Source organism: Breoghania sp. L-A4, assembly GCF_003432385.1.
Taxonomy (GTDB): domain Bacteria; phylum Pseudomonadota; class Alphaproteobacteria; order Rhizobiales; family Stappiaceae; genus Breoghania.
Genome location: NZ_CP031841.1, coordinates 1,652,388 through 1,710,058, shown reverse-complemented (window position 1 = coordinate 1,710,058; position 57,671 = coordinate 1,652,388). Strand labels below are relative to the sequence as shown.

Genomic DNA, 57,671 nt, shown 5'->3' with positions numbered 1-57,671 from the left:
ACTCCGCCTGAACCCGGCGATCAAGGTGCTCTATGCCACCGGCTATGCGGAGAACGTCGTCATCGACAAGAACAAGATGGCCGACGGTACGACCTTGCTGAACAAGCCCTACCACCGGTCGGAGTTGCTGGAAAAGGTTCAGGTGCTTCTCGACAGCGAGAACGGTTGAGCGTCAAAGATCCGGCAAGCGGCAAGCGCGCTATGGCAATATTTGCCATAGCGCCTGACATCATTTGTCATTCCGTTGTATCGTGATCCCCGAAAGGAGCGCAGTCCATGGCAACGATGAACGTCTCCCTGCCCGACGCGATGAAGGCGTGGGTGGAAGATCAGACAGTCCGCGGCCGATACAGCAACGCCAGCGACTACGTGCGTGATCTGATCCGCAAGGACCAGGAGCGGCATCATGCGATCGGCATCCTTCAGGCAGCAATAACCGAAGGCGTCGAAAGTGGGGACCCGCAACCGTTCGATGCGAGCGCCTTCAAGCTGAGAATGCGCGATCGGCATGTCGTCCGGTAAGCCAATGCAATACCGGCTGGCCCGAAAGCTCTCGGCGATCTCGACGACATCTGGCGCTACACTGCGGAGACATGGTCGCTCGATCAGGCGGACACCTACATCGACGAACTGGCGCGATCCTTCGAGACGCTGGCCGCGACACCCGAGATGGCGCGCGAGAGGACGGAATTCGATCCTCCGGTGCGCATCCACAGTCACAAAAGCCATATGATAATCTACACTGTTGACGACGACCATGTCATGGTCCTGCGCGTCCTTGGCGGCCAGCAAAACTGGCAGGCGATCCTCCAGGCCATTAGCTCGTAGCATGCGAGACGCGCGGTTGCGTGCGTCGCCAGCTTTCGCCCCCCTTTCAAACCGGCCGCACCAGCCTGAGCTTCCATGTCACGTTCTTGGCGCCGCTGGTCAGCGAGAGATCGTCCAAAACCTCCCAGTCGGCGCCGTCGGTGGCGTCCCAGAGGCGCTTGATGATCCTGTTGGCGCCGCTGTCGGGGCGGTTGGGGGCATACATGGAGACGGCGATCACGCCGCCGGGACGCAAGAACGCCTTGTAGCGCTCGAACTGCGCCGCCGGGTCCTCGCAGAAATGCAGCACCTCGTTGAACACCACCGCGGAAAACGTCTCGCCCGGCTGCGGCTCAAACGTGTGCAGGTCGGCCGCCTCGAAGCGGCCCGGCGCGGGATCGATGCCGGATTTCGTGAAGGATTCCGGCGACAGGTCGATGCCGACGTAATGCTCGGGCTTGAGCGGCGCGATGTGGCGGTAGAACACGCCCTCGCCGCAGCCGACATCGAGAATGCTGGTGTGCGTTCCGGTTTCCGCCAGCCAGCTTGCGAGAATGCCCGAGCGGCCGCTCTCGGTCAGCGAGCCGAGGAAGTCCCAGCGGCCCTTCCGGTATTCCGCGTCCCATTCGGCAGCCGTGCTCGCGTTCTTCGCCATGCCCGTGCAGGTCCTTGTCGCTACTTGTAGGGATCGGCCGCGTCGCGCAGACCGTCGCCCAGGAAATTGAAGGCCAGCACCACCAGGACCACCGGGATCACCGGCGCCATCAGCCATGGATAAATGGTGACCACCGTGATGTTCTGCGCCTCGTTGAGCAGCACGCCCCAACTGACCGCCGGCCGCCGCAGCCCCAGGTCGAGGAACGACAGCGCCGTCTCGCCGAGGATCATCGAGGGATAGACAGTGTGGCGCTGGCGATCAAGTGGCTGGTGAAGCCGGGCAGCAGGTGACGGCCGATGATGCGCGAGGGCTTGGCGCCCATCAGCACCGCGGCCTTGGCGTAATCCTCCTCGCGCAGCGACAGCAGCTTGGAGCGCACCGCGCGCGCCAGCCCCGGCCAGTCGAGCAGCCCGAGGATCACCGTGATGCCGAAATAGATCCAGATCGGGCTCCATGTGACCGGCAGCGCGGCCGACAGCGCCATCCACAGCGGCAGTTCGGGCAGCGCGCGCAGGATCTCGATGACCCGCTGGATGAGACTGTCCGCGAAGCCGCCGAAATAACCCGCGATGCCGCCCAGCGTCACGCCCAACACCATGGCGATGGCCACGCCGATGATGCCGACGGTCAGCGACAGCCGCGCGCCGTAGACGATGCCGGAGAACATGTCGCGCCCCAGCCGGTCGGTGCCGAGCAGATAGAGCGTGCCGCCTTGCGCCGCGCACATCAGATGGAATCGCGCCTCGAACAGCCCCCAGAACTGATAGGGCTCGCCGTTGCAGAAGAAGCGGATGGGCTGAACCTGGTCCTTGAGGACCGCGTAGTCCCACTTCAGCTCCTCGAAATTGACGCTCGCCTCCGTGCCATAGACGAAGGGGCCGACGAACGTCCAGTCGTCGAGAAACAGATGCACGCCCTGCGGCGGCGCGTAGAGATGCTCGTTGTCGCGCTGGCTGGCGGTATAGGGCGCGATCACCTCGGCAAACGGCACGCAGAGATAGAACAGCGCCAGCAGCACCGCCGACCATACGGCGATCTTGTGGCGCTTGAACTTCAGCCACATGATGCGCCATTGCGAGGACTGGAAGTAGCGTTCCTGCTCGCGCGTCAGCTGTTCGCGCTCGAGCGGGTCGAAGGGCGCGGGATTGACATAGTGGGGCGGACCCGGCCGCGCGCCCTGCGCGGAAGTGTCGACCGTCGGATCGCTCATGCGGACACCCCCCGCCGAGACGGATGCGCGGGTCGAGCACCGCCAGCAGCAGGTCGGAAATCAGCATGCCGACCAGCGTCAGCACCGCCACGAACAGCAGGATGAAGCCGGCCAGGAACTGATCCTGGCTCTGCAGCGCGTCAAGCAGCACCGGGCCGACGGTGGGCAGGTTAAGCACCACGGAGACGATCACCGAGGAGGACACCAGCGAGGGGATCAGGTTGCCGATGTCGGCAATGAACGGATTGAGCGCCATGCGCAGCGGATATTTGACCAGCAGGCGGTTCTCGGACAGCCCCTTGGCGCGCGCGGTGACCACATATTGCTTGTGCAGCTCGTCGAGCAGGTTGGCGCGCAGCCGGCGGATCATCGCCGCCGTTCCGGCCGTGCCGATGACGATGGTCGGCACGATCAGGTGCCCCAGCACCGACATCACCTTGGGCATGCTCCACGCCTGGCCGATGAATTGCGGATCCATCAGCCCGCCGATTGCCAGCCCGAACCAGCGGTTGGCCAGATACAGCAGGATCAGCCCGAGCAGGAAATTCGGCGTCGCCAGTCCGATGTAGCCCAGCAGCGTGAAGCCATAATCGCCCCAACTGTACTGGCGGGTGGCGGAATAGATGCCGATCGGGAAGGACACCACATAGACGAAGAGGATCGTCACCATGTTGAGCACCACGGTGAGCGGCAACGCCGGCCCCACGACCTCCGAGACCGGCTGGTTGTACTCGAACGACCAGCCCCAGTTGCCCTGCAGCATCCCGTCAAATCCGTGCGGCCCCGACCAGGCGCCGAGCCAGATCAGGTAGCGCTCGAAGAACGGCCGGTCGAGCGCGAACTCGCTGCGCAGGAACTCCACCTTGGCGATGGCCGATTCCTCGCCCTGCGCGCGCAGCTGCGAAATCTGGTTCGACAGGAAGTCGCCGGGCGGCAGCTCGATGATCAGGAACGTCAGGAAGGAAATGACCAGCAGCGTGGGGATCATCACCAGGATGCGGCGAAACACATAGGCGAGCATCAGCGCCGTTCTCCCATGTCCGCTGCGGGTGTCCGTTGCAGGGCCGAGACTGTCGTTTCCGGCCCGCGCGCGCCGTCCTTCAGGCTCGCGGTGCCGGTGCCCTCGTCAAACCAGAATTCATCCATCCGGTGGATGCCGAAATGCGCCCCCGGGTCCCAGCCGTAGATGCCCTCCTCGGGCACATTGCGCAGCTTGTCGGACACCACCACCGGCTGACGCACGGCGGCGATCAGACCGATACGGAAGGTTTCGTCGGCATGAATGCGCAGCATCTCCTCCCAGATCATGCGGCGCTTGTCATGGGTGTCGGAGCCCAGCCAGGCGTTGTAGAGCGTCAGGAGCCGCTTGGCCGGCGGGTAGTCCACCGCTTCGCCCGACTGGCCGCCGCTTTCCACATAGTCGCCCCAGGCCGGCCAGACCAGCGCCTCGCCCGTCACCGGCGCCAGGTCATCTGGCGGCATGTCCGCCGTCGGGATACCGTTTTCCAGCCCGTACCACACCGACATGACCAGCGCGCCGGACAAAGCCCGGTCGCGCATCACCTCACGTTGCGAGGGTTTGGGGAACAGCGCGATGCCGATCTCGCGCCATGTCTCGGCAACCAGCTCCAGCACGTCGAGCTGCTCCTGGCTCTCGCCCGCCGTCTCGACGATGATCTCCAGTGGCCGGCCATCGGGAAGCAGCCGGATGCCGTCGCCGCGCCTTTTGGTCAGGCCCAGTTCATCCAGCAGCGTGTTGGCGAGCACTGTATCGAATTGCGTCCAGGCCTCGCGGTAATAGGGCTCATACAGCGGGCTTTGCGGCAGCACCGTATCGTTGCTCTCCGCCGCCAGACCGAAATACAGCACGCGGTTGATCATCCGCCGGTCGATGCCCAGCGAGAGCGCGTGACGGAACCGCGGCCGCCGCATCAGGGTGCGCCAGATCGGGTCGCGCACCGTGAGATTGGGCAGCAGCGCGATGTGCGCGCCCTTGGCGATCGGCCACAGCCGCGTGGTGTAGCCGCTTTCCTCCTCGCCGCGCTTGAGCACCGTGATGTCGGAAAACGCCAGGTTGCGCGCCTGCAGATCACTCTCCCCGGCCTGGGTCTTAGCGGCGATCAGCCGCGCGTTGGCAACCGTCATCACCACGCGGTCGATATACGGCAGTTGCTGCCCCTGGGTATCCACCCGGTGAAAGTAGGGATTGCGGATCAGCACCTGGCGCTGCTTGGAGTTGTGCGGCGCCACCATCCAGGGTTGCAGCGTCGGCAGCTCCGCGTCGCTGGCGCGGTACATCTCGTCGCGGTCGTTGTGCAGCGACGCCCAGAAGCGAACCTTCTTGCGCGCGACCATCTCGGCGATGTCATCCGCGTCGCCGTATTTTTCGTGGAACCGCTTGAGGAAATGCGCCGGCCGGTAGATGAACGGCGGCAGCGCCTTGGCAAGCGATGGCAGGAACAGCGGGTTGGGCGCGTGCCAGCTGTAGCGCACCGTCACCTCGTCGATCACCTCGAAGGCCGGCTTTCGGCCTTCGACCAGCATGAACTTCGGCGGGCCCGACGGGCTCAGATGCTCGTTGTTGGCGATGTCCTGCCACCAGTAGCGAAAATCCTCGGACGTGAAGGGCGCGCCGTCCGACCACTTGTGACCGCGGCGCAGGCGCAGGGTGAAGGTGCGTCCCTCCTCCACCTCCACGGACTTGAGAATGTCCGCGTGCAGCGTCAGGTCCGTGTCGTAGCCGATCAGTCTTGCATAACCCCAGACGGTGATCAGCCGCACGTCCTTGGTCCGCCCGATCAGCGTGCGCAGATCGCCGCCGTGGTGCCCCGGCTCGCGGCCCTTCGCCTCCAGATCGACGACCAGCGGCTCCAGCGGCAGCCGTTCGGCGACGGGTGGCAGCTTGATGCTGGGGTGCGTGCGGCCCAGCGTCTCGGTCTCTGCCAGGCGCGGCACCGGCAGCGGGGCGGGATCGGTGATGATCTCCGCGCGCGCCGGAAACTGCGCAAGCATTAAAAGGGCGAGCGCCATTCCGGCGAAGGCCGTGAGGAGCCTCATGCCACACCCTCCGTGTTCTCATTCCAGAACCGCTGGGACGCATGTTCGCGGCCCACGGCATCGACGGTGGCGCTGGCAAGTCCCGGCGCGCAGACGAAATGCCCCGGCGCCATTTCCACCAGCGTCGGCGCCGTGTCGCCGACGATCCTGTAGGGCTCGCGCCACTGCGCGGGATCGGAAATCATCGACGCGGAAATGCCCTCCAGATCCAGCCGGTCGTCGAGGCTCGGCTCCGGCACCGCCTTGAGCAGCGCGCGCGTGTAGGGATGGATCGGGCTGGCAACCACCTCATGCGTCGGCCCCAGCTCCACCAGCCGGCCCTTGCACATCACCGCCACCCGGTCGGCGATATAGTCGACGACGGCCAGGTTGTGGCTGACAAACAGGTAGGTCAGCCCGAGTTCCTTCTGCAGATCCTTGAGAAGGTTGAGGATCTGCGCCTGAACGGACACGTCGAGCGCCGAGACCGGCTCATCGCAAAGCACGAATTCCGGCTCCAGCGCGAGCGCCCGGGCGATACCGATGCGCTGGCGCTGACCTCCGGAGAACGAATGCGGGTAACGACGCAGGAAGCGCGGATCGAGACCGACCAGTTCCACCAGATCGCGCACCCGCTGCGCGCGTTCGGCCGACGAGCCGATGCCATGGATGATCAGCGGCTCCATCAGGATATCGTTGACCGTCATGCGCGGATTGAGCGAGGAGAACGGATCCTGGAAGATCAGTTGCACCCGGCGGCGGAAGGCCTTCAGGTCCTTGCCCTGCAGCGTCGCCATATCCTTCGGTTCGCCGTTCACGAAATAATCGATGCGGCCGCCTTCCACGCCGATGGCGCGCAGGATTGCCTTGGCCGTGGTGGTCTTTCCGGAGCCGCTTTCGCCCACAAGTCCCAGGCATTCGCCGCGTCTGATCGTCAGGTTGACGGCGTCCATCGCCTTGATGGTGCGCACTTCGCCGCCCCAAAGGCCGCTCTTGCGCAACTGATAGATCTTGGAAACGTTGTCCAGCCGCACCAGCGGTGTGCCCGGCTCGCCGCGCCAGTTGGCGGGGCGGCGCGCATGCAGCGCCTCGACCTTGGCGGTCACGGGCCGGATCGGCACCAATCGCTCGCCGGGCGCCATGTCGAAACGCGGCACGGCGCGCATCAGGGCCTTGAGATAGGGGTGGGAGGGCTTGTTGAAGAGATCTTCCGCCGAGCCCGATTCCATGATCCGGCCGTGATAGATCACCACCACTTCGTCCGCCACATTGGCGACGACGCCAAAATCATGGGTGATCATCAGCACGGACATGCCAAGCTCGCCCTGCAGGTCCTTGATGAGTTTTAGAATTTCCGCCTGGATGGTCACATCGAGCGCGGTTGTCGGCTCGTCGGCGATCAACAAGGCCGGCCGGCAGACCAGCGCCATGGCGATCATGGCGCGCTGGCGCAGCCCGCCGGACAGCTCGAACGGAAAGGTGTCCAGCGCCCGCTCGGGATGCGGGAACTGAACCAGCTTGAGCATGTCGCGGGTGATTTCGGCAGCCTCTCGCCGCGACAGTCCCCGGTGCAGTTCGATCGCCTCGCCGATCTGGTCGCCGATCGTGTGCAGCGGCGACAAGGAGGTCATCGGCTCCTGAAAGATGATGGCGATGCGGTCGCCGCGGATGGCGCGCATCGCGGCGCTGTCGGGCTTCAAGGCGGCGATGTCGACCTCCCGGCCCACATCCATACCGGTCGGCATGCCGGCCGGCGCCCCGGGCACAACACCCGCCCCGGTCCCGACCGCGCATCGCGGCCCCGTGTCACGAAAATGAATGTGACCGGACGCGATCCGCGCATTGGCGGGCAGCAGCCCCATGATGGCCTGCGAGATCACGCTCTTGCCCGAGCCGGATTCGCCCACCAGCGCCAGGGTCCGGTTGGCGGGAATCGACAGGGACACGCCGTCGACGGCGCGCACCAGACCTTCCGGGGTATCGAACTCCACCGTCAAATCGTCGAGCGTGACGATATCCAAAGCGCGCCTCCAACCGAAGAGTATCCCAGCCACTATAGGCGACACATCGGACACGAAAAGCAAATTCAGATGTAGAAACAAGATCGATTTAACATCGCTTGCCTCTGTGAATATGACAAGCCGTGACGGCGGCGGCCCTCCATTTGCGTCATGACCGGCGGAGCGGGGCGAACAAAGCCCCGCCAACCGGCTCGAACCAGCACCGAGACGACGGCCTTGCGGCGCCCATGAGCAACACGCGAGCGTTCGTTTGATGCCGTGAATGGCCCGCTCGCGGCGGTGTGGAGTCAGCCTTCGCCTTGAATATCCCGGGAGAAAAGCCGCCACACGTCGATTTCCGAGCCACGACCGCGCAGGTGATGCTGGCCGATCGAGGCGCGCGGCACCTTCAGATTGAGGGCCGAGACGGTCTCCCCGCTGGCCAGCACAACGGTTTCGTCATGCGGACCGACAATGCGGCCAAAATCCTGCAGCCGCTGGGTGACGTTCACCGCGTCGCCGACGATGGTGTAGTCGACCCGGTCATAGGCGCCGATGTTGCCGACCACCACACGGCCGGTGTGAATGCCGATGCGAAGCTGGGTGAGCGTTTCGCCCGCGGCGCGCGCCGCGACATTGGCCGCGTGCTGCGCCTTGACGATCGCGCGGGCCGCGCGTACCGCGGCGTCCGCATGATCGGCGCGTTCGTCCGGGGCGCCCCAGAACGCCAGCATGCCGTCACCGAGGAACTTGTCGACGGTGCCGTCCTCGTCCTCCACCGCGCGCACCAACAGCGCGAAATGTCCGTTGAGAAACCGCGCCACCTCGCTTGCGCTCATCGCCTCGGACTGGGTGGTGAAGCCGGCGATATCGGTGAACAGCATGGTCAGTTCCGCCTCACGCGAGCGCGCGGCCTCCGCCATGCCCAGTCCCATCAGCTTGCGGAACAGCGACGCCGGCACGTAGGTGTTCAGCGCCCGCAAGCCCGACACCATGGCGTTGAAGGCCACCGCAAGCTGGTCGATCTCCGCCATCCGGCTGTGCGGCAGCGGCTGGACGTCATCGATCTCCATGGCCGCCACCCGCCGCGACTGGGTCGCGATGTGGGTCAGCGGCCGCGACAGCGTCCGCGCCAGCCATAAGGCGAGCACGCTTGCGACGATCAGCGCCACGACGCCGGCGATGCCGGAGATCATCATCCGCCGGACCTCGCCTCCGAGACTGGCGCGCTGGAAATAGGCGCCGATGATCCAGTCGTGCGGACCGTAGCCCGGCAGCGCGCGCGACATGAGGATGTAGTCCTCGCGTCCCGCCTCGATATGCCGCACATCGACGCCTTCGGCCTGCGCCTGGCTGAAGCGTTCCAGCACCGGGGCCTGCGCCATCGCCCGCAATACCGGGTCGGCGAAGCGGTCCACCGGCAGCGGCAGAAGGATCTCGGTTTCGGGCGACGCCCGGCGCAGCGGCTCGAGATCTGAAAACGCCAGCACCTGCGCCCCTTGCGCAAGGATGAAGTTGGACATCTCCGGCCCGGTATCCAGTTCGGTGACGATGTCGGTCAGGAAGTCGATGGAGGTCGCCGCCGTCAGATAGGCGATGATCTCTCCGGCGCGCTTCAGCGGCACCGTGACGTTGGTAAACACCCCCTCGGGCACGGTAACCAGCGGCCCCCACGTGGGGCCGGAGGCGGCGCGCACCTCATCGACGGGATACTGACGCCGCCGCTCCGCCGGCACGGGATACCATCCCTCGGCTTCGATGGAGCCGTCGCTCGTGCGCACGGCGGACAGCTCGCGGTCGTCCATATCGAGAACCAGCAGCGCGGTAATGCCCGGATGAGCCGCCAGCGCCCCGGTCAGAAACGACAGCACCCTCTCCTTGTCGGCAAGCTCGAATGCGCCCGCCTCATGCAGCCCGCCGAGGCGTTGTACGGTTTCCGCCACCGGATCGAGATTGGCGCGCAGCCGGTACTCGAGGCTGTCTGCGATCAGCACCGCCTTGTCGTTGAGCAGGGAAAACGTGTTCGAGAAATTGGCCTGCATCGACAGGCCCACAACGACGGCAATGGACACGCCGAGAAGCGCCGTGAACGCGCCGCCCACAACCCAAGCAATCGGCAGTCTCCGCCTGCGCCCGTCGCCCATGCGCCCCTCTTGTCTCAGCCGCGCGGTCCGCGCTCATCCATGCGTCAGTCGCCGAAACCGCGGAACAGCGGCTCCTCGCAGATATAGCCGACGAGACATTGCGGCTTGTCGCGCGTCGCGGCAAGCGCCGGCACGACCGTTTCCCATCTGTCGCAATAGCGCTGGTGGGAGACAAACCGTTCGTAGGTGAAGCGGCCGGTGGTCATCACCACCGCGCCTCGGTCCAGAACCATGTCATGGGCCTGGGCACAGGTCATGCGCCGGACATCGGGACGCGCGGCAAGTGCGGGCGCCGCCGCGAGTGGCACCGCGAAGAGAGTGACCAAAACGAGCTGCGACAGTGTCCGTGTCATCGAAACCTCCGGTTTCCGTACTCCAATGTGTATCGGGAATCATCATGCAAAATAAGGGGGATCTGTGACGCCGCGCGACAGGCCGCCAGCCCGCATCCGCCTGGCGATCGTCCTGAGCAGCCCGGCTTCAAACCGCCGTCACCGCGCCGGCCAGCCGATTTCCGCGAGAATCTCGTCACTGTGTTCGCCCAGTCCCGGGGAGGCGCGGTCCATGGTCATCGGTGAGCGCGAGAAGCGGATCGGATTGCGCACGGAAGGCACGGTTCCGCCCTTCGCCGTGCCGCTGGCCAGTTCCAGCTTCAGCCCGCGATGGATCACCTGGGGATCGGCGAAGACGTCGGCCACCGTGTTGATCGGCCCGCCAGGCACACCGACGGCTTCGAGCTTTTCAAGCAGGCCGTCGCGGGTCATCGCGCGCGTGAGCGGCGTCAGCAGCGCGATCAGCGTGTCGCGGTTGCGCACCCGGGCGGCGTTGGTGGCGAATTCCGGCAAGGCCGCCAGATCGGGACGCTCGAGTGCCTCGCAGAAGCGCTTGAACTGGCCGTCGTTGCCCACCGCGACAATGAGATGCCCGTCGGAACTGGGAAACACCTGATAGGGCACGATGTTGGGATGCGCGTTACCGAGCCGCCTGGGCGCGGTGCCGGTGGCGAGATAGTTCATCGCCTGATTGGCCTGGATCGCCGTGACGCTGTCCATCAGCGCCATGTCCACCTGCTGGCCCTGGCCGCTCGCCTCGCGCTCGCGTAACGCCGCCAGGATGCCGATGGTGCCGTAAAGCCCGGTGACGATGTCGGCCACCGCCACGCCCACCTTCTGCGGTTCGCCATCGGGCTCGCCGGTCACGTCCATCAGCCCGCTCATGCCCTGGATGATGAAGTCGTAGCCCGCGCGATGCGCATAGGGCCCCTGCTGGCCGAAGCCGGTGATCGAGCAATAGACCAGGCGCGGGTTGATCTCCTTCAGGCTGGCGTAGTCGAGGCCGTATTTCTCAAGCCCGCCGACCTTGAAATTCTCCACCAGCACGTCCGCGCGCCGGACCAGTTCGCGCACGATCGCCTGGCCGTCCGCGGTGCGGAAATCCACCGTCACCGAGCGCTTGCCGCGGTTGCACGAGTGATAGTAGGCGGCGGCGTCCGGACCCGTCTCGTTTTCCACGAACGGCGGCCCCCAGGTCCGGGTGTCGTCGCCCTGCGGCGCCTCCACCTTGATCACGTCGGCGCCGAGATCCGCCAGCGTCTGGCCGATCCAGGGGCCTGCGAGAATGCGGGCAAGTTCGAGCACGCGGATGCCGTGAAGGGGAGCGGAAGCGGCAGGGTTCTGGGTCACGAGCGAGATCCGGCGTTGGCGAAGGGACAGCAATGGTCAATCATTGGCGCACGGGAGCTTCCCCCTCAAGGAAAAGCCCCCGCGCGTCCGTCAGCGTCGCCTCAGAAAAATGCCTGCAGGCCGGTCTGGGCGCGGCCCAGGATCAGGGCGTGGACGTCGTGCGTGCCCTCGTAGGTGTTGACCGTCTCCAGGTTCTGCGCGTGACGCATCACGTGGTATTCCTCGGAAATGCCGTTGCCGCCGTGCATGTCGCGCGCCATGCGCGCCACGTCCAGCGCCTTGCCGCAGTTGTTGCGCTTGACGATGGAGATCATCTCCGGCGCAGCCTTGCCCTCGTCGAGCAGACGGCCGACGCGCAAGGACCCCTGGAGCCCCAGCGCGATCTCGGTCTGCATGTCGGCGAGCTTCTTCTGGAACAGCTGGGTCTGGGCCAATGGGCGGCCGAACTGCTTGCGCTCGAGACCATAGGCCCGCGCCCGGTGCCAGCAATCCTCGGCCGCGCCCATGGCGCCCCAGGAGATGCCGTAGCGCGCGCGGTTGAGGCAGCCGAACGGTCCCTTCAGGCCGGAGACGTTGGGCAGCAGGTGCTCCTCGCCGACCTCGACGTTGTCCATGACGATCTCGCCGGTGATCGAGGCGCGCAAGCTCAGCTTGCCGCCGATCTTCGGCGCCGACAGCCCCTTCATGCCCTTTTCCAGCACGAAGCCGCGGATCTGGTTGTCGTGGGCTTCCGACTTGGCCCAGACGACGAAGACGTCGGCGATCGGCGAATTGGAAATCCACATCTTGGAGCCGCGCAGCACATAGCCGCCCTCGGTCTTGATGGCGCGCGTCTTCATGCCGCCGGGATCGGAGCCCGCGTCAGGCTCGGTCAGGCCGAAGCAGCCGACGTATTCGCCGCTGGCGAGCTTCGGCAGGTACTTCTTCTTCTGATCGTCGGAGCCGTAGGCGTAGATCGGGTACATCACCAGCGACGACTGCACGGAGTTCATCGAGCGGTAGCCCGAATCCACCCGCTCGATCTCGCGCGCCACCAGCCCGTAGGCGACATAGGAGGCGTCGGCGCAATCATAGGCTTCCGGCAGCGTCAGTCCCAGCAGGCCCAGCTCGCCCATCTCGTTGAAGATGGCCCGGTCGGTGGTCTCGTTGGCATAGGCCTCGAGAACCCGCGGCTGCAGCTTTTCCTGGGCGTAGGCGCGCGCCGTCTCCATGATCATCCGCTCGTCTTCGGTGAGCTGGTCGTTGAGCAGGAACGGATCGTCCCAGGCGAAGGTGCCGCCGCCTGAGGGAGAGGATTTGCCGGCTGTGGGTGACGCGGTCATGTGAGGTCTCCGATTGCACGCATGGGGTCCGTACGCAGGGCGGGAATTTAGCCACCCATGTGGCCTGTGTCTCCCCCGCCGGAAATGGCCGGCGTTTCGCGGCGCATTTCCAACGGATGCATAATTATCTACCGTCTGGCCGGTTAATAACTCAGCAGCGGAAAATGTCAATCCGTCCGCATGCGTGTCAGACGCTGTTTCCGGCGCGCTCTGGCCGCAAGACGCTTCAGTCCGCGGCGATGCCCTTGAGGATAATCCCGGCGTAGTCCGCGGCGATCTCCTGCGCCGTCTTGCGGCCGTCGGGATGATACCAGCGGGTCATCCAGTTCAGCATGCCGAGAATGCCGCGCGCCACGATGGCCGCGTCCTCGAAGGCGAAGGCGCCCGCGGTTCGCCCCTCGTCCAGAAGGTTTGTGAGATAGTCGGTATAGGCGCGCCGCGCCGCCATCTGCTGCGGCGTGAACACCGAGAGATCGCCGCCGCGCCCGATGAAGGCGGCGCGGTAGTGATCGCGGTTGGCCTCGAAATAGGCCGCGTGCGCGCCCATGAAGGCCGCCACCCTGTCGGCGTTTGTGTCCGCCGTCGCAACCCGGGCTTTCGCCGAGGCCAGCATGTCACGGAGCACGCCGAGGACGATGGAGTCGAACAGCTCCTGCTTGGTCGGGAAATAGTGGTAGAGCCCGGCCTTGGTCACGCCGACCACGGTGGCGACGTCCTGCAGCGACGTCCCCTCGTAGCCCTTTTCCGCGAACAGGGCGGCGGCCGCGTCGCAGATCGTGCGGTGCGGATCGCGCATGCTGGGGGCCGCCCGGGGCGCGGGCTGTCGTCTCGGTTGCTCATGGACACAGTCGCTATCCCATGGACCCGCCTCGGGCAAACCCATTCTGCCGACGCCTGCCGGCCGCCAGCCCCCGCCGCTTTGGCTTTTCCCCGATCCGCCTTTTCCCATCGCGGGCAAAATGAGGCATCCTGCGACAGAGCCGCCGAAAGATTCGAAGAAACGCCCACGGCGGCCCGCGCAAGGAAAGCCCCGATGATCGACTACGAAGCCGAATACAACAATCGCGCACGCGTGCCGGAACATCCGGCGATCATCGAAGGCTGGGCGCGGGACGCCGCCGCCTACCGCGAAAGCGCGAAGGCGGAGTTCGACCGCCCCTATGGCCTGGCGCCGCGCCTGCACTACGATCTGTTCCACCCGCAAACGCCGGCGGACGACGCCCGCGCCATCGTGGTGTTCATCCACGGCGGCTACTGGCAGGCGCTCGACGGCAAGCACTTCAGCCACATGGCGCGCGGACTGAACGCGCAGGGCTTCACCGTCTGCATCCCCTCCTACGACCTGTGCCCGCAGGTCCGGATCGGCGACATCGTCGCCGAGATCCGCGATCTCGCCCGGTATTTGTGGGAGAATTATCGCAAGCCCGTCGTCGCCTGCGGCCATTCCGCCGGAGGCCATCTGGTGGCGGCGCTGCTGACGACCGATTGGGGCGCGATGCACCTGCCCAAGCGGCTGGCGCCTGCCGGCATGGCGATTTCCGGGCTGTTCGATCTGCTGCCACTCGTTGGCACCTCGATCAACACCGCCCTGCGCATGGATCTCAAGGAAGCCATCGCGCAGTCACCGCTGGCGATGGGCACACCCTACGGCACCAAACTGATTGCCAGCGTCGGGTCCGAGGAATCGGCGGAATACCTGCGCCAGTCGCGGGTCATCGTCGACATCTGGGGACGCGGTGGTGTCGGCACCAAGCTGCGCATCGAGGACGGCGCCAACCACTTCACGGTGATCGCTCCGCTCGCCGATCCCGAAAGCTCGATGGTGGCCGATCTCGCCAATCTGGCGCGGCTCGCGGGTTAGCAAGACCTCCGACGCGTCACCTCAGGGCCTGGAATCTCTCGCGGTCGGCCGTCATTGATTGCAGCCGCGCCGTACCAGTTTCGACCAGAACGCTGAGCGCGGCCCTGGCGTCACCGGTCGCCGCCTCCATCTGCGCGCTCCAGCCGTCGACGTCGGCGCGGGTGCGCGCGATGCCGCTTTCCAGCAATGTGGCGACGGTCGCGCGCTTCTCGTCGATGAGCGCGCTCAACTGCGTCCGCATCGCCTCCACCTGCTCCCGGCCATCGGGAAACGGCATGTCGGTTGTCCCGCGCCCATAGCCGCCGTCGGTCTCCTGCAACGACAGCATCGTCGGCAGAGGCAGCCCTGCGCCCGGGAACGTGGCCGGAAACGAACTTGAAAACGCGGACTGCCGACGATTGCGGTCCATGCCCGGCGGTGTGCCGAAGATGGCGGCCATGGAATCGCCCCAGCCGCGATTCTCGTCACGCTCGCGCGCCGCGCTGCGACCGAAGGACGGCAGGCTGAAGCGCCGCGCCATCGCCGCCAGATCTCCCGTTTGGAAAATTGAATCGGAAAATGCCATGTGATCGTCCTTCCGGGCTGGATTACGCGCCTGCTGGCACATCACATCGCAATATTCACGCCAGCCGCGCCGTACCCGATTGTGGCCTTCTTTCAATGGTTGGAAGCCATCGCGCGCACCGTCGCGCGGAACCAGCCCCGGCCAATCCTGCCGCTGGGAATGAATTGCCGGGCAGGCACCGACAGGCCGCCCGGCTGACACATGACGCGGATCAATGCGGCGTCCTGCGGAGGCCGCACAATCTCGAACTGGCATCGCCGCGCCCGATAACAGACACTGCGCGGGCGCGCTTCGCCCGATTCGCGATCCGGATACAGGAACTGCTGACCATGCGCCCCGATGCGGCCCAACCCGTTCGCCTGGAAGACTATCTGCCCACAGCCTACGCCATCGAGACGGTTCATCTCGATTTCCGGCTGACGGCAAACGCCACGCGCGTGATCGCCCGCACGTGCTTTGCGCCGCGCGAGAGCACGGCGCCCGGCACGCCGCTTGTCCTGGATGGCGACGAATTGACGTTGACGGGACTGTCCCTCAACGGGGCAGCGCTTGCGGGCGACGCCTTCGAAGCCACGCCGGGCAAGCTGGTGGTGCACGCGCCGCCGGCCGGCGGCTTCACACTGGAGGTCACCACGCAGATCGATCCAGAAGCCAACACCAAGCTGATGGGGCTGTTCCGCTCCAATGGCGCCTATTGCACCCAGTGCGAGGCGGAAGGCTTCCGCCGCATCACATATTTCCATGACCGGCCCGACGTTCTCGCCGTCTACACCACGCGGCTTGAGGCGCGCAAATCCGATGCGCCCGTCCTGCTGGCCAACGGCAACCCGGTGTCGTCCGGCGACATCGATGGCACGGACCGGCATTTCGCCGTCTGGCACGATCCCTTTCCCAAGCCCGCCTACCTCTTCGCCATGGTGGCCGGCGATCTCGCCTGTGTTTCCGACACGTTCACCACCATGAGCGGCCGCGCGGTGGATCTGCGCATCTATGTGGAGCACGGCAACGAGGACCGTTGCGACTACGCGATGGACGCCCTCAAGCGCTCGATGCGCTGGGACGAGACGGCGTTCGGCCGCGAGTACGATCTCGACATCTTCGTCATCGTCGCGGTGTCGGACTTCAACATGGGGGCCATGGAGAACAAGGGCCTCAACATCTTCAACGACAAATACGTGCTCGCCAATCCGCAGACCGCCACCGATCAGGACTACGCCCATATCGAGGGCATCATCGCGCACGAGTATTTCCACAACTGGACCGGCAACCGCATCACCTGCCGCGACTGGTTCCAGCTCTGCCTGAAGGAAGGCCTCACCGTTTTCCGCGACCAGGAGTTTTCCGCTGACCAGCGTTCGGCGCCGGTCAAGCGGATCGCCGATGTGCGGTTGTTGAAATCGCACCAGTTCCCCGAGGACGCCGGTCCGCTGGCGCACCCGGTACGCCCGAAAATCTACCACCAGATCAATAATTTCTACACGGCGACCGTCTACGAGAAGGGCGCCGAGCTGGTGCGCATGCTCAAGACGTGGCTGGGCGAGGCCGACTTCCGCAAGAGCATGGATCTCTACTTCGAGCGGCACGACGGCGATGCGGCCACCATTGAGGATTTCCTCGCCTGCTTCAGGGACGCGGCGGGGATCGACATATCGCAGTTCTCGCTTTGGTACGATCAGGCCGGCACGCCCGCGCTGAAGGTCGGCGATCGCTGGGACGAGGCGACAGGCACCTACACGCTCGACATCGAGCAGTCCTGCCCGCCGACGCCGGGACAGGATGCCAAGCTGCCCATGACCATCCCGATCCGTTTCGGTCTCGTCGGGCCCAACGGTCACGATCTGGCGTGGCAGTCGGTCTCCGGCGGCGAGGTGCGTGGTGACGTCATCGTGCTCACCGACAAGACCCAGCGGCTGAGCTTCACCGGCGTGGGCGCGCGGCCCGTGCCGTCGCTGCTGCGCGGCTTCTCCGCTCCCGTGACGCTGAACCACGACCTGCCGCACGCCGACCGGGTCTTTCTCGCCCGGCACGACGGCGACACCTTCAACCGGTGGCAGGCCGTTCAGACGATCGCGATGGAGCTGTTGACCGTCGGCACGCGCGCGGGCAAAGCCGCCATGCCCTCGGTGGATGTCGCGGATCTCGCGGCCTTGATGGATGAAATCGCCGCGGACACGGGTCTGGAGCCGGCCTACAGGGCCCTGGTGCTGCAACTGCCGGGCGACGCCGATGTCGCGCGCGAAATCGCCACCGACGTGGACCCCGACGCGATCGCCTCGGCGCGCAAGGCGCTGGCTTCCGCCGTCGCGCGCGCCTGCGCGGCGACGTTCGAACGCGCCTACGCGGAACAGGCGATTGACGGGCCCTATTCGCCCGACGCCGCGCATGCGGGCCGCCGGGCGCTCAGCGCCGTGCTGCTCGACTATCTGGCGGAAAACGACGCCGCGCACAGTGCGCGGTCAATGAACCACTATGAGACCGCCGACAACATGACCGACCGTCTGGCCGCCCTGAAGGTGCTGGTCCACCGCGGCGACAGCAAGGCGGATGCGGCGCTGGAGGACTTCTTCCAGCGACATAGCGACAACGCTCTGGTACTGGACAAGTGGTTCACGGTCCAGGCCACCGCACCCTTCGACGGCGCCCTGGACCGCGTCAAGACGCTCATGCGCCACCCGGCCTTCTCGTTCACCAATCCCAACCGGGTGCGCGCGCTGATCAGCGCGTTCGCCACCGGCAACCAGACCCAGTTCAACCGCGCCGACGGCGCCGGTTACGACTTCCTGGCGGCCACGGTGCTCGAGCTCGACAAGCGCAACCCGCAGGTCGCAGCCCGGCTTCTCTCCGCGTTCCGTTCCTGGCGCGCGCTGGAGCTGAACCGCCGCGGCAAGGCGGAAGCCGCGCTCCGTCGGGTGGAGAACGCCGAGACCCTGTCAAGCGACGTCCAGGACATCGTGGCGCGCAGCCTGCAGCAAGGCTGACCCGCCAGGCGCGAGACGCTGCACCTGCTAAAAACGAATGACGCCTGCCCGGAAACGGATCCGGGCAGGCGTTGTTCGTTCACATGAATATGCGTGCGGCAGAACCGCTTCAGAATGTGACGCCGAGATTGGCCCGCAAGGCATGATCGTACATGCCGGTGCCGAGCTGGCCGGAATAGGCGACGCCCAGCGTGGTGTTCGCGCGGACGTCGAAATCCAGCCCCGCCTCCAGCAGCAGCGCATCGCGCGCCACCGGCGCGCCATAGACGGTAAAGGCGGTGCCGCCGGCAAAGGCCAGCCTCTGCGAGGGCGTCGAGGAGCCGAAGCCGTGCCGCCAGCCGATCATGCCGGTCGCGCGCGCCTTTGTCGTCTCGCCAAACGCCACTTCGGTTTCGCCGCGAAGGCCAAGCGTCGTGAAGGTGGTGCTGAAGACGTCGCTGGCGCCGGTCAGCGCCGCCGCGCCCCCGCTTTCCGTGAAGCCCTCGGTTGCGTGGCGGACGTGCGCCAGCTTCACAAAGGGCTCGAAGCGGGCCGTGCCCATGGTCATCCCGTAGCCGACCTCCGCGAACAGCTGCCCGGTCGCCGCGTCGTAGGACGATGAGAGACTGTCGCTGAAGCCGGAGATGGCGACGCTCCGGTCGAAGGCCAGCGCATGCCAGCTGTAGGCGCCGCCGGCGCGCAGCGCCAGCTTGCCCCATTGCGTTCCGCCATAGGCGGCGAGATGGAAAGTGTCGGCTTCTCCGGACGAGGATCGCGCGTCGGCGTCGAATGCCGAATGGCTGTAGCCGGCCAGGACGCCGATGGTCACATCGTCCGCGACCTCGCCGTCCACGCCGACGAATATTCCGCCGACGGAGCGGCTGAGCGCCGCCGCATTGCCGTCGCTGTCGGTCCGGCCGATGGCGCCGAAGCTTTCGACCCACAGGCCGGTCGTCGCGTTCGCGTCCCTGTCCGCGCCGACACTGCCGAAGGCCGCGCGAATGCGGTTGTTGGCCGCGTCGTGCACGAAGCGGCTGTCCTCGACCAGCGCCGTCTTGGCGGAGGCATGGATTTCGCCGGAAACCGCGTCGAAGGCGGCCTGCGCCTGCGCGGCCGTGGCCAGCACCGCGATCGCGTCGTAAAGCACATTGCCCGCGCCAAGCGCGTCGGTCGCAACCGCCGCCGCCTTCTGGTTCACGGTCACGGCGGCGCTGTCGAAGCTGGCGATGGCCAGTTCGACGAACACATTGTTGAAATCATACGTCAGCGTCGGCGTCAGGAAGATCTGGGAGGTTGCGGCATCAAACGTACCGACCACGCCACCCGTGGCGGTGATGATCGTATAGGGCGCGCCGAGCAGGTAGTCCGGAGAAGCGATGACCTGGACGGTGCCGCCGTTGATCGTGACGATGCCGCTGGCGTTGATCAGGTCCGACGTGCCACCGCTTTCCACCTCGGCCGCGTAGAACGAACCGGCATCGAAGGTCACCGAGGTCACAGTGGTCGTGCCGATCGAGTTGCCCGGCGCGAAGGTGCCGCCCGAGGCGATGGTCACCGTATCGAGAATGCTTCCCGTGCCGCCGAGCGAACCGCCGGAGACCGTCACCGGTCCGCCGAGCGTGCCGTTGACCGAGAGGCTGCCGCCGGAGACCGTCGTCAGGCCGGTGAAACCGGCGGAATTGCCGGTCAGGCTGGTCGCGCCGCCGATCTGGCTGATGGCGCCCGTCGCGCCGCTCATGTCGGTCGCAAACAGATAGCCCGTGTCCGTGTGGTTGAAGACCAGCGTTCCGTCGCTAAAGGTCAGCGCGGTGGCGGTCAGGGTTCCCGAGGCGCCGGCCGCATCGCCCGCGGCCGCGCCTATGTTCACCGTCCCGGCACCCACCCCGCCGAGGGTGAGATTGTCGGTGACGACTGCGCCGCCGTCGGACAGCGTCAACGCGCCATCGCTGTCGGCGCCGAGCGCGATGTTGGTGCTGGAGAGGGTCGCGCCGGCGCCGCTGACCGATATCGTGCCGCTGTCGGCCGACGTGGTGGTCGCGTTCACGATGCCGCCTGCGGCAACCGCCAGCACACCGCCGCCGGTGCCGCCGACATTGACGAGAGTGCTGCTCAAGGTCGCGCCGCTAACTGTCGCGGTGCCGCCAATCGTGGTGGTGTTGGCGGAGACCGCGCCGCTGTCAGCAATCGTCAGAGCGCCGGTGCCGAGATACCCGACAAGAAGCGTGTCCGTGTTCAACTGGGATCCGGCGCCGGTCACGGTAACAGCGCCATTGCTGCCCGCGCCGAATCCGATCCTGGCCTCGGACGCCACGTCGATCTGGCCCGCATCGGACACCGTCAGTGACCCGGTGCCGTCCTGGCCGACGGTCAGGTTGCCGGTGTTGTCCCACAGCGAACCGGTGCCGGTGACCGTGGCCGTGCCCGTGCCGCTGGCCGCGCTGCCGATCACGCCCGACGTGCTGTAGAGCGCACCGCCCTCGGCAATGGCCAGAGTGCCCGTGCCCAGCATGCCGACGGTGATCGCGCTGCCGTTCCAGGACGAGCCGGCGCCGGTCACCGTGACCGCGCCGGTCCCGTTCGTATCGCCGCCGATGGTGCCGTCGGTGCTTTCGACCGCGCCGCCGTCCGAGATCGTCATCGCGCCGGCGCCTTTGACACCGACAAACACTTCATCGACGCTGCTCAGGATCGACCCTGCGCCGGTCACCGCAACCGTGCCGCTGCTGCCCGTATCGACGCCGATGGCCGCGCCCGTCCCCACGAGGACCTGGGCGCTGTCGGATACCGTCAAGGTGCCCGTGCCGGCGTTGCCCACGTAGAGGGCACCGCTGCTGCTCCATTGTGATCCGACGCCGGTCACAGCGACAGTGCCTGTGCCACCCGCCGCCGCACCGATATGGCCGTCGCCGCTTGCAAGGGTGCCGCCGTTGGAAATCGTCAGCGAACCCGTGCCGGTGTTGCCCGTGACGGCGAGTGCCGACAGCGCCGCCGCGCCATTGATGAGCGTGGCATTGGGGCTAGCGGTGTCGAGAAAGACATTCGTCGCCGCATCCGGTACCGCGCCGCTCCAGTTCGCCGCGTTGAACCAGTCCGCCGACGCCGTGCCCAGCCAGTCGTCCGCCTGCGCGATGCTTGGGAACACGGCGGCGCCGAGCGCCAGCGCGGTGATGGATGTCGCCAGCTTGTGTAAAGCCGTTGTCCGCAAAAGCATATCCGGAGACATCTTGAAATCGTCTTCGGCTTTCAGGTGGCAAAAGGGCATGCAGTCCTCAATGATTTGGAGATGGATCCGGCGCGAGTGCCGGTCCGCTCGGCGATTCTTTTGGCATTCGTCCATTTCGTACGGACAGGCGCGGAGGGTGCCATCGGGGACCGCATGTCTGAAATCACATGGGGATGTGCAAAATCGCGCGCATCCGCAAAGCGGGTCCCGGTCGGCATCCTGTGGGCGAACCTACCCCGGTCGCGGCATCCGATCAGGCGAATGCGCATGACAAAAATCGCCAATGCATAGCAAAAGATGAAATGGGATTAGTCGCCGCCGGTGTTTATGCTATCAGCGGAACAAATACGGTATCGGGAGCCGCGCCCGTTTTCTGCGTCAGGAACACAATGGAAAATTGGTTGCACGAGCCTTCCACGCCCATTTTGATGCAAAAAGAACGGAAAATTACTGTCGAATCTGCGGAAATGACAATAACGGCGCGGGTGGACAACTTTTCACGGTCCAACATGTTCTGGGTTGACGGAAGCGTGGACGTGCGCAATCCCGGCTTGATGAAGCCGACACTGCCCACGGAATTGCTTCAGCCGATCGTGTTCATTCCGCTAACGTTTCAGGGGGACGCGAATGTCATCGTCGCCGATCTCCAGCCGCACGCCTACAATGCGAGCAAGGACCTGAGAGCGATCCGCCTGTATCCGGACTCGATTGTCTACGACTTCCAGAAGGTGACCCGGAACCGGACCTTCGTGCCGTGCGTGGGCGTGCAGAGTCTGGCTGACTGGTTTGGCGGGCGCCTGCCGAAGGAATTGGCGGCCTTCACCGCCGATACCGTCAGCAAGAGCATCGCGGCCCCCATCGTCAACCGCAGTCTTCTGCAAATGCTGGCCCTGCAAATCGACAACTATGCCGAACCAATGCGCGCGCTGGCCTTCGAGAGCCTGGCGATGCAGATGATCACGCAGTTTCTGCATGAACTCTGCGGGGCGGACGCGCGCAACGGCACCTTGAGCATCAGCGAAATCCGCGGCGCCAAAGAAGCGCATGAACGGCTTTTGCTGGACTTGCGTGATCCGCCGACAAGCAGTGCGCTGGCGGAAACCGCCGGCATGAGCGAGAGGCGTCTCGATCACGCGTTCCGCGAGCTGTATGGCACCAGCATCTTCAAGACGCTGACCAACGCGCGGCTCGACCACGCCTATCAGATCCTGCACACCGGCACGGTCTCGGTGAAGGAGCTCTCGTTCCGGCTCGGCTATTCCCACGCGTCAAGCTTCAGCCGCGCCTTCTTCCTGCGCTATGGCGTCTACCCCGCGCAGATCCGCTCCAGTTGACGCCCGTCGCCGCGCAACGGTGCGATCCGGACGCCGGCTGGCGCGCCAATGCGGTCGAGCCGGCAGCCACACGCCGGCGGAAAAGGAACCCCGCCACACCGTCAAGCGGCGTCCCCGGCATTCTCGCGTGCAGCCCGCAATAGACGCATAGACCTTTTCACCAATGGTCGCGTTTCGGCAGACCCTGGCAAGACACTCTCGCCGCTTTGGTTTCAACGCATATGGTATTTTCACGATTACGTTACGGCAGTTTCGCGGCGTTCTGCGCTTCGGCTTTTCAACGTGCGGATGAATAAGCACAATTCCGCTTGCCAGCTTTCAGCTTATGGTTAACGCGAATAGATAAGCCCTTCGGATTCCGTTAATAATTTTTTGTTCACAGACTCTGGACAAGTCGATTCGGCTGGATTCAAATGAAGGTGATTCGGCGCGGCGGAAATTGTCGGATCATCGAAAAACATCGAAATCGAGAGGACTCTCCGATGGCGCGGGCCTTTACGGGCAACGCGACAGAACGTCGCTTTGCCTTTTTCCCGGCGCGTAAACCGTCTTCCGCGAAATCTCGCGCGGAGACGTCGCTGAGCGGCCACATCCGGCTGCTGGCACGCCCCGCATACGCACGGCTGGTGTCTACCGAACCGCTCCTGCGCCGGGCGATCCCGATCCTGTGCCTCTTCTTCATCGCAACGCTGGCATGCTATCGCGGCATCGAACTGTCCAACAACTATACGGAGGTGGACGCCCGCGCCCACGACGATCTCACGATGATCGCCACGACGCTCGCCGCCCGTCTGACCGCCGAGGAAGCCTCCCTGCCCGAGACCGGCTACGCCACGGCGCTGCGCAGTGCGCTTGCCGAAGCCATGCCGCCGCGCGCAACCAGCTTCAACCGCCAGATCCTCCTCACCGACGCCGAGGGAACCGTCGTCGCCAGCGCGCCTGCCAACGCCGCCCTCGAGGGCAGTCCCTGTCGGCGCTTCTCGGCACCAACCAGCCGCTCACCGTCTTCGGCGCGCGCGCCGGCGTCATGGAAATCAACCAGCCCGCCGGCCCCGAGGCCCTTGCCACCGTGCATCACCTTGGCGGCCGCATCGGCATGGTCGCCGTCATCCAGTCCAAGGACGATGTCTTCGCCGACTGGCGTTCCGACATGCACGGCAACGTGACGCTTTTCGTCGGCACCAGCTCGGTGCTCATCGTGCTGATCTACGCCTTCTACAGCCAGGCGGCGCGGGCCGAACAGGCGGACGACATCTATGCCGCCGCCCGCGGACGCATCGACACAGCGCTCATGCGCGGCCGCTGCGGGTTGTTCGACTGGGACCTGGGCCGCGGCCGCATGTTCTGGTCCAGCTCGATGTTCGAGATCCTCGGGCAAACGCCGAAGACGGATCTCGTGGGCTTTTCCGATTTCGCGGAACTGATGCATCCCGACGACGGTAATCTGTACGAAATCGCCTGCGATCTGATGGAAACCGGCGCGACCATGCTCGACCGGATGTTCCGCATGCGCCATGCGGACGGCTCCTGGATCTGGGTGCGGGCGCGCGCCGAAGTGGCGCATGAGCCGGGCGTCTCCACGCCGCATCTGATCGGGATCGCCGTCGACATTACCGAGCAGCGACAGATCGAGGAGCACAGCCGCACCTCCGACCTGCGCCTGCGCGACGCCATCGAGACCATCTCCGAAGCCTTCGTGTTGTGGGATTCCAACAATCAGCTTGTCATGTGCAACACCAACTACATGGAGTTGCACAATCTGCCCACCGCACAGGTCCGGCCGGGCATCGCCTACAAGGATCTGATGACCAACGCGCGCCAGCCGATCATCACCACGCAGATCCAGCCCGACGCCCGCGTTCCCGCCGGCGCGCGCTTCTACGAGGCGCAATTGGAAGACGAGCGCTGGCTGCAGATTTCCGAGCGCCGCACCAAGGACGGCGGCTATGTGTCCGTCGGCACCGACATTTCCGCGCTGAAGCGGCACGAAGAGAAACTGCTCGAAAGCGAACGCCGGCTGATGGCCACCGTCGCCGATCTGCGCCAATCACGCCAGAAACTGGAATTCCAGGCGCAACAGCTCGTCGAGCTGGCCGAGAAATACGCCGAGGAGAAGAACCGCGCGGAGAACGCCAACCGCGCCAAGTCGGAATTCCTCGCCAACATGAGCCACGAGCTGCGCACGCCTCTCAACGCCATCATCGGCTTCTCCGAAATCATGACCGAAGGCATGTTCGGCGACCTCGGCTCGGACAAGTACCACGGCTACTGCGGCGACATCCACAAGTCGGGCACGCATCTGCTCGGCGTCATCAACGACATTCTCGACATGTCGAAGATCGAGGCCGGCCGCATCGACATGAACTTCGAGGCCACCGATCTCGGCGCGCTCATCAGCGAGGCGACGCGCGTCATGGCGCCGGAAGCCGACATGAAGCGGATCGCGGTGAAGATGGAACTGGATTCCATCGACGCAATCACGGTCGACACCAAGGCGGTCAAGCAGATCCTGCTCAACCTGATGTCCAACGCCATCAAGTTCACGCCGGAGGGCGGCCGGATGACGGTCCGCTCGCGCCGCCAGGGCGAAGCCGTGAGCATCATCATCGAAGACACCGGCATCGGAATCGCCAAGGCCGACATCGCCAAGCTGGCGCAGCCCTTCGTGCAGGTGGAGAACCAGTTCACCAAGAGCCGTCCCGGCTCCGGGCTGGGGCTCGCCATCGCGCGCTCGCTCATCGACCTGCACGACGGCACCATGATCATCCAGTCGGAAGTCGGCGTCGGCACCAAGGTCACGGTCACCCTGCCGCTTGAGCACACGCAGTCGGAAACCCGTCCGGCCGCCACCGCGCAGATCTTCCGGAAAAAGGCCGACGCCTAGGCTTATGTCCGCTTTGCGGAGCGCTTCTAAACAGCCTCTTCGCGTCACTCCGCCCCGCGCACCACCGGCCCAATGATGCGCTCGAAGGCGGCGCGGACGGCGGCCTGGGTTTCATCCAGATGCGCCTCGAGGCGCGAGAAATCGGGCTCGTTGCTGACCCGCGCCAGCAGATCCAGCACGCCTCTGGGCGCGGCCTCGGCGGAAAATTTCCCCGCAACCGACAGCCTCAGGATCTGCATCAAGCCCTGATACAGCCGCGTCGCGCGCACCAGCAGCTCCGCGTCGTCCGCCGCCAGCAAACCGGCCTCCCCGGCCTTCGTCAGGGCGTCCAGGCTCGCATGCGCCAGGATTTCGGGATGGGCGGCGGCATTGGCCAACTGCAGATATTGTCCGATGAACTCCACGTCGACCAGCCCGCCGGCCACCTCCTTCAGCGCCCAGCGGTCCGTCGATCCCTTCTCCGCCTCGATGCGGGCGCGCATGGAGGCCACGTCCCGGCGCAAGGCGACGATGTCGCGCGGCGCGCACAACACGTCCTCGATCACCGCCGTGGTGCGCTCCCAAAGGTCCGCATCGCCCGCGATCACCCGGGCGCGGGTCAGCGCCATGTGCTCCCACGTCCAGGCCTTTTCGCGCTGATAGTCCGCAAAGCCCGCGAACCGCGTGGCCAGCGGCCCGGCGTTGCCGGACGGCCGCAGGCGGAAATCCACCTCATACAAGGTGCCTTCGGCGGTGGGCGCGGAAAGCGCCGCCAGAAGCCGCTGGGTCAGGCGAATGAAATACTGGCTCGGCGAAAGCGGCCGGGGCCCCTCGCTCGCCGTCACGTCGTCGGGAAAATCATAGAGCACGATCAGATCGAGATCCGAGGTCGGCGTCATCTCCAGGCTGCCGAGCTTGCCCATGGCCAGCACCACCACCTGTCCGCCCTCAACCGCGCCGTGCGCCTCGGCAAGATGCTGCTTGGCGGCTTCCAGAAGGTCGCGCACCACCACCTCGGCCAGCCGCGCATAGGCACGGCCCGCCCGGCCCACGGCGAGCGCGTCGCCCAGAAGCCGCACGCCGATGAGGAACTGCTGCTCCTGCGCGAAGATGCGCATGCGGTCCAGCGTCTCCTCATAGGAGCGCGCGTCGCCAAGCGAGGTGTGCAGGCGGTCGGCGAATTCCTTCTCCCGCGGCATGGCGTCGAAGGCCGCTCCACGATCGCCCCCACGGTGATCAAGCCCGAGTTCCTTCTTAAGCTGTCGATGCGCCTGTTCGCAGACCCGTCCGGCCTCGCACCTGCCAGTCGCTTGAGCGGGATGTCGGCGGGAAGGTGGGGAGACGATATTCGTGCTCGCCGGTCGAGCGATGCTCACCGACGCCCCGGACAGGACCGATCCGCACGGCGGTCTGGCCGGGATACCGAATGTCGCCGTGGGCAACGACAAGTCAACAAGAATCATTGATCTATAAACGTTGCAGGCTACGGTAGCCGCTCGTTGAGCCCTTGCGACACACATTCAGACATTCTCGAAAACAACCAGGTGATCCCGATCTTGTGCGACGAGGCTTATATCCTGCGTGACGGCGGCGCCAATTCATCAGTCGATAGTTTTTCCAATTACATTTTGGCCATCCAGAAATTCTCGTGGCTGCCACCTTCCGATACGCGGGTTTCGATATCAACCTCAGTCTTAAACTTGAGTGAAATCAAACTGTGACAAGCTTACAATTTCATCGAAAAAAGATAATTTTTGCAATATTGGCCGTAGCGCATGTCCTTTTATTGTACATTTTCTTTACGGATGACGGCGTCTTTGACTGGGCATTCGAGCGACACCAAAACGTATTGTCATGGGTTGCACGACCTCTGCTTATGATCCCTTATTGCTATTTTGCATATCGCCGAAGCCTGAATGGAATTCTATTAACGACTCTCGCAATTTTAACGTCCATGTTCTGGTTTCCCGCCCCCACAGAAGTCAATACGAGTGTGCACGAATTTCTTCTGATGGAACGCCAGCGTCTCAACGCCGGGTTTGACCAACAAAACATCATTGCAATTATATTTATTTTCGCTTTTCTTTTCATGACAGCAGCAGCGTTTTGGCGGCGCTCGCTGTTATTGGGCGCCTTCATAGCAATCGTTGGCGCTGTTGGAAAAATTTTGTGGAGTCTAATCGCAAGTCCCGAAAGCGGCGGCGCCGTCATACCGTTCGCTCTCGGCGGCATGATAATATTCATTATATGCTTGGCCCCATCTTTCTTCGTCGCAACAAGAAAGATGACGACATTTCATAACAAATCATCCAAGTCGAGAGGCGCGGCATCCGCCAATCGACGAAAACCTCCGTCACTGACCAAAATCAGCGCCCCTTGGGCAGATGACCGGCTATCTGAAAAGGTAGCTGTATTGATCAACACCCTTCTGAGCCTCCGCGGATGAACCCGCCTTGCCATACGCTTCCAGGAAGGGCAAGGATTCCTGCATCTTGGCGAAAACCGAGCTCATTGAGTTCAAATCACGTAATTCCCTGGAAAGGCCTGGATTTTCTTCCAAAGCTTGCTGGAGCTGGTCCGTATAAGGATAACCATCCGGCAACTGCATTTTACCCTGGTTGTCATAGGTAATTTGTTCCGGCGCAGTCGGTATATCATACTCTTCCAACAACTCCTGAAGACGGCTTGACGCATGCGCGGACAACGCCTTTAAATTCTCCGCGCTCGGCATAAAAAGAGGAACCTTATCAAGGTCCACATTTTTATTTTGCGTCCCGTTATAATATTCATCCAAATCAATTTCGACATCTCCGTGATTGGTGTCCATGCTCACTTTGCTTGCCGCCGGAGCGTCTCTGATTTGAGCACCATCTCTTTCTTGCGCGATCTGTTGCGCCTTAAACTCGGTATAGGCCTGTTCGCTCTTGAAAACACTTTGGCGCATCTGATCAGGGTTCTGCGCCCTCGCGCCAGCCGTTGCTTCTCGTTTTTCGGCATTTTCAATAGCTTTGTGAGCCGCGACATCTGAAGCGGAGGATGTCCTTGTGCCCGGCCGTACAAAAGAGGAAAGCAAGCCCGAAATCGAGGTCATGCCGTATATCCTTTCTAGGGTCTTCTTCGTTTCTCTTGATTAGGAGATCGCAAGCGCGCCGCAATAATCATCATGTCTCTTGCGATCATCGGCGCGACCATCAGGCAATTTTTCCCCACACGGAAAAAGTTGCTCGGTCAGAATTTCCCGCGGAAGCGCATGACGCCTCATATGCGATATCCATATTGTCTGAGAACATCGCCCACGGCATCTTTGCTGACATACCCTCTTCCAATCTCATCGATGACGCTTTGAACGCTGCTTTCAGCGCTCTTCAAGTTGTCGTAATTGGCATCATCCGGAGTGAGCATGACGTAACCATTGTCGACATGGCTATAGATCAGCTTCACATCGGCGCCATATTCCGCCTGCAACTGACTTTCGGCATCAACAACATTCATCAAGCTTTTAATTCGCGTCCGCTGATCCGCTTCAACATCGTCCTCCAAATTACTTTTCTTTATGGGATCTCCTCCATCCCACGTTCCTGCCGTCCTGAAAAAATCAATATTCATATAGGGTCCAGACGCTCCATCCGGGAGCGCTTCAAGTGCCTTGGATTCAAGGACCGTCATGCCGCCGGTGAACTCCAGAGCTATGGTGTCATCATTCGCGGAACGAGCCGAATTTTCCAGGTCTTCTTGTTGCGTTCCAAACGTTGAGAGTCCTGAAAACGCTCCGTCCGCGCCAGCGCCGGAGACTGTCCGCAACAGCGAAACGCCTTCTCTGCTATCAATGCTGTGACCGGATGTCACAATCGTGAGCCCATTTATGTTGACCGAGCTTTTCTGACTATCCACCCCTTCGGAAATCTCTTGCAAAGCCAACAAAGCGGCTTTCACCTCATCGGAAACAGGTGGGACCGGAGCAGAATCATTGCTTTGTGCTTTTTGCGGCTCATCAACAGCCTCTTTCGCGGAGGCCGGAACAATCTTGGCAGGAGAGGAAGTATTACCTGCACTCGATATTGTCGTTTGATATACGGGTAAATAGCTTGCGCCACCAATATTCATAGTCGACCTGATCGTTTGTTGTACAGCTTATCTCACGCCGATCTACGAGCAATTAGCGTGCCATATGCATTTAACGCATCTATTGTCGGAGCAATTGGCGCTTTGCGGCGTGATCGTTTGGAGTATCCGCCTCGTCTGTTTGTTTGATGTCGCGCGGCGCGCTCGCGGCAAGGCACGGACGGTCATCGGCGCATGACGGCGAAGGCCGCTCCGTGATCGTCTCTCGACGTGATCGACCTCGCATCCCGGCCCGGCGCCGGCGACCACAGCCGGCAACGGGACGATCCTCGCCAGGTCGGCGGGACAGGCCTCTTGCTCGAACGGGATGCCGACCGCTCGACCGGGTCCGCGCGAACTCGGTCGATCCCGGCCGGGGCGATCTCGGGCGTGGTTGCGCCGGCACGATGCCCATCGGGGGACACCGCAGCGATCGAGCCAGGCCGCATCGGAAGTCGAGCTCTCGCGCGAAAACCGCCGCCGCCATGACCGGCCCGTCACCGGAAGCGCGTGTCGGCGACGTCAGCGTCTGGCAGCCGGCCTTCCCGCCCAGGGCCGAGGCATGTTGAGTGGCGCTTCGTGGTCCGCTCGCTGCCTTCGCGCCCCGCGTCTCACCCCTCCGACCTTACAACAGGCCCAATAATGCGCTCGAAAGCGGCGCGGACGGCGGTCTGGGTTTCGTCCAGATGCGCCTCGAGGCGCGAGAAATCGGGCTCGTTGCTGACCCGCGCCAGCAGATCCAGCACGCCTCTGGGCGCGGCCTCGGCGGAGAATTTCCCAGCAACCGACAGCCGCAGGATCTGCATCAGGCCCTGATACAGCCGCGTCGCGCGCACCAGCAGCTCCGCGTCGTCCGCCGCCAGCAAACCGGCCTCCCCGGCCTTCGTCAGGGCGTCCAGGCTCGCGTGCGCCAGGATTTCGGGATGGGCGGCGGCATTGGCCAACTGCAGATATTGTCCGATGAACTCCACGTCGACCAGCCCGCCGGCCACCTCCTTCAGCGCCCAGCGGTCCGTCGATCCCTTCTCCGCCTCAATCCGCGCGCGCATGGAGGCCACGTCCCGGCGCAAGGCCGGGATATCGCGCGGGCTGCGCAGCACGTCCTCAATCACCGCCGTGGTGCGCTCCCAAAGGTCCGCATCGCCCGCGATCACCCGGGCGCGGGTCAGCGCCATGTGCTCCCACGTCCAGGCCTTCTCGCGCTGATAGTCCGCAAAGCCCGCGAACCGTGTGGCCAGCGGCCCGGCGTTGCCGGACGGCCGCAGGCGGAAGTCCACCTCATACAGAGTGCCTTCGGCGGTGGGCGCGGAAAGCGCCGCCAGAAGCCGCTGGGTCAGGCGAATGAAATACTGGCTCGGAGAAAGCGGCCGGGGCCCCTCGCTCGCCGTGACGTCGTCGGGAAAATCGTACAGCACGATCAGGTCGAGATCCGACGTCGGCGTCATCTCCAGGCTGCCGAGCTTGCCCATGGCCAGCACCACCACCTGTCCGCCCTCGACCGCGCCGTGCGCCTCGGCAAGATGCTGCTTGGCGGCTTCCAGAAGGTCGCGCACCACCACCTCGGCCAGCCGCGCATAGGCACGGCCCGCCCGGCCCACCGCGAGCGCGTCGCCCAGAAGCCGCACGCCGATGAGGAACTGCTGCTCCTGGGCGAAGATGCGCATGCGGTCCAGCGTCTCCTCATAGGAGCGCGCGTCGGCGAGCGATGTGCGCAGGCGGTCGGCGAATTCCTTCTCCCGCGGCATGGCGTCGAAGAACGCGGGATCGAGCATCGCGTCCAGCACCCTTGACCGCTTGGAGACGATTTCGGCCAGCCGTGGCGCCTCGCCCATCACCGTCGCCAGCAGCTTCAGCAGATGCGGGTTGGAGCGCAGCAGCGAGAAAAGCTGCACGCCGGAGGGCAGCCCCGCCAGAAACCGGTCAAACGCCGCCAGCGCGCCATCCGGGTTGTCGGTCTGGCTGAAGGCGTCGATCAGCGCCGGATGCAGCTCGGTCAGCCGTTCACGCGCCTTGGCCGATCGCATCGCAGGATAGCGGCCGAAATGCCAGGCGCTGACGATGCGGATGGCGTCGCTCGGCCGCTTGAAACCCAATGAGCTCAGCGTCTCCAGCGTGCCCGGATCGTCGTCCCCGCCGGTGAACACCAGGTTGCCCAGTTCCGACGACAGCTCCGGCTCCGCCTCGAACAGCTCCGCGTAATGCCCCTGCACCGTGCGCAGGCGCTGCCTGAGCGCCGCGTCGAATGTCTCGCGATCAGGCATGCCCATCAGCGCGGCGATACGCGCCAGTCCCTCGTCGTTGTCGGGCAGCGTATGGGTCTGCTCGTCATTGACCATCTGGATGCGGTGTTCGACGGCGCGCAGGAAACAATAGGCCTCGGCAAGCTCCGCGCGGGTATCGGCGTCCACCCACGTGGCCTCCACCAGCAGATCCAGCATCTCCAGGGTTCCGCGGCGGCGCAGATCCGGGTTGCGGCCGCCTGCGATCAACTGCTGCGTCTGCACGAAGAACTCGATCTCGCGGATGCCGCCGCGCCCGAGCTTCACGTTGTGACCCGCCACCGCGATGACGCCATGGCCCTTGTGCGCGTGAATCTGCCGCTTCATCGAATGCACATCGGCGATCGCCGCGAAATCCAGCGACTTGCGCCAGATGAACGGCACGATCTCGCGCAGGAAATCGTCGCCCGCCTCGATGTCTCCGGCGCAGGGCCGGGCCTTGATCAGCGCCGCGCGCTCCCAGTTCTGGCCCATGCTCTCGTAGTAGATCAGCGCGTTTTCCATCCCCAGCGCCGGCGGCGTCGCGCCGGGATCGGGCCTGAGCCGCAGATCCGTGCGGAACACATAGCCGTCGGCGGTGCGCTCCTGCATGATTTTCACCAGCCGCTTGGTGGCGCGCACGAATTCCATCGCCGGCTCGACGCCCTCGGGCAGGCCGGCCCGCGCCGCGTCGAACAGCACGATGAGATCGATGTCGGAGGAATAGTTGAGCTCGAAGGCGCCATATTTGCCCATCGCCAGAATGATCCAGCCGCTTCCCTTGGCGGGATCGTCCGGATACCTGGGCACATAACGGCCGCGCGCGGCCATGTCGGAAAGGAGAAAGCGGATGGCCGCCCCAAGCGCCGCATCGGCGACGCGCGTCAGGGCGCACGTCACCTGCATCACCGGCCAGATGCCCGCGAGATCGGCAAGCCCGATGGCAAGCGCCGCCTCCTGCTTGGCGCGGCGCAGGGCGCGTGACAGATCGGCCTCGTCAGTGGGACGGAAGGCGGCGAGATCGCGCTCCAGCGTCGTGATCGCCGCTTCGGGGTCGCCCGCGACAATCCGCGACAGACGCTGCGGGTCCTGCATGGCGAGATCGCGCAGGAACGGCGCGTTGAAAAACACCCCTGCGAGAAACGCCCGCAGCCTCTGATCGGCGCGAATCGCGGCGCAAAGCGCCTCGCCCCCCTCAGCTTTCCCGGCGCGGGCAACAAGATCCGCGATCAATTCCTCGCCATGCGCGGCATCCGCGCATGGCGGAACCACGCTGATCCGCGCGCTGAGCGCCCCATTGGTCGGCTCTGTCATTCCTGCCCCGGCTTGTATCCTCTCCCCGGTATGATCCGGGCTGCGCCCATCCTGTCACGGACCGGGAGCGGATGCAGCAGGGTCTGTTCAGCCTTTACGTCTGCACGCCGCCGCCAGTTGTTCCGGTCTCGGCCAGCGGCAGCCGCATGGTCACCCGGAGCCCCGGTGCATTGTCGTCAAGCTCCAGCGTGCCGCGGTGCAGCCCGGCCACCGCCTGCGCGAGCGCGAGCCCGAGACCCGAGCCGGGCTCCGAGCGGCTGGTCTCCAGGCGCACGAACCGGCGGCGCACCCGCTCGCGATCCTCGGCAGCGATACCCGGGCCCCGGTCGCCGACCGAAATTGTCACATCCGTTCCCTCGCGCCGCACCGACAGGGTGATCGCCGGCGCGGATTCACCGTCGGTCTCACCGTTGTCCGCCTCGCCGTCCTCCGCGCGGCCGTACTTCAACGCGTTGTCGATGAGATTGGCGAGCGCCTGGGCGACCAGCTCGCGGCTGGCCTCGATCGGCGCGGAGCCGTCCACATCCAGCGTGAAACCGACGCCCGCCTCCTCGGCCACGGGCTCGTAAAGCTCCGCCACCTCGCGCGCGATCTCGCCAGCATCGATCCGCGCCATGCCCTCGTCGGGCGATCCGGCCTCAACCCGGGCGATGCGCAGCAGCGCGTTGAACAGGCGGATGAGCTGGTCGGAGTCCTCGATCGTCGCCTCCAGCGCGGCGCGATAGCCCTCTTCGGAGGGATCCTCGCGCAGAGCCGCCTCGACGCGGTTGCGCAGCCGGGTCAGCGGCGTCTTGAGATCGTGCGCGATGTTGTCGGAGACGTCCTTCAGCCCCAGCATCAGCTGCTCGATGCGGTCGAGCATGGCGTTGACGTTTTCCGACAGCCGGTCGAACTCGTCGCCCGATCCCGTCACCTGCAGCCGGCGCGACAGATCGCCCGCCATGATGCGGCGGCTGGTTTTCGACACGGAGTCGATGCGCTGCAGCACGCGTCGGCCGACAAACACCCAGCTGAGGATTGCCAGCGCGCCAACGACCACCATGATCCACCTCAGCGCATCGTCGATCACCTTGCGGAAGCGCTTGCCTTCCGAGACGTCGCGGCCGACCAGCAGATAGAAATTCCCCGGCATCGGGAACACCTGCACCACCGCCTCATACGCATCGTCGTCACCCCCGCCCTCGCGCCTGTAGCGCACCATGCGCAGGCCGTCGGGCGGATTCGCGAACACATCCTCGTCGATGTGGGCGATGTTGCCGGTGAGCACGTTTCCCGCGAAATCGGTGATCAGATACAGGCTGGCGCCGGGCTGGCGGGAGCGCCGCTCGACGACACTGGCCAGCCGCCGCAATCCGCCCTGGCGGTATTGCTCGCTCAGTCCCTTGACCTCGGCGTCGATGGTCTGGTTGAGCTGGTCGCGCATCATCTGGCTCGTGGCGTGGCCGATGTAGAAGACCAGCCCGACCGCGAACAGCGCGAAGACCGCCAGATAGGCGGCCGACAGCTTGAAGGCGGTGGTGCGGACGAGTCTCGACAGCGTATTCACGGACGCGCCTCGTCGCGAATGGTGTAGCCCGCGCCGCGAACGGTGTGCAGCAGCGGCCTGTCGAATCCCTTGTCGATCTTGCCGCGCAGCCGCGAGATATGCACGTCGATCACGTTGGTCTGCGGATCGAAATGATAGTCCCAGACGTTTTCCAGCAGCATCGTCCGGGTGACGACCTGGCCGGCGTGCTTCATCAGGTATTCCAGCAGACGAAACTCGCGCGGCTGCAGCGGAATGACCTCCTCGCCGCGCAGCACGGTGTGCGCCAGCCGGTCGAGCTGCAGGTCGCCCACCTTGTAGGTGGTGTCGACGTCGGCGGGACGGTTGCGCCGGCCAAGCGCCTCGACGCGGGCCAGCAGTTCGGAAAAGGCATAGGGTTTCGTCAGATAGTCGTCGCCGCCGGCGCGCAGGCCGGTCACCCGGTCGTCGACCTGACCGAGCGCGGAGAGGATCAGGATCGGCGTCGTGTCGCCGGTCGTCTTCAGTCCCTCGATCACCGACAGCCCGTCGCGGCGCGGCAGCATCCGGTCCACGACCAGCACGTCGTAGTCGTTCTCGCTGGCCTTGAAGAAACCCTCCTCGCCGTCGAACGCCGGATCGGCGACGTGGCCCGCCTCCTTCAGCGCCTTGACGAGATAGGCCGCCGCCTCGCGGTCGTCTTCGATGATCAGGATACGCATGACTTACCTGCTGGGTTTCGCTGCCGGGCACTGGGGCGCCGCGCATGATCCGCGCGGCTGGCGCCATGGCGCCGAATCCGCTCCGCCCGTTCCCTATATAGGCGCTTTGCAGCGGGAAAGAAAAAGCGGCAGGTTCTGGGGAGAACCTGCCGCCGATACGGCCTCGCCTGCGTCGGGGGACGACGAATGACTGCGGCGAGGCCGGTTCGTCAGGCCTTGGGCGCGGGGATCGCGACGAAGCGCGAGCGCTCGCCGGTGATGATCCGCAGCAGAACCGCCTTGCGGCCCTCGCTCTCGGCCTTGTCGAAGCTGGCCGCAACATCCTCTGGCGTCGTCACGGCCTCACCGCCGGCTTCAACGATGACGTCGCCCTGGCGCAGGCCCTTGCGGCCGGCCGGGCCATCGGGGTCGATGTCGGCAATCACCACACCGTCCTGGTCCAGGCCCGCCTCACGGGCATTGGCCAGTTCCAGACCCAGCGCGTCGAGCGAGGCCGTCTTCTCCGGGCTCACGTCGTCCGCGGAGACCGCGGCCTGCTGACCGGGAAGCGTGCCGAGTTCGACGGTGACGTCCTTCTCCGCGCCGTCGCGCCACACCGTGACGTCGACAGAGGAGCCAGGCGCATAGCTGGCGATCATCCGGGCGAGTTGGCGCGGACCCTTCACCGTCTTGCCGTCGACCGCGACGATCGCGTCGCCGGTCTCGATGCCGGCCGCCTTGGCGGGACCGTCGGCGGGAGTGTCGGCGACCAGCGCGCCGCGTGCGTCCTCAAGGCCCAGACCGTCGGCGATGTCACGCGACACCGGCTGGATCTGCACGCCAAGCCATCCGCGCACCACCTGACCGTCGTCCTTCAGATCGGCGACGATCTGCTTGGCGGTATCAGCCGGAATGGCAAACGCGATGCCGACGTTGCCGCCCGACGGCGAGAAGATCGCCGCGTTGATGCCGATGACCTCGCCCTTGGTGTTGAAGGCGGGTCCGCCCGAGTTGCCCCGGTTCACCGGCGCATCGATCTGGATGAAATCGTCGTAAGGGCCCGCGCCGATGTCACGGCCGCGCGCCGAGACGATGCCGGCGGTGACCGAGCCGCCGAGACCGAAGGGATTGCCCACGGCGACGACCCACTGGCCGACCTGCGGCGCCTCGGGGGCGAATTCGACGTAGGTGAAGTCCTGGTCGCCGTTCTCAACCTTCAAGAGCGCCAGATCCGTGCGCTCGTCGGCGCCGATCAGCTTGGCGTCGAGTTCCCGGCCGTCGTCCATGACCACGGTGAAGCTGCTGCCGCGCTCGACAACATGCTGGTTGGTCACGATGTAGCCGTCGGCGGAAATGAAGAAGCCGGAACCCTGCGACATGCCGAAGCGGCGCGGATGGCGGCGCTCGCCGCGCTCTTTGCCACCACGCTCATCGCGCCAGAAGCGGCGGAACGGATGGTCCTTGGGAAGGTCCTCGAAGAACTCCGGCGGAGTGCCGAAGCCGAAGCGGCGCTCGTGACGTTCGCCACGGCGGTCGTCATCGCGCTTGCCACGGTGCTCGCCACGTCGACCGTCGCGGCGGCCGTCGCGCGGGCCGTCGATCTCGCCGGTCACCTTGACGCTGACCACCGCCGGCTGCACGGCTTTGACGACGGCTGTGAAATCGGCCGGGGCCTGGGCGTCGACGCGCACCGGAGCGGCGAGGGCGAACTGGCCGGACGGCACAAGCGTCTGCGCGGTCAGAACGCCGGTCACCGCGATCGCCAGCGCACCGGCCATCAGCCGCGTGCGGTTGCGGCGCAGAACGCCGGTGACTGTGCGCGGTGCCTGATTGGGTGTCTTCTCGGGGAAGAATGGCTCATGGGGGTAACTCCGTTTCGAAGGTCAGATCTCGCGGACCGGGTGTTGCGGGGAGAACACCGCGATCCTTGAGACGCACTCTGACGGAGCGAGCCTTACAGCTCTCTGTCGGGGGATTACAAGTTGGTAAGGTTGGGAGAATGCAGCCGCGCTTGGTCCATCAGAGACAGGGATTGGACACAGGCAGCTTGGGTGATGCGAAGAGTTCGTCAAACCGCTCCTTTTCGAGCAGGCCGGGTACCATCATCCGGACATTCTCTAGCTTCGAACATGACCTGCCGCGTTGCACCACCTTCGCGACAGCGGCTTCGTAGGCTTCGCTCGCCTTGTTCGCGGCGGCCGGCGGAAAGGCACTTTTCGCATAGAATCCAAGAAGGCGCGAGCGCTGGTCGGCAAAGGCGCGAGCCTCCTCCTTGCTCATCAAACTTGGACAAATACGCGCTGCTGCATCGATCTCGACGAAAAAATAGGTCAAGCACCCGATGGCGTCGGTCGGATCTGTACCAACATATCCCTTGTTGGTATGCCGCACCGTGATCCCGCTCGGTAAAACCAGCGTTTCAACTCCGTCGGAAGAGACTGTGACACGGTCGGCGTGGCGCTCGAAAAGCGCCGGATAATCGACCAGCCCGAGCGGATCAGCAAATGCGGAAGAAGTCGTAGCGACCAGCACGAGAAGAAAACCGGTCGCGAGGCAAGAGCACGCCTTGGCGAGAATTCGCAATCCCATGGCACACCCTCTCCTCCTCATGATGCCCCCTACCCCTCCATCACGCGCTTGAGCTCCGCCTGTTCCGCCTCGCTGAGCGGTTCCACGCCCGCGCTGCGGGCCGCGGCCTTGTTGCGGCTCGCGCGGAAGACCAGAAAACCGCCCAGCAGCAGCGCCAGCGGCGCGCCGAGCCACAGGGCCAGGGTGTGCAGGGCGAAGCGGGGTTTGAGCAGCACGAATTCGCCGTAGCGGTCGACCAGATAGTCGATGACCTCGCCGTCGCTGTCGCCTTCCTTCAGGCGCTCGCGCACCAGGATGCGCAGGTCGCGGGCCAGCGGCGCGTCGCTGTCGTCGATCGACTGGTTCTGGCACACCATGCAGCGCAGCTCCTTCGACAACGCGCGGGCCCGGTGCTCCAGCACCGGATCGCTGAGCACCTCGTCGGGCTGCACCGCAAGCGCCGGACCGGCGCACAGGAGCGTCATGGCGCCGGCAGTTGCCAGCGTCAGAACCAGGGCCACCGTGAAGGTGGAAAGCGCCCGGCGCATCGCGTAATCCCTCATCTCGCGCCCCTACTCCGCCGCGACAGGGGCCGCGCGGCGCGCGGGCCTGGGCGCGCCGACGCGCAAGCGGCGATCTGATAACGACACCAGTCCGCCGAACACCATGATTATCGAGCCGAGCCAGATCAGCGTCACCAGCGGCTTGTCGTAGCCGCGCACGGTGATGCCGCCGCCATCCTGCACGTCGCCCAGCGACACATAGAGCTGGTTCAGGCCGAACGTCTTGATATCGGCCTCGGTCGTCGGCATCTGGCGGGCGGGGTAGAAGCGTTTCGTCGGCTTCATCTCCGCCACCACCACGCCGCCGCGGCGCACGGTGAACTGGGCGACATCCTCACGGAAATTCGCGCCCCGCGCCGGCGTCAATCCCTCGAACGTCGCCTCGTATTTGCCGATCGTCACGCTCCCGCCGGGCTTGACCACCTCGATGGTCTCGCTCTGCCAGGCGGTGACCGCCACCATGCCGAGCACCGACACGCCGACGCCGAAGTGGGCGATCGCTGTGCCCCAGACCGAGCGCGGCAGGCCGATGGCGCGGCGCAGCGACTGGCCCGGAGGCAGCGAGAACAGCTTCGTGCGCACCGCAAGCTCGCTCATCGAGCCGACCATGACCCACACGGCGGCGCCCACGCCCAGCGGCGCCAGCACCCCGGCCTCGCCGTTCAGCCAGGCGGCGAATACCGCCACCAGGATCGCAAGCCCGAGAACCGCCAACAGCCGCTGCGAGGCGGCCAGCAGATCGCCGCGCTTCCACGCCAGCAGGGGGCCGAAGGGTATCGCCACCATCAGCGGCGCGACCAGCGGAATGAAAGTCAGGTTGAAGAACGGCGCGCCGACGGAAATCTTCTCGCCGGTGATGGCGTCCAGCGCCAAGGGGTACAGCGTGCCGACGAAGACGGCGGCGCAGGCGGCGGTGAGGAACAGGTTGTTGAAGATCAGCGCGCCCTCGCGCGAGATCGGCGCGAACAGCCCGCCCTGCTTGAGCAGCGGCGCGCGCCAGGCGAACAGTGCCAGCGATCCGCCGATGAAGACGATCAGAATGCCGAGGATGAAGATGCCGCGCTCGGGATCGGTGGCGAATGTGTGCACCGAGGTCAGCACGCCCGAACGCACCAGAAAGGTGCCCAGCAACGACAGCGAGAAGGTCAGGATGGCCAGCAGTATGGTCCAGATCTTCAGCGCGTCGCGCTTCTCCATCACGATGGCGGAATGCAGCAGCGCGGTGCCCAGGATCCACGGCATGAACGAGGCGTTCTCCACCGGATCCCAGAACCAGAAGCCGCCCCAGCCGAGCTCGTAATAGGCCCAGTAGGAGCCCATGGAGATGCCCAGCGTCATGAACATCCACGCGACCAGCGTCCACGGCCGCATCCAGCGCGCCCAGGCGGCGTCGATGCGGCCTTCCAGCAGGGCTGCGGCGGCAAACGAGAAGGTGATCGAGAAGCCGACGTAGCCGAGGTAGAGCAACGGCGGATGGATCGCCAGGCCGATGTCCTGCAGCAGCGGATTGAGGTCGTTGCCCTCCATCGGCGCCGGGTTCAGGCGCAGGAACGGATTGGAGGTGAACAGGATGAACAGCAGGAAGGCCGAGGCCACCCAGGCCTGCACGCCCAGCACGTTGGCGCGCAGGGTTTCGGGCATGTTGCGGCCGAAGGCGGCGACCAGCGCGCCGAACAGCGCCAGGATCAGCACCCACAGCAGCATCGAGCCCTCGTGGTTGCCCCAGACGCCCGAGATCTTGTAAATCAAGGGCTTGGCGGAATGCGAGTTCTGCCAGACGTTGAGGAGCGAGAAGTCGGACTGCAAGTAGGCCATCGTCAGCGCGGCGAAGGACAGGCCGACGAACAGGAACTGCATGCCGGCCACCGGCGCCGCCACCGCCATCAGCCGCGCGTCGTGCCGGGCCGCGCCCCACACCGGAATCACCGATTGCACCAGCGCCATGACCAGCGCCAGCACCAGCGCGAAATGGCCGAGTTCGTTGATCATACCGGCTCTCCCCTTGCCGCGCGGTTCCTGCCCGCGCGCCGTTGTCAGCAACGGTCAATTGGTTTCCTTGCCCTGCCACACGCCTTTTTCCTTCAGCGCTTCGGCCACTTCCTTGGGCATGTAGTTCTCGTCGTGCTTGGCCAGCACGCTGTCGGCGCGAAAGGTGCCCTCCGGCGTCATCACCCCTTCGGTGACCACGCCCTGGCCCTCGCGAAACAGATCCGGCAGCACGCCCGTGTAGCGCACCGCCACGTCGTGCTCGGTGTCGGTCACGGCAAAGCTCACCGTGGTGCCCTCGCCGCGCACGACAGAGCCTTCCTTGACCAGCCCGCCCAGGCGGATGCGCTGGCCCGGCGCGATGTGCTTCTCCGCCACATCCGAGGGCGACTGGAAGAACACGATCTGGTCCTGCAGCGCCACGAGAATCAGGACGGCGGCCACGGCCAGCACCGCGCCGGCGGCGGCGATCAGCGACAGGCGGCGTTGTTTGCGGGTCATCGGCGGGCCTGCTCCTGCTTCAAACGGACGGTTGTTCCCGCCCCATGGCGGTCGACAGTGTGATGGTTCATGATTTCAGCCCCGCGTCGGCGGCCAGCTTGTCGAGCGTGGACAGAGCCTGCGCGTCTCCGGCCATCGCCGCCTGCGCCTTGGCCAGCGCGCCGCGGGCGGCAGGCTTGTCGCCCAGCACCACATAGGCGCGCACCAGCCGCGTCCATTCCTCCACCGAGCCGCCGTCGGCGCTCAGCCGCTCGTCGAGCCGCGCCACCATGCCGGTGATCATCTCCTGACGGTCACCTTGCGACATCTGCGAGGCCGCGGCGACATCCTCGCCGCTCGGGCCCGGCAACGCGCCGCCCTGCCTGTCGGGCGCCTGTATTGGGGGTTGGCCGGCGATCACGGGCGGTTCGACGCCGAGCTCGGCGAGTTCGGCCTGAGCGGCGGGCACCCAGGGCTCGGTTCCGTCGGCGCCGGACAACAGCGCCTGCCAGGCCTCGATCGCCTCCTCGCGGCGGCCTTCCTGGGCCAGCGCGATGGCGAGAAAGAAGCGAGGTTTCACGGCTTGCGGCTCCAGCGCCACCGCGCGGGTGAAGGCGTCGGCCGCATCCGCCGTGATCATGCCCTGATTGGCGACGACCAGCGCCTCGCCCAGATTGGTCTGCAGGCTCTGGCTTTCGCCCTCGATCCGGATGGCGTTGCGGTAGGCGCGCGCCGCATCATCCGGCCGGCCAAGACGCATGTAGACCGGCGCGACCACCGCCCAGCCGCGGCCGTCCTCGGGGTTGTCGGCCAGATGGCGTTCCACCCGCGCGACCATCACCTCGATATCGGGATTGTCGCTGCTTGCGGCGATGCGGTCAGCCAGCGGCTGGTCGGCCAGTTGCGGCGAGCCCGCCATCAGATAAAGACCCAACGCGCCAAGCGGCACCAGCACAATGGCAGCCGCGCTGGCGATCATGCGGCGCGGCCCCGCGTCATCGCCCTCGCGATGGCTTTCTTCCTCGGCCGCTTCCCGGCGCGAAGCCTGCAGCAGCCGCCGGGCGATTTCCGCGCGCGCGGCTTCCGCTTCCGCCGGCTCGATGACGCCGCGCGCCAGGTCGCGTTCAAGCTCGCCGAGCTGATCCTTGTAGATGGCGACGTCCTGCTGATGGTCGGGCGCCACGGAGCGGCCTCCGCGCGTCAACGGGATGAGCACCGCGAGCGCAGCGAGGACGGTGAGGAAGGCGAACAGAATCCAGATCATCATGGTGCGGCTTTAATAACGCGATTGGACGCGCCTCACATAAGTATCGACAGATCGGCGACATTGTGTCGCTGGGGCACCCAGGGGCCGCCCGACGGAAAGCCTCATCATGCGCCTGTTGAGAACCCCGCCCCGCGTGCTCGCCGCGGACACCATCGGGCAACCACAACCACCGGCGAGGACACCGGACAAGGGCGCGCGGTCCATGGGTAGCATGACCACCACCGGATCGGCACAAATTGTTTGGAATGAATATAAGGTACGCCCCCGCACGCCGCAATCAGCCAAGCTGACGCATGCCAACGGCTGAGACGTCGCGAACCGCGGTGGATCCGGGGGGCGGCGGGGTTCAGCCGCGCGCGCTTTTCCGCGGCGTATCGGCGAACAGACCGTCTTCGTCGGCGGTGGAGAGATCCTCCCCCTCGCACAGCTTGTCACGGCGCTCGCGCAGACGACGGGCGTAGTCGTCGCCGAAATAGATGGTGCAGAAATCGATCGAGGCGTTAAGCGCCGCCAGACAGGCCCGGCGGTGATCGCCAGTGGCTTCGCGCAGCTTGTCGGCCAGCGCGCGGCTGCCGATGTCGAGCACCTGCTCCACGCTCTGATGCAGCCGCCGCGCCAGTTCACTCACCGCCAGCGCCTCACCGGCGTTGCGCGCGACCAGCAGCAGGCGCAGAATCTGCGCCGCATCGTTGACCGCCGCCGTGTCCTGCACGAAACGGCCATCCTCATCGACCGGCGGGATCTGCATCGCGCGGCGCAACTCGGCGACTGCGCTGTTCAGCGTCTTTGTGACGAATGCCGCCATGTCGGCGCGGGACTTGGCCAGTTGCTCGCGCCATTCCGCCACATCGTCCACGCGTGTCTCGATGTTCAGGTCACGCACCAGATCACCGAAGCCGCGCACCGCATCGACCATGGCCGCGCCGCGCGAGGGATTGCCGCGCGCCTGCTGCGCCACAAGGGTCAGGCGCTGGGTCTCGGCCAGCAGAGCATCGACCAGCGGGCGGTAGGGCGACTTGTGGATCAGATTGGCCTTGCTGGAGCGCGCGGCGCGCGTGGCGAACGCCACCAGCCAGGCGGGGTCTTCCGCGCGGGCCAGCAGCAGGGCCGCCAGCCACCAGGCGCGGCGCGGGTCCTTGCCCACGAATTCCTTGGCCTGCGCAAGCAGGAGATCATCGGTGCGCAGATCCACCGCATCGAGCGTATCGGACAGCCCGTCGGCGAAGGCGGCGATCTCCTTCTGCTGATCGAGAATCGCGTGGACGTCCTCAAGCTCCGCGAGAATGTCGTCGCCGCCGACGCGATAGGCCACCTTCTGCTTCGCCAGCGTGTCGGCGGCCGCCTCGTCGAGCGTCTCGCGCATCGCCTTGAGCGCGATGGCGCGCAGGGCTTCGGAGGCCTTGTCCACGGCCTCTTCCTTGAAGTCGCGCTTGGCGAGTTCCTTCTGCAGGCGAATGATGGCGTCGGGCGCGATGTCGCGTTCCAGCCACAGCCAGATGGCGTCCAGCGAGGGCCGGTAGATCCGGCCCGGCGCCTTGGTGTCCAGCACTTCTGAAATCAGGAAAGGCCGCAGCGGCGCGAAAAAGGCGCGCTTGAGGAGACTGCGCCGGTGGGCGTCGGGCTCGCCGTCCGCTTCGGGCTTGCGGATCAGCGCGCGCGCCGCTTCCAGAATCACGTCGCTCTGGGGGTCGTCCACACCGTTCTCGCGGGCGGCTTCCAGCCCGCGCACGAGCATGGCCAGCGCCCTTCCGGACAGGCCTTCGAGGTAGGAACGGACTTTGAGCGCAATTAGGCTCCGGTCGACCATGAGGACGTCCCAGGCAAGGGGTTGGGGCACGCAATTAATCATTTCCCCTAGGGTGTCGGAAAAAGTTTAATCAAATCTTGCAGATGGAGGAGAAACTGGCGCATTGGCGCGGTTTCTTCCGCTACGGAACGGGACGGCGCCGCCAGCAGCCCGGCGCGCTGGCGGCGATCGGGCCCGAAAAATACGGGCCGCGCACAGCAAAACGGCGCGGCTGATGCCGCGCCGTGTCGTCGCAATAATATTCGTCGTCGAAACCGTCGCGGGCTAGCCCACGGGGCGCCATGTGCCATCGGGCTGGCGGCAGGCGGTGCCGCGCGCCACTTCCGGCTGGCCGTCGATATAGATCGTGTGCGTGTAATCGCGGCAGTCGGCGGAATTGATCCGGTAGGACGGGCCCGGGACCACGTTGCCGCGGCGGCCCGTGTCCGGGTTCTCCCAAGCTGACGGCTGACCGGAACGGTTGTACTCCAGAGCGCGGTATTGGGCATTGTAGGCGTATTCACGGTCACGCTCGTCAAGCGACCGGCCGATCTCGCTGCCGATCATCGAACCGATCACGGCGCCCGCTGCGGTTGCGGCCAGCTGCCCGCTGCCCGCGCCGAACTGCGCTCCGATCACGCCGCCGGCGACGGCGCCGGCCACCGTGCCGATGCCCTGCTTGGGGCCGGTGTCGGTGCAGGCCGCCATGCCAAGTCCGACGGACGCCACAACCGCAACTTTCAAAATCTGCATGTTCTCTTTGTCTCCCGCAGCCCGGGCCCTGAGACCCTGAGGCACATGTCAATATTCCCGTGATTCGGGAAATATCCGTGAGCTTCTCTCGCCCGCCAATTCAAACCAGGACCGGACAGTATTCCGTGTCGCTTCGGGTCCCACAGGTTTGTGGCCGAAGTTGGTCAAGAACTCGGGTTACAACGGTCAACCATCATGACCGGCATTGGTTCCCAAGAACTTTACACGCTTGCCGGGCCACATCACACCGCCGGCAGTTCGAGCCGCGCCGCAAGACCGCCCAGCGGCGTGTCCTCGAGCACGAAGCGGCCGCCATAAAGAGCCGCCAGATCGGCGACGATCGACAGACCAAGGCCGGATCCGGGGACTGTCTCATCCAGCCGGCGGCCGCGCTGCATCGCCTGTTCGCGTTGCGGCGCGGACAGGCCCGGCCCGTCGTCCTCGATGAGAATCGACAGCATCGGCCGGCGCACGTCCTGGTGCGGCGCCAGGGTGACCCGGACCCTCCCCTCGGCCCATTTGCAGGCATTGTCGATGAGGTTTCCCAGCAGTTCCTCGAAATCCTGGCGCTCGCCGCGAAAGCGCAGATCGGGCGGAGCGATGGCCTCGATGCTCAGGTTCCGGCCGCCATGGATCTTGCGCATGGTGCGCACCAGGGCGTCCACGACGGGGGCTGTTTCCGTGGCCACGCCGATGACCCGGCGCTGGGCGGCCATCCGGGCGCGTTCCAGATGATGCTCGATCTGCTGGCGCATCAACGCGGCCTGTTCCGCGAGCTTGCTGTTGCGGGCCTCGTCGCCGCCCGCGCCGCGCACCTCGTTGGTGATGACGCTCAGCGGCGTCTTCAGCGCATGCGCCAGATTGCCCACATGGGCGCGGGCGCGCTCGACGATGTCCCTGTTGGACGCGATCAGCCCGTTGAGCTCGACGGCCAGCGGCGCCAGTTCGCTCGGCAGGTCCTCGTCGATCTGCTCCGCCTCGCCGCGGCGAACGGCGGCGAACGACGCCTTGAGCCGGTTGAGCGGCTTCAGGCCGATGCGCACCTGCAGGAAGATTGCCGCCACGAGTCCCAGTCCGAAAATGCTCAGGGTCAGCGCCACCTGCCCCGCGAATGCCACGGTTTCCTGTGCCAGCGTCGTGGTCTCCCCCGCCACCGCGATGAGCCGCCTGCGGTCGGTTCCGAAATCGACCAGCCGCTGGCTGACACGCACCTCCTCGCGGGCGGGACCGCGCGCGTAGCCGCGCCACTCGGTTTCCGCCTCTCCGATCGGCGGCAGCACCAGCGCGTCGCCCACCAGCGACGGCGAGGCGAACAGGACGTCATTCGACGCATCCGGGTCGCGCACCGTCCAGTACCAGCCCGAAAGCGGCAGCCGGAAGCGCGCCTCGCCCGGCGGATCGGGTTCCGAGCCTTCCGCGTCGGCCACCGACAGCTCGCCGATCAGCGTGGTCATGTAGACGTTGATGCGTTCGTCAAACGCGCGTTCGCTGGCCGCGCTGTACAGCTCGACGAGAATGAACCCCGCGATCGCCAGCGCGACGACCGACCAGACGGCGGCAACCAGAATCAGCCTTAGGGAAAGCGAGCTACGGCGCATTGCCCGTCCCTGGGCCTGCTCCCGGGCCTGTGTCCGATGCCGCCTCGCCCGCCGGCGCGTCGGGATCGTTCAGCCGGTAGCCCAGCCCGCGCACGGTCTCGATCAGCTCCGCGCCCACCTTCTTGCGCAGCCGCCCGACGAACACCTCGATGGTGTTTGAATCGCGGTCAAAATCCTGATCATAGAGATGCTCGGTCAGCTCGGTGCGCGAGACCACCCGGTCACGGTGGTGCATCATGTAGGACAGCAGCCGGTATTCGTGCGAGGTCAGCTTGACGGGCGTGCCCGCGCGCGTGACCCGACCCGCACGCGTATCCAGCGCCACGTCGCCGCAAGTCATCTCGTTGGACGCATGACCGGCGGCCCGGCGCAACAGCGCGCGCAGCCGCGCCATCACTTCCTCGATGTGGAACGGTTTCGCCACATAGTCGTCGGCGCCCGCGTCGATGCCGGCCACCTTGTCCGACCAGCGGTCGCGCGCGGTGAGCAGCAGCACCGGCATGGTCCGGCCGTCCGCGCGCCATGTCTCCAGCACCGTCAGCCCGTCCATCTTCGGCAGGCCGATGTCCAGCACCACCGCGTCATAGGGCTCGGTGTCGCCGAGAAAGTGCCCCTCCTCGCCGTCATGCGCCGCATCCACCGCGTAGCCCGCGTCGCGCAGGGCCTCGACAAGCTGCCGGTTCAGGTCCTCATCGTCTTCCACTACCAGCAGCCGCACGCCGATCCCCTTGTATGATGATGTTTGTTCAATCCGCTCAGCGCAGCACCGCGCCGGAGCGCGCGTCCACGGTCACGCGCCGCACCTGGCTGCCCGAGAGCACAGAGAGCTGATAGACCAGCCGCCCGCCGCTCTGGCACAGGTCCGCGCGCACGATCTTGCCCTGAATGCCGGCACTGATCGCGCCGAGCGGCTGCGCCTGGCCGCTGGCCACCGCCTGGCGCGCCTCGCCGCCCGACAGGCACTGCGCCGCAGCCGTCCCCGTCAGCGCGAGCGACAGCGCCACCGCGTACGATACCTGCCGCAAGCGGCTGCCCAATGTGAAATGTTCCCGTGTCATGCCGCCTTGATAGCGCATTTTCGTTGAATGGGACATGAACGGATCGCGCTGTGCGGGGAGAAACGACCGCATGTCCGGCCCTGTTCCTCACCCCCTCCCCGCCTTCTTCTCCGAGCTGCGCTGCCAGACGTAGACGCCGAGCACGGACGCGCCAAAGCCGAGATACGTCGTGATGTAGCCGCCGGTCAGCCCCAGCGCGCCCACCGGGTTCTCCGCCCAGCCCACCGTATAGGCCAGCACCGCGCCGATGGCGGAATAGACCAGGCCGAACTGGATGCCGAACAGCGGCCGCCAGATGCGCGTCAGCAGTCCCGGCGCGGTCTGTTCCGCGCGCATGGTGGCATTCACCTCCGCCAGCATGGCGGCCAGGTCCTCGCGCCGCTCCACGTCCACCTGCCGGAACGCCTCGCCGACGTCGGTCGGGTTTTCCCGAAACGCCGTCTCGATGGCGATCGGCGTGTTCGGCACACCGATACCTTTGGCGATTTCATCCACGACGGAGCCGGCCAGCTCGCCGGCCGCGCCGCCGAGCTGCTTGCGAAACAGTCCCGCGATCAGCGGCGCGCCCACCTGGGCGGCGATTCCGGCAAGGCCGGCAAGGGCGATGGGCATGGGAGGTCTCCTGTGAGCACGTGTGTTCTTCGCGGCGTCCGCGCCCCGCCAGGCCATGGCGTCGAGCGGATAGCATGCAAGCGGGGGCAACGTCGAACGCACCGCCGATCCTTCGAGACAGCCGCTGCGCGGCTTCCTCAGGATGACGCCGAATGGGTGGCGGTTTCAAAAGACATCAACACGACAACGTCACCCTGAGGAGGACCGCAGGTCCGTCTCGAAGGGTCGGCCACCGGTTCGGGCAACGGCCAAGCCAATCGGTGAAGGAAGGCTCAAAGTCTGCCGAGCAGATGCCTGATCTCGTCGCGGTAGCGCCAGGCGAAGAAGGCGCCGGCCACCAGCAGCACGGCAAGCCCGATGCCGACGCCCCAGGCGGTCAGATCGACGCCGGTCACATGGTTGACGACGGGCGACTGGTCGGCCGCGGCCACGCCGCCGCCCGAGCCGCCGGCGGCGGCCGTCGTCTGCGCCGCGCGCTTGCGCAGGTTCATGGCGCGGATCAGCGCCGCGCGCGTGGCCGGGCCGACGATGCCGTCGTCGTCGAGATGCGGGTGGCTGCGCTGGAAGGCGAGCACCGCGTTGCGGGTATCCGGGCCGCGATGACCATCGACGGGGCCTTTGTAGAATCCAAGCGCCTTGAGCTGGGCCTGATAGGCCTCCACCTCGCGCCGGTCGGTGGAAACGGAAGGACCCGACGCCGACAGCCCGGCCGTGGTCTCGCTGCGCAGCCGGCCATACTGTCCGCGAAAGATCAGATCGGCCTCCGCCTTGCGCCGGCGCACCAGGCCGGGCAGCACCTTGCCGTCGCCCTTGGTCCACTGCATCAGCGAGGCCTCGGCCGCCGCGAACTTGTTCGCCGCGTAGTGCTTCACCCAGGAGGCGTTGTGGATCCGGCCGGAATTGAAATCGAACGATGTCGCCCCCTCAAAGGGCTTCTGCGCGGCAAACGCGCCGGTGGCCGTTACCCGCTTCTCGAAGCGCTTGACGTCCTGCGCCAGCAGCGCCATGGCCTGGGCATGGGTGATCCGCATGCCGGGCTTGGGAACCAGCCCCCCGGCGCGCGCCGTGTGGCCCACGCCGATGGTCAGCACGCCGGCGGGACAGCGGTAGGTCTTGAGCACGACGCCCTCGTGCTCGGCGATGAAGGCGCGGCCGCGCGGGGATGTTTCCATGGGACAGCCTCCCGTCCATCGACACGAGGTTATTGTGGGAAGAAGAGGCCTCGCCGGGATCGCCTTGCGGCGCGGAAAAACGGCGTGATACGGTCGCCCGATCAGGAGACCCCATGACATCGCTGTTCCTTCACGTCGGCCTGCCCAAGACCGGTACGACAAGCCTGCAGAGGTTCCTCGACGACAACCGCGACGCCCTCGCGGCGCGGGGTTTCGGATACCCGAAAACCGGAATACCTGCCGCGCCGCACAATTGGGGGCACCACGGGCTCGTCTCGGCGCTCGACGACGGCGATCCCGGCGGCTTGTGGCACGCCTGCGCACGCGAGGTCGCCGGCAGCCCGGCCGCGGTCGTTTCGTCGGAACTGTTCTCGCGGACTTTAGGGGCGGTTTCCGCCGGGCCGATCCTCGACGCCTTCGCGCAGTGGACCGTCGTCCCGGTCATCTATCTGCGGCGGCAGGATCAGTTCCTGGAGGCAGCCTACAACTACAACGTCAAGGCCAATGGCGTGACGGCGGACATCATGACATTCGCCGAGGAGTTTGCCTGGCGTCTCGATTACGTCCGTCTCCTCGAGGAGCTGGAACGGGCATTCGGCCGATCCACGCTGCGCGTCAGGATCTACGGCCGCGAACTGGTCGGCGGCGACACCGTTTCCGACTTCCTTTCAGCCATCGGCCTGCCTTTCGATGACGCCCTCAGGCGCCCGCAAGTGGCTCTGAATCGCGGCCTGACACGGGACGGGATGACGCTGATGCTTGCCGCCAACCGCCGCCATGCCGACGCCCCCGATGCCCTCGCCGCTGCAAGGCGGGAGATTGTCGCGGCGAACCCTGCCGCCGCCCACACCGAGCATTCGATGCTCAGCCGCACCCAGCGTCAGGCCATCCTGTCGCGATACAAGGCCGGCAACGCGGCCATCGCCGCGGCCCATTTCGGGCGCCGGGTGCTTTTTCGAGACGAGTATCCGCGAGCCGTCCGTCAGGCGTAGGCAAGTCAGCGCGCTGGAATCGAGTTTGCGGATGAAGACCGTGGTGCCGTTGTTGTGGCGCGCGCAGGTGACGCCGGCGAAGCGCACCGAGCGGCCGGGACCGCCGGCCGTCATCCGCGCGGGTATGTCAGCGGAACAGGCCGATGACGGTTGCGGCGCGCGGCGAGGATCGTCAAGCATGACTTCTTGCCAGGGACACGCGGTGCTCTACAAATGAGGTCTGAGCGGTATGTCTTGCTGTCGGAACGCGTGGAGAATTGTTTCCGGTCAGCTTCTTATGACGCTTGTTGATGTGGTGGATAGCTGTTTAGATGCGCGCCAATTGCGCTCCAATCCAGAGGTACCGAACCTGTGACGTTTCCCGATAACCATTACAAAGAAGTAGCGTTTTTGGCTGGCGTGCAGGTCTCCGAAGCCGGTGAGTACGTGATGAACCCGGCCTGGGATATGAGGCGCGATTCCTATTTCAACTTTCTGCGAACGAAGGGGCTGGACGAAGACACCCGGCTGCTGGACATCGGCTGCGGTGCCATGCCTCTGGGTCATGCGGCGATCCCGTTCTTCGAGGGCGGGAGTGGCCGGTATTTCGCTGCGGACATCAGTCAGAAGACGATTGACGTTGCGCGGGACCTGCTGCGCCAGAAAGAACTCTCTCTTCCGGATAAACATATCAGCATCTCGGATAATTTCGACTGGCCGGACGACTGGGCGCCCGTCGATCTGGCGTTCTCGAACTCCCTGTTTTCCCACCTGACACTCAATGCAATCTATCTTTGCCTAGTCAATGTTTACCGCGTGATGAAGCCTGGCGGGGTCTACTATTCGACGTTCTTCCTGTGCCCGGATGATCACGATCAGCGGCACGAATTCAAAATCGGGGGATTGCGTCTCAAACTCTGGGCCGATGCGTATTGCTACAAATTTGCCGCGATGGAAGCGATCGCACACGCAGCCGGCTTCGAATTCAGTCTTTCCGAAAAATGTAACTTAGGCGAGCAGGTGACGGGGACGTTTTCGAAACGCGCCTGATCGCCTCGCCAGGAATGGCGGCCTTAACCAGCGTTCTCGCGCGCGATCAGTCATAGCGGCCATCGAGCAAGATAGCGCCGGCTGCGTCTCCAGGCAGATAAGCGGCGCCCGCGCCGCCGGTGACAATATAGCTCCGACCGGTGGAGAAATATCGGCTTCCTGTCGCGGAACCGGCAAAGGTATTGCTGTTGCACCAGATATAGCCGAACGCCGTCGCCATAGCGAAGCGGTTTGAAAAATCGGGCGCGCCGGTGATCGTTATGGTTCTTCCAACCACCCGAATGACCGAGCGCCCATCGGCAAACCAATGCGCGCCGGCGCTCCCGGAAATCGAATAGTTGCCATCGGTATCGAGCATGCCGAATCCGTCGAGATAAATGTGCCGGTTGCTGCCGCCGGCGGCGATGGCGCCGAAATCGAGGTTGCGGATGATGACCTTCGTACTGTTGTTGTAGAGCGCGCAGGTGATGCCGCCGCCCACGATCCGCAACCCGCGCAGATAATAGGCCTCCGCTGTGATATTGCTGGCGGCAATCGCCGTTCCGGCGGCCGGCGCGATGAGCACATTGCCCGGGTCCACCTCGTTGCCGGTGACAACGACGGCTCCCCCCAGCACGCTCTTCAACACCACGTTCTCGGCATAGCTCCCGTCGGCGATCGCGATCGTCGCCACGTATCCTCCCAGATCGAGCCGGGACACCGTGTTCACCGCCTTCTGGATTGTCGCGAACGCGCTGCCCGGCGCGAGGCCGTCATTGCCGTCGCTGCCGGCCCCGGCGTCCACGTGGTAGGTGCGGTTCGCGCTCAGCCGTTCGCGCGCCCAGGCGGCGCCTGAGGGAAAGCGCACCTCGCCGCTGGCGCGGTCGACGGAGAGCGCGGTGCGGTAGCTGGCGCCGTCGGCGGACACCTTCACCGCATAATCCTCGTCGCCGAACAGGCCGGCGAGCGCGCGCGTCGACCAGCCGACCTTGAAAGCGTGGCCGGCATCGTTGCCCGCCGCCGCCTTGTTCAGCGTCGTCACCATGCTGCCGGTGCCAGGCGTCACGTCGTCGTGCGAGAGCACCACCTCGTCGGACTTCACCGACAGCCGCTGACTGTCCGAGGCTGTCGTGTTGACCCCCACGTGCGGCAGGTTCTGCAGACTGAGCAGCGCGGAAAAATCCTGCCAGCCCGACGCGGTGTAGGCGATGATCGCGCCCTCATTGGCGACGAAGCCCACCAGCCCGGCAAACGGATCGTGGAACGTCCACAGCCCGTCGAGCGAAAAGGCGATCTGTCCGTCCGCACCGGCCCACTCGCCGCTCGCGCCCGCGGCCACCAGATAGGTGTCGCCGTCAGCGGGGCCTGCGGGCGGATCGCTCAGATCCCGGTCAAGGATGTACAGATGCACCAGCGCATCGAGCCGCACCAGCGCCTCGTTGTGGGTGACATGCTTTTGCGCCTGCGCCGCCATGATCAGCGGCAGCGCCAGTCTCGGGGTATCAGACATCGAAAGTCTCGCTCCTTGGCGTTCCCCGGCCGTGACTGGCGGAGATCTGCTGCACGGCGATGGTGAGCGTCGCGGGCGGCGCGCCGAAATCCACCGCCTGCTCGGCAGCGGTGTAGCGCACCGCCGGACCTCCGACGGTCAGGGTGCGCGCGACGGATGCGCCGTCCAGAATGTCCACCGCGTAGGCTTCGGTCTCTTCCGCCAGCGGCACCTCCACCTGCTCCCAGGAGTCGCCGCCGATCCGCGTCCGCCGGATCCAGGTGATCAGCACGTCGCCGGTGGCAGGCTCCCGCCGGGCGCGCGGATGCACCGGCGACAAGGGCTTGAGCCCGGCGCCGCTCGCCGCATGGGTCAGCGCCGTCATCGCCGGATCGCCGACCGGCCGGCCGGTTGGGCCCACCTGGTAAAACTGCTCCAGCCCCAACCGCGCGCGTCCCGCGTCAAGCAACGGCACGCGGGGCTCGAGCAGCACAAAGGACGCGCCGGCGTCGGCGCCCATCGCGGCTTCCGTTCCGGCCTGCGCGCGCAACAGCCCGAGAGGTGCCACGTGTCCGCGCCGACCAGCTCCGCATCGGTGAACTGCAGCACCTCGAAGGCTCCATCCGCGCCCTGCACCGCCGCCACATTGGCGCCGCCCAGCACGTCCTGAAGCGGCCTGGACGACAGTGCTCCGCCGTAAAGCGTCACGCTCAGCGTGTTGGCGCGGTCGATGCGGCCTTCGGGTCCGGGCGCCAGCGGCGCGGTCAACTCGCCCATGGTGGCGGGCAGATCGATCTCGAGCATCGGTTCGAAACCATCGCCCGTGGCCGAGCGCCACACCGTCATGCCGCCCAGCCAGGGCCGGGCGAAGGCGGCGATGCGCGCGGCATGCGGCGGCTCGTCTCCGGTGAGCAGCGGCAGATCGAGAATGCGAACCGTCGGCGGACCGGCTGTGGCGGGCAAGGGCGTGGGGCGCAGATCCGGGGTCAGCCGCCGTCCGCGCAGCGGCTCGGGCTCGCACGCCCGCGCCTCGATCCGCCGCAGCACTCCGTCCTCGATGCTCTCGATGCGCACCAAGCGGGGCTCACCGCCGTCCGGCGTCACGTCCAGCAGATCGCCGGGCTCGAGCGCCAGATGGCCGGGCGGCACCGCGAAGGCGAAACGCTCGCGCCCCGCCCAGGCGTCGTGCAGCCGCGCATCCGCTGCGCCCTGCATCGCGCCCGTCTCCGCCGCCACGTTGAGATCCAGCGCCGTGACCCTCCGGCTCTTGCCCGACAGCCTGCGCGAGGCGACGGAGACGCGGGCGAAATCGCGCAAGGGATCGACAAAGCTCAGCCGCAACTCCAGCGGCAGCTCGGATTCCTGCGCCCGCGTGATGCTCAGAAGCGGCGCGTCCTCGTCCGTCTCCGCCAGTGCGGACGGCACAAGCGCCGCCACGGGCCTGCCCTGCGCCGGACCGAAGCTCAGCGCCACGCCCGTATCGCTGGCGACAAAGCCGAAGGCGCCGGCGAGTCCCTCCAGCACCCGGCGCGCGGAGGACGGCCCGTCGATGACGAATCCGTCAAGCGCGCCTTCCACGCCCCCACATGCGCGTCCCCTCCGTGATGCCGAAGTCCGCCAGCACCGCGCGGATCAGCCCGTCCAGCCCGCAGCCGCCCAGCCGGCCGCCCAACCAGTGGCCGCGCCGCCAGTTGACCCCATCCGACCATACCTCCGCCTGCAGCGGAAACGCCGGCCAGGGCCGCGCGTCCCAGGTCCACAGGTGCAGGTTGTCGGCGTCCACCATCGGCGCGCCATAGACGGATGAGACCGGGTTCGCGCCTTGCGGCCACGCCGGATGATCATCGCTCCACCAACTCAGCACCGCCTCGAGGAACCGCCGCTGGGCGAAATCATCCTGCCCGCCGTTGGAATACCGCGGCAGCGCGCTTTCGGATGATTTCGCGTCATAAAAAACATTCGGCTGGTTGGCGCCCCGGTCGATCGCCGGGCAGCCCAGCTCGGTGAACCAGACCGGTTTCGACTGCGGCACCCAGGCGGTGGGGTCTTCCGCCTCCACCCGCCGGGGCGGTTCACATGCGGGTTCGACCACCAGGCCACCAGATCCTTGTTGCGAAATACCCAGGGCTTGCCGTGCGCCCCGTCGGTGATTGGCGTGCGCGTCTGCGCGTCCCGGTCGGACTGCGAGGCGTAATACCAGTCGAACCCCTCGCCGCTCGCGATGTTGGAACGCAGATAGTCCGGATCATGGATCGAGGAATAACTCTCTGCGTCCGCGTTGGCCCCATCGCGCCAGTCGGCCAGCGGCCAATAGGCGTCGATGCCGACGAAATCGATCGCGGGCGAGGCCCACAGCGGATCGAGATGGAAAAACACGTCGCCCGATCCGTCCTGTGGCTGATGGCCGAAATATTCCGACCAGTCCGCCGCATAGGAGAGTTTCGTCTCCGCACCCAGAACCGTGCGCGCGTCTCCGGCCAGCGCCACCAGCGCATCGACGAAGGGATAGCTGTCCGCGCCGCCGCGCAGCTGGGTGAGCGTGCGCATTTCCGAGCCTATGAGGAAGGCATCCACCCCGCCCGCCGCCTGCGCCAGATACGCATAGTGCAGAACGAAGCGCCGGTAGCCCCAGTCCGCCCCGCCGGAAAACGCCACCGCCTCGCCAGTGAACGAGAAATCCTCCGGCGCCGCCGCGCCCAGAAACTCAGCGAGCTGCGTGGCGGCCGCAGCGCTCTTGTCCGGCGTGCCCGGCTGCCCCGGCGCGGGATGACACGCCAGCCGCCCGCGCCACGGATAGGCCGCCTGCTCCACCCCGCCATAGGGATCCGCCAGCCCGTTGTCCGGCGGCACGTCCATCAACAAGAACGGCGTCAGCATGACGCGCAACCCGCGCGCCTTGAGATCACGGATGGCGGCAATGACACTGGCGTCATCCGGCGTGCCGCCATAGGCGGGGCGGCCGCCCACCCGGCTGACCTCCAGCGCCGCGGCGCGCGTCAGTCCCGAGACCCGCCAGCTCAGCGGAGCGGTGGCGCGCGCGTGATCCTCCACCTTCGGGCGGATCGTGCATTCGCCGCAGCGGAGGTCCGAGCCGAACCACGCCACCGCCAGCGACACGCTTTCCAGATTGGGGCACAGCGCGGTGAGCTCGTCGATCGAGGCCTGCCAGTCGGTTTCGGCATAACTCACGTGCCGGTTGACGGATGCCGTCTGGCCAGGCCCCGCGTGCACGGTCAGCGCGGTGTCGCAATAGCCGAATTCGGTGGCCGCCGGGATCACGGTGACGGCGCGCACCATCGGCTCGAGCCGGTCGACGACGCGCACCACCTCGACGCCCAATTGAGGCAGCCGGTTGCCGAAGGCCTCCAGCGGCAGACGCTCGAAAACGACATAGGCCGTGCCGCGATAGGCGGGCGCGGTGCCCTGCTTCGCCTCGATCAGCGGGTCGGGCTCCTGATCCTCGGAGCCCAGATACACCCGCCAGGTCAGCCCTGTGACATCCAGCAGCTTACCGTCGGCCCAGATGCGCCCACCCGGTGGATCGGCCCCTCGCACAGGGCGACGGCGAAATTGGCGAAATAGGCATAGGAGCGCACGGTCGTGCCGCCGCCGCCACCCTTGCCGCCGCGCGTCTCCTCGCTGACCACTTCCTCGAATTGCGTCGCCCAGATCACCTGTCCCGACAGCCGCACGCGGCCGTAGACCTTCGGCAACGCGGCTCCTTCCGTGGAGGCCTGCACGTTGAGATCGGCAAGCCGGCCCCCCTCGATGGTACCGCCGCCGGAGCCGAACAGCGCCTGGTCGACATACTGCCCGGCGATGGCGCCCGCCGCGTAGCCCAGCGCGGCGCCGATGGAGCCGCCCAGGCTGCCGCCGATCGCCTGCGCCGCGACACCGAGGATCAGGGTTGCCATGTGTCACTCCACACTGGGAAAGCGGTAGGCAAACGCCAGCCGCCGCGCCCACCAGGGCACCAGCCGGGTTTCCAGCGCGCCCTGCCCCTCGTAGGCATGGATGAAGCGCGCGCTTTCCCGCTGCGTCGCCTGAACCGAGAGAATGCCCGCATGCTTGGCCGGATGGCCCGGCGCCCAGCGAAACAGCAGCACGTCGCCGGGCCGCGCCTCGGCGGGCGCAATCTCCAGAAGATGCCGCCCCGCCGCCTCGGCAAGCGTCTCCGCCCCGCCGGCTTCGGCCCAGTCGGGCGCATAGGCCGGCGGACGCTCCGGCTCGGCGCCATGGACCGCGCGCCACACGCCGCGGATCAGCCCCAGGCAGTCGCAGCCCGCGCCCTTGAGCGAAGCCTGATGACGGTAGGGCGTGCCGATCCAGCTCCGCGCCTCCGCAACGATGTCGTCCCGCCGCGTCATGACGCGTCTAGCCGCCCACCATGGCGCTGCCGTCGTTGCGGCCGGTGTCGCGGTTGGGATAGGAGAGGACGAAGTCATTGCCGGGCATGTGCGGAAAGCCGCGAAAGTTGATCAGATTGGCGAACCGCGCCTCACACGTGCCGGCGCGCTTGTCGCATCCGGCGGTGAGCGTGAACGTGTCCCCGGGCACGATCGCGGCGGCCGGCTCCAGCCACAGCTCCAGCGACGCGGATGTCTCCCCTGCCGCATGCGCCGCCACCTCGATGGACGCGCCCGCGTTGCCGCCCGTGAGCCAGCGCAAGAGCCCGCGTTCGAACCAACCGTCGGCGAAGCCTTGCAACCCGGAAGCCGAGAACCGCCGCGCGGACTGGCCCGCGAGCACCACGCCCGTGGCCCTGAACGCCGGATCCTCAAGATCCACGCCGCAGCGCG

The 57,671-nt window shown here is 65.8% G+C and carries 48 protein-coding genes and 3 pseudogenes (2 of these 51 cut by a window edge); 12 read left to right on the top strand and 39 right to left on the bottom strand.

Annotation, left to right across the window (positions count from 1 at the left end; translation table 11 throughout):
* The 3 genes from D1F64_RS07945 to D1F64_RS07935 form a co-directional block, all read left to right on the top strand.
* Positions 1-169, top strand: partial view of a LytS/YhcK type 5TM receptor domain-containing protein gene (locus D1F64_RS07945; RefSeq protein WP_117411999.1) — the final stretch only. It extends 1,940 nt beyond the left edge of the window; only the last 169 of its 2,109 coding nucleotides appear in the window; its start codon lies off the left edge, out of view; it ends in the stop codon at positions 167-169.
* A gap of 107 nt (positions 170-276) precedes the next feature.
* Complete coding sequence (locus tag D1F64_RS07940) at positions 277-522, top strand: type II toxin-antitoxin system ParD family antitoxin (RefSeq protein WP_117411998.1); 246 nt, start codon at positions 277-279, stop codon at positions 520-522.
* Positions 523-531: 9 nt separating this feature from the next.
* A complete protein-coding gene (locus tag D1F64_RS07935) occupies positions 532-828 on the top strand; it encodes a type II toxin-antitoxin system RelE/ParE family toxin (RefSeq protein ID WP_117411997.1) in 297 nt (98 codons plus the stop codon).
* A 46-nt stretch (positions 829-874) separates the two neighbouring features.
* Here D1F64_RS07935 and D1F64_RS07930 read toward each other — a convergent pair whose 3' ends face one another.
* From D1F64_RS07930 to D1F64_RS07885, 10 genes and pseudogenes are all read right to left on the bottom strand, one after another.
* Positions 875-1,462: a class I SAM-dependent methyltransferase gene (locus tag D1F64_RS07930; RefSeq protein ID WP_117414498.1), complete on the bottom strand. Its 588-nt coding sequence runs from the start codon at positions 1,460-1,462 to the stop codon at positions 875-877.
* A 20-nt stretch (positions 1,463-1,482) separates the two neighbouring features.
* Positions 1,483-2,675: pseudogene (locus tag D1F64_RS07925) on the bottom strand (ABC transporter permease).
* A gap of 10 nt (positions 2,676-2,685) precedes the next feature.
* Positions 2,686-3,696: pseudogene (locus tag D1F64_RS07920) on the bottom strand (ABC transporter permease); the annotation flags it as partial.
* Positions 3,696-5,732 (bottom strand): ABC transporter substrate-binding protein, encoded by a 2,037-nt coding sequence (locus tag D1F64_RS07915; protein WP_205470698.1) that lies wholly within the window; start codon positions 5,730-5,732, stop codon positions 3,696-3,698. The gene D1F64_RS07915 and the pseudogene D1F64_RS07920, both read right to left, overlap by 1 nt.
* Positions 5,729-7,732, bottom strand: coding sequence for an ABC transporter ATP-binding protein (locus D1F64_RS07910; protein WP_117411996.1), 2,004 nt, complete (start codon positions 7,730-7,732; stop codon positions 5,729-5,731). Before D1F64_RS07910 ends, D1F64_RS07915 begins: the two co-directional genes overlap by 4 nt.
* 287 nt (positions 7,733-8,019) lie before the next feature.
* Positions 8,020-9,855, bottom strand: coding sequence for an adenylate/guanylate cyclase domain-containing protein (locus tag D1F64_RS07905; RefSeq protein WP_117411995.1), 1,836 nt, complete (start codon positions 9,853-9,855; stop codon positions 8,020-8,022).
* Between the two features lie 44 nt (positions 9,856-9,899).
* Positions 9,900-10,208, bottom strand: coding sequence for a hypothetical protein (locus D1F64_RS07900; protein ID WP_117411994.1), 309 nt, complete (start codon positions 10,206-10,208; stop codon positions 9,900-9,902).
* Positions 10,209-10,346: 138 nt separating this feature from the next.
* Complete coding sequence (locus D1F64_RS07895; protein ID WP_117414496.1) at positions 10,347-11,537, bottom strand: CaiB/BaiF CoA-transferase family protein; 1,191 nt, start codon at positions 11,535-11,537, stop codon at positions 10,347-10,349.
* A 101-nt stretch (positions 11,538-11,638) separates the two neighbouring features.
* A complete protein-coding gene (locus D1F64_RS07890; RefSeq protein WP_117411993.1) occupies positions 11,639-12,859 on the bottom strand; it encodes an acyl-CoA dehydrogenase in 1,221 nt (406 codons plus the stop codon).
* Positions 12,860-13,085: 226 nt separating this feature from the next.
* Positions 13,086-13,655, bottom strand: coding sequence for a TetR/AcrR family transcriptional regulator (locus D1F64_RS07885; protein ID WP_162901411.1), 570 nt, complete (start codon positions 13,653-13,655; stop codon positions 13,086-13,088).
* Positions 13,656-13,892: 237 nt separating this feature from the next.
* Here D1F64_RS07885 and D1F64_RS07880 point away from each other — a divergent pair, with 237 nt between their 5' ends.
* Positions 13,893-14,720 carry an alpha/beta hydrolase gene (locus D1F64_RS07880; protein WP_117411991.1) on the top strand — a complete coding sequence of 276 codons (828 nt, stop codon included), beginning with the start codon at positions 13,893-13,895 and terminating at the stop codon, positions 14,718-14,720.
* 16 nt (positions 14,721-14,736) lie between these two features.
* On the opposite strand, the gene D1F64_RS07875 is transcribed toward D1F64_RS07880, so the two are convergent.
* On the bottom strand, positions 14,737-15,285 hold the full coding sequence (locus D1F64_RS07875; RefSeq protein ID WP_117411990.1) for a hypothetical protein: 549 nt from the start codon (positions 15,283-15,285) through the stop codon (positions 14,737-14,739).
* 92 nt (positions 15,286-15,377) lie between these two features.
* A complete protein-coding gene (locus D1F64_RS23220) occupies positions 15,378-15,635 on the bottom strand; it encodes a hypothetical protein (protein ID WP_162901410.1) in 258 nt (85 codons plus the stop codon).
* Between D1F64_RS23220 and pepN the strand changes: the two genes are divergently transcribed.
* Positions 15,615-18,263 (top strand): aminopeptidase N, encoded by a 2,649-nt coding sequence (gene pepN / locus D1F64_RS07865; RefSeq protein ID WP_117414495.1) that lies wholly within the window; start codon positions 15,615-15,617, stop codon positions 18,261-18,263. The two genes, D1F64_RS23220 and pepN, sit on opposite strands and share 21 nt — an antisense overlap.
* A gap of 109 nt (positions 18,264-18,372) precedes the next feature.
* On the opposite strand, the gene D1F64_RS07860 is transcribed toward pepN, so the two are convergent.
* Positions 18,373-21,453: an autotransporter domain-containing protein gene (locus D1F64_RS07860; RefSeq protein ID WP_162901409.1), complete on the bottom strand. Its 3,081-nt coding sequence runs from the start codon at positions 21,451-21,453 to the stop codon at positions 18,373-18,375.
* 179 nt (positions 21,454-21,632) lie between these two features.
* Here D1F64_RS07860 and D1F64_RS07855 point away from each other — a divergent pair, with 179 nt between their 5' ends.
* The 3 genes from D1F64_RS07855 to D1F64_RS07850 all read left to right on the top strand — a co-directional run bounded on the left by D1F64_RS07855 (position 21,633) and on the right by D1F64_RS07850 (position 25,683).
* A complete protein-coding gene (locus D1F64_RS07855) occupies positions 21,633-22,799 on the top strand; it encodes an AraC family transcriptional regulator (protein ID WP_117411987.1) in 1,167 nt (388 codons plus the stop codon).
* Positions 22,800-23,212: 413 nt separating this feature from the next.
* Positions 23,213-23,965 carry a hypothetical protein gene (locus D1F64_RS25365; protein ID WP_346432311.1) on the top strand — a complete coding sequence of 251 codons (753 nt, stop codon included), beginning with the start codon at positions 23,213-23,215 and terminating at the stop codon, positions 23,963-23,965.
* Positions 23,896-25,683, top strand: a complete 1,788-nt coding sequence (locus D1F64_RS07850) for an ATP-binding protein (RefSeq protein ID WP_346432322.1) — start codon at positions 23,896-23,898, stop codon at positions 25,681-25,683. The genes D1F64_RS25365 and D1F64_RS07850 overlap by 70 nt, the downstream gene beginning before the upstream one ends.
* A gap of 44 nt (positions 25,684-25,727) precedes the next feature.
* Here D1F64_RS07850 and D1F64_RS07845 read toward each other — a convergent pair whose 3' ends face one another.
* Positions 25,728-26,861 carry a hypothetical protein gene (locus tag D1F64_RS07845; RefSeq protein ID WP_205470697.1) on the bottom strand — a complete coding sequence of 378 codons (1,134 nt, stop codon included), beginning with the start codon at positions 26,859-26,861 and terminating at the stop codon, positions 25,728-25,730.
* 518 nt (positions 26,862-27,379) lie between these two features.
* On the opposite strand from D1F64_RS07845, the gene D1F64_RS23215 reads away from it, so the two are divergent.
* Complete coding sequence (locus D1F64_RS23215) at positions 27,380-28,108, top strand: hypothetical protein (protein ID WP_162901408.1); 729 nt, start codon at positions 27,380-27,382, stop codon at positions 28,106-28,108.
* On the opposite strand, the gene D1F64_RS07840 is transcribed toward D1F64_RS23215, so the two are convergent.
* From D1F64_RS07840 to D1F64_RS07755, 18 genes are all read right to left on the bottom strand, one after another.
* A complete protein-coding gene (locus tag D1F64_RS07840) occupies positions 28,055-28,753 on the bottom strand; it encodes a hypothetical protein (RefSeq protein ID WP_162901407.1) in 699 nt (232 codons plus the stop codon). The two genes, D1F64_RS23215 and D1F64_RS07840, sit on opposite strands and share 54 nt — an antisense overlap.
* 167 nt (positions 28,754-28,920) lie before the next feature.
* Complete coding sequence (locus tag D1F64_RS23210) at positions 28,921-29,766, bottom strand: hypothetical protein (RefSeq protein WP_162901406.1); 846 nt, start codon at positions 29,764-29,766, stop codon at positions 28,921-28,923.
* Between the two features lie 608 nt (positions 29,767-30,374).
* Positions 30,375-33,335, bottom strand: coding sequence for a bifunctional [glutamine synthetase] adenylyltransferase/[glutamine synthetase]-adenylyl-L-tyrosine phosphorylase (locus D1F64_RS07830; protein ID WP_117411983.1), 2,961 nt, complete (start codon positions 33,333-33,335; stop codon positions 30,375-30,377).
* Between the two features lie 94 nt (positions 33,336-33,429).
* Positions 33,430-34,881 (bottom strand): ATP-binding protein, encoded by a 1,452-nt coding sequence (locus tag D1F64_RS07825; protein WP_117411982.1) that lies wholly within the window; start codon positions 34,879-34,881, stop codon positions 33,430-33,432.
* Positions 34,878-35,561, bottom strand: coding sequence for a response regulator transcription factor (locus D1F64_RS07820; protein WP_117411981.1), 684 nt, complete (start codon positions 35,559-35,561; stop codon positions 34,878-34,880). The genes D1F64_RS07825 and D1F64_RS07820 overlap by 4 nt, the downstream gene beginning before the upstream one ends.
* Before the next feature lie 209 nt (positions 35,562-35,770).
* Complete coding sequence (locus tag D1F64_RS07815) at positions 35,771-37,318, bottom strand: Do family serine endopeptidase (protein ID WP_117411980.1); 1,548 nt, start codon at positions 37,316-37,318, stop codon at positions 35,771-35,773.
* 241 nt (positions 37,319-37,559) lie between these two features.
* Positions 37,560-38,129, bottom strand: a complete 570-nt coding sequence (locus D1F64_RS07810; RefSeq protein WP_117411979.1) for a hypothetical protein — start codon at positions 38,127-38,129, stop codon at positions 37,560-37,562.
* Between the two features lie 29 nt (positions 38,130-38,158).
* Positions 38,159-38,656 carry a cytochrome c-type biogenesis protein gene (locus D1F64_RS07805; protein WP_117411978.1) on the bottom strand — a complete coding sequence of 166 codons (498 nt, stop codon included), beginning with the start codon at positions 38,654-38,656 and terminating at the stop codon, positions 38,159-38,161.
* 24 nt (positions 38,657-38,680) lie between these two features.
* Positions 38,681-40,660, bottom strand: coding sequence for a heme lyase CcmF/NrfE family subunit (locus D1F64_RS07800; protein ID WP_117411977.1), 1,980 nt, complete (start codon positions 40,658-40,660; stop codon positions 38,681-38,683).
* Between the two features lie 54 nt (positions 40,661-40,714).
* Positions 40,715-41,158 carry a cytochrome c maturation protein CcmE gene (gene ccmE, locus D1F64_RS07795; RefSeq protein WP_117411976.1) on the bottom strand — a complete coding sequence of 148 codons (444 nt, stop codon included), beginning with the start codon at positions 41,156-41,158 and terminating at the stop codon, positions 40,715-40,717.
* 67 nt (positions 41,159-41,225) lie between these two features.
* Positions 41,226-42,404, bottom strand: coding sequence for a c-type cytochrome biogenesis protein CcmI (ccmI, locus tag D1F64_RS07790; RefSeq protein ID WP_117411975.1), 1,179 nt, complete (start codon positions 42,402-42,404; stop codon positions 41,226-41,228).
* A 346-nt stretch (positions 42,405-42,750) separates the two neighbouring features.
* Positions 42,751-44,241 (bottom strand): hypothetical protein, encoded by a 1,491-nt coding sequence (locus D1F64_RS07785; protein ID WP_162901405.1) that lies wholly within the window; start codon positions 44,239-44,241, stop codon positions 42,751-42,753.
* A 234-nt stretch (positions 44,242-44,475) separates the two neighbouring features.
* Positions 44,476-44,943 carry an RT0821/Lpp0805 family surface protein gene (locus tag D1F64_RS07780; protein WP_117411973.1) on the bottom strand — a complete coding sequence of 156 codons (468 nt, stop codon included), beginning with the start codon at positions 44,941-44,943 and terminating at the stop codon, positions 44,476-44,478.
* A gap of 242 nt (positions 44,944-45,185) precedes the next feature.
* Positions 45,186-46,541 carry a sensor histidine kinase gene (locus D1F64_RS07775; protein WP_117411972.1) on the bottom strand — a complete coding sequence of 452 codons (1,356 nt, stop codon included), beginning with the start codon at positions 46,539-46,541 and terminating at the stop codon, positions 45,186-45,188.
* Entirely contained in the window at positions 46,531-47,259 is a 729-nt protein-coding gene (locus D1F64_RS07770) for a response regulator transcription factor (RefSeq protein WP_162901404.1), read from the bottom strand. The genes D1F64_RS07775 and D1F64_RS07770 overlap by 11 nt, the downstream gene beginning before the upstream one ends.
* Before the next feature lie 37 nt (positions 47,260-47,296).
* Positions 47,297-47,566: a PepSY domain-containing protein gene (locus tag D1F64_RS07765; RefSeq protein WP_205470696.1), complete on the bottom strand. Its 270-nt coding sequence runs from the start codon at positions 47,564-47,566 to the stop codon at positions 47,297-47,299.
* Between the two features lie 120 nt (positions 47,567-47,686).
* The gene (locus D1F64_RS07760) at positions 47,687-48,211 is read right to left on the bottom strand and encodes a hypothetical protein (protein ID WP_117411971.1); all 525 of its coding nucleotides are present in this window, start codon (positions 48,209-48,211) and stop codon (positions 47,687-47,689) included.
* A gap of 272 nt (positions 48,212-48,483) precedes the next feature.
* Positions 48,484-49,383, bottom strand: a complete 900-nt coding sequence (locus tag D1F64_RS07755) for a peptidoglycan-binding protein (RefSeq protein WP_162901403.1) — start codon at positions 49,381-49,383, stop codon at positions 48,484-48,486.
* A 113-nt stretch (positions 49,384-49,496) separates the two neighbouring features.
* Here D1F64_RS07755 and D1F64_RS07750 point away from each other — a divergent pair, with 113 nt between their 5' ends.
* The 3 genes from D1F64_RS07750 to D1F64_RS07740 all read left to right on the top strand — a co-directional run bounded on the left by D1F64_RS07750 (position 49,497) and on the right by D1F64_RS07740 (position 51,404).
* Positions 49,497-50,375: a hypothetical protein gene (locus tag D1F64_RS07750; protein WP_162901402.1), complete on the top strand. Its 879-nt coding sequence runs from the start codon at positions 49,497-49,499 to the stop codon at positions 50,373-50,375.
* Positions 50,376-50,406: 31 nt separating this feature from the next.
* Positions 50,407-50,592: a hypothetical protein gene (locus D1F64_RS07745; RefSeq protein ID WP_117411968.1), complete on the top strand. Its 186-nt coding sequence runs from the start codon at positions 50,407-50,409 to the stop codon at positions 50,590-50,592.
* A 134-nt stretch (positions 50,593-50,726) separates the two neighbouring features.
* Positions 50,727-51,404 (top strand): class I SAM-dependent methyltransferase, encoded by a 678-nt coding sequence (locus D1F64_RS07740; protein WP_162901401.1) that lies wholly within the window; start codon positions 50,727-50,729, stop codon positions 51,402-51,404.
* 46 nt (positions 51,405-51,450) lie between these two features.
* On the opposite strand, the gene D1F64_RS07735 is transcribed toward D1F64_RS07740, so the two are convergent.
* From D1F64_RS07735 to D1F64_RS07720, 7 genes and pseudogenes are all read right to left on the bottom strand, one after another.
* The gene (locus D1F64_RS07735; protein WP_117411966.1) at positions 51,451-52,893 is read right to left on the bottom strand and encodes a DUF2793 domain-containing protein; all 1,443 of its coding nucleotides are present in this window, start codon (positions 52,891-52,893) and stop codon (positions 51,451-51,453) included.
* On the bottom strand, positions 52,886-53,257 hold the full coding sequence (locus D1F64_RS25360; protein WP_346432310.1) for a hypothetical protein: 372 nt from the start codon (positions 53,255-53,257) through the stop codon (positions 52,886-52,888). The genes D1F64_RS07735 and D1F64_RS25360 overlap by 8 nt, the downstream gene beginning before the upstream one ends.
* On the bottom strand, positions 53,254-54,450 hold the full coding sequence (locus tag D1F64_RS25355; RefSeq protein WP_346432309.1) for a phage tail protein: 1,197 nt from the start codon (positions 54,448-54,450) through the stop codon (positions 53,254-53,256). The genes D1F64_RS25360 and D1F64_RS25355 overlap by 4 nt, the downstream gene beginning before the upstream one ends.
* A pseudogene (locus D1F64_RS25350) lies at positions 54,434-55,728 on the bottom strand (glycoside hydrolase TIM-barrel-like domain-containing protein). Before D1F64_RS25350 ends, D1F64_RS25355 begins: the two are co-directional and overlap by 17 nt.
* A gap of 629 nt (positions 55,729-56,357) precedes the next feature.
* Positions 56,358-56,786, bottom strand: coding sequence for a hypothetical protein (locus D1F64_RS25345; protein WP_346432308.1), 429 nt, complete (start codon positions 56,784-56,786; stop codon positions 56,358-56,360).
* 3 nt (positions 56,787-56,789) lie between these two features.
* Entirely contained in the window at positions 56,790-57,239 is a 450-nt protein-coding gene (locus tag D1F64_RS07725; protein ID WP_117411965.1) for an NlpC/P60 family protein, read from the bottom strand.
* Positions 57,240-57,246: 7 nt separating this feature from the next.
* On the bottom strand, positions 57,247-57,671 hold the 3' portion of the coding sequence (locus D1F64_RS07720; protein ID WP_117411964.1) for a DUF2163 domain-containing protein. The gene runs 472 nt beyond the window's last position; the window shows 425 of its 897 coding nt (coding positions 473-897); the start codon falls outside the window, past its right edge; it ends in the stop codon at positions 57,247-57,249.

What these genes read in the sequence shown, in the direction of transcription:
- D1F64_RS07810 (WP_117411979.1), bottom strand. Translation starts at nt 38,129, where the DNA reads ATGGGATTGCGAATTCTCGCCAAGGCGTGCTCTTGCCTCGCGACCGGT.
- D1F64_RS07800 (WP_117411977.1), bottom strand. Translation starts at nt 40,660, where the DNA reads ATGATCAACGAACTCGGCCATTTCGCGCTGGTGCTGGCGCTGGTCATG.
- D1F64_RS07885 (WP_162901411.1), bottom strand. Translation starts at nt 13,655, where the DNA reads ATGCGCGATCCGCACCGCACGATCTGCGACGCGGCCGCCGCCCTGTTC.
- D1F64_RS23210 (WP_162901406.1), bottom strand. Translation starts at nt 29,766, where the DNA reads ATGAATATTGGTGGCGCAAGCTATTTACCCGTATATCAAACGACAATA.
- D1F64_RS25360 (WP_346432310.1), bottom strand. Translation starts at nt 53,257, where the DNA reads ATGACGGCGCTGACCCATGCGGCGAGCGGCGCCGGGCTCAAGCCCTTG.
- D1F64_RS07860 (WP_162901409.1), bottom strand. Translation starts at nt 21,453, where the DNA reads ATGCTTTTGCGGACAACGGCTTTACACAAGCTGGCGACATCCATCACC.
- D1F64_RS25345 (WP_346432308.1), bottom strand. Translation starts at nt 56,786, where the DNA reads ATGGCAACCCTGATCCTCGGTGTCGCGGCGCAGGCGATCGGCGGCAGC.
- D1F64_RS07940 (WP_117411998.1), top strand. Translation starts at nt 277, where the DNA reads ATGGCAACGATGAACGTCTCCCTGCCCGACGCGATGAAGGCGTGGGTG.
- D1F64_RS07735 (WP_117411966.1), bottom strand. Translation starts at nt 52,893, where the DNA reads ATGTCTGATACCCCGAGACTGGCGCTGCCGCTGATCATGGCGGCGCAG.
- D1F64_RS07880 (WP_117411991.1), top strand. Translation starts at nt 13,893, where the DNA reads ATGATCGACTACGAAGCCGAATACAACAATCGCGCACGCGTGCCGGAA.
- D1F64_RS07905 (WP_117411995.1), bottom strand. Translation starts at nt 9,855, where the DNA reads ATGGGCGACGGGCGCAGGCGGAGACTGCCGATTGCTTGGGTTGTGGGC.
- D1F64_RS07855 (WP_117411987.1), top strand. Translation starts at nt 21,633, where the DNA reads ATGGGGATGTGCAAAATCGCGCGCATCCGCAAAGCGGGTCCCGGTCGG.
- D1F64_RS07755 (WP_162901403.1), bottom strand. Translation starts at nt 49,383, where the DNA reads ATGGAAACATCCCCGCGCGGCCGCGCCTTCATCGCCGAGCACGAGGGC.
- ccmE (WP_117411976.1), bottom strand. Translation starts at nt 41,158, where the DNA reads ATGACCCGCAAACAACGCCGCCTGTCGCTGATCGCCGCCGCCGGCGCG.
- D1F64_RS07915 (WP_205470698.1), bottom strand. Translation starts at nt 5,732, where the DNA reads ATGAGGCTCCTCACGGCCTTCGCCGGAATGGCGCTCGCCCTTTTAATG.
- D1F64_RS07850 (WP_346432322.1), top strand. Translation starts at nt 23,896, where the DNA reads ATGGTCGCCGTCATCCAGTCCAAGGACGATGTCTTCGCCGACTGGCGT.
- D1F64_RS07845 (WP_205470697.1), bottom strand. Translation starts at nt 26,861, where the DNA reads ATGCCGCGGGAGAAGGAATTCGCCGACCGCCTGCACACCTCGCTTGGC.
- D1F64_RS07900 (WP_117411994.1), bottom strand. Translation starts at nt 10,208, where the DNA reads ATGACACGGACACTGTCGCAGCTCGTTTTGGTCACTCTCTTCGCGGTG.
- D1F64_RS07750 (WP_162901402.1), top strand. Translation starts at nt 49,497, where the DNA reads ATGACATCGCTGTTCCTTCACGTCGGCCTGCCCAAGACCGGTACGACA.
- D1F64_RS07820 (WP_117411981.1), bottom strand. Translation starts at nt 35,561, where the DNA reads ATGCGTATCCTGATCATCGAAGACGACCGCGAGGCGGCGGCCTATCTC.
- D1F64_RS07745 (WP_117411968.1), top strand. Translation starts at nt 50,407, where the DNA reads ATGAAGACCGTGGTGCCGTTGTTGTGGCGCGCGCAGGTGACGCCGGCG.
- pepN (WP_117414495.1), top strand. Translation starts at nt 15,615, where the DNA reads ATGCGCCCCGATGCGGCCCAACCCGTTCGCCTGGAAGACTATCTGCCC.
- D1F64_RS07725 (WP_117411965.1), bottom strand. Translation starts at nt 57,239, where the DNA reads ATGACGCGGCGGGACGACATCGTTGCGGAGGCGCGGAGCTGGATCGGC.
- D1F64_RS07805 (WP_117411978.1), bottom strand. Translation starts at nt 38,656, where the DNA reads ATGCGCCGGGCGCTTTCCACCTTCACGGTGGCCCTGGTTCTGACGCTG.
- D1F64_RS07840 (WP_162901407.1), bottom strand. Translation starts at nt 28,753, where the DNA reads ATGACCTCGATTTCGGGCTTGCTTTCCTCTTTTGTACGGCCGGGCACA.
- D1F64_RS07875 (WP_117411990.1), bottom strand. Translation starts at nt 15,285, where the DNA reads ATGGCATTTTCCGATTCAATTTTCCAAACGGGAGATCTGGCGGCGATG.
- D1F64_RS07775 (WP_117411972.1), bottom strand. Translation starts at nt 46,541, where the DNA reads ATGCGCCGTAGCTCGCTTTCCCTAAGGCTGATTCTGGTTGCCGCCGTC.
- D1F64_RS07830 (WP_117411983.1), bottom strand. Translation starts at nt 33,335, where the DNA reads ATGACAGAGCCGACCAATGGGGCGCTCAGCGCGCGGATCAGCGTGGTT.
- D1F64_RS07780 (WP_117411973.1), bottom strand. Translation starts at nt 44,943, where the DNA reads ATGCAGATTTTGAAAGTTGCGGTTGTGGCGTCCGTCGGACTTGGCATG.
- ccmI (WP_117411975.1), bottom strand. Translation starts at nt 42,404, where the DNA reads ATGATGATCTGGATTCTGTTCGCCTTCCTCACCGTCCTCGCTGCGCTC.
- D1F64_RS07815 (WP_117411980.1), bottom strand. Translation starts at nt 37,318, where the DNA reads ATGGCCGGTGCGCTGGCGATCGCGGTGACCGGCGTTCTGACCGCGCAG.
- D1F64_RS07890 (WP_117411993.1), bottom strand. Translation starts at nt 12,859, where the DNA reads ATGACCGCGTCACCCACAGCCGGCAAATCCTCTCCCTCAGGCGGCGGC.
- D1F64_RS07760 (WP_117411971.1), bottom strand. Translation starts at nt 48,211, where the DNA reads ATGCCCATCGCCCTTGCCGGCCTTGCCGGAATCGCCGCCCAGGTGGGC.
- D1F64_RS25365 (WP_346432311.1), top strand. Translation starts at nt 23,213, where the DNA reads ATGAAGGTGATTCGGCGCGGCGGAAATTGTCGGATCATCGAAAAACAT.
- D1F64_RS07930 (WP_117414498.1), bottom strand. Translation starts at nt 1,462, where the DNA reads ATGGCGAAGAACGCGAGCACGGCTGCCGAATGGGACGCGGAATACCGG.